Raw genomic sequence first — 55508 nt, 5'->3', positions numbered from 1 at the left:
GCTGTCCTGCCGCTGTGACGGGCTGCGCAGTTCCATCGAGCCGACTGGATGCGCGCATCTCCGCTTCTCTTTGGCGGCGACGCGCGGCGCGGCTGGGAAGCCGACCCTGACGAATGTCGGTTTCTCTTGTCTGTTCCTCGGCCATCTCCAGAACCGGGGCAGGATCGGCCGAAGTGGATGCTTCCACAAAATCCGGGTCGGCGACAAGATCCGAATACGCACGCTGTTCGACAAGACCATTCATGGAAAAGGCGCTGGGATGGGATCTGCCCTTCTCGATGTACTCTCCGTTTTCGTCATACAGACGCTGGAGTTCGTCCTTGTCGATTGGACGGCCCTGCATGGACGCGTCATTGCGATCGTCATAGCGAAGAAGAATCGGATTGCCTTCTTCGTCGTAGTCTTTATCCACATTCGAAAGGGTGACCCAGTCGAGAATGCGGTGATGCAGACTGGAGAAAAATCGGCGATCCGGCCAAAGAAGCCCGCGATGCCTTTTCGCTGCGGTTTGTTTTTGGCCATTCCGGCTCTTGAACGAGCGGCACGGGAAGCCGTTCTGTGATGGAGCCAGCCACCAACACGATCGGAAATGGTTTCCTCATCCTGCTCATCGTACTCTTCATTGGAATAGCCGTCTGGGCCAATTTCCGTCAGGGAGCCGCCTGTCAGATCGGGCTGGCCCTGTCCCTGCAGGCGGGTCGATTCAACAAGATCGTCTGGGGAAGCATCGGCTTGCACGGTTTCCGGCTGCGGGGCCTGTCCATACGGCTGACGGGGCGGACGCTTTTTCGGTTCTTCTTTTAGGGACGTCCTCTTCATCGAGATCGCTTTTGGGCCAGCGCAGCAGACCTCCAAGCGAAGTGCGGCGGACGCCCTGGAATCCTTTTTCCGTATCGGTATCTTCTTTGGGCTTTCGATCGGTCAGCAGCAGACGCCACCAGTTCCAGCCGATCAGTAAAATGCCCAGAATCAGAAACGCGAAATCAAAGAACATCGCTCCGGTTCGCGAGAAAAACATGGAAAACACGGTAGCCAGCAGCGCACCGAGAAGGCCGCAGCTGCTCGTAAAGCTCATCGATCCAAACTGGCCGAGACTGGCCACCAGAATGGAAAACGGCTGGGTAACGTTCGTGTCGGTCACCTGCTGGAGACCGTTGGTCATCATCCAGAACGCCGCCAGAAAGCCAAAGCCGACCATCATGCGAACGGATACTTTTTTCTTGCCCAGCGTCAGGACCCAGTACAGGCCATAGCCCATGAAAAAATGAGCAGGCCATAGGAGAAGCTGCCGACCAGCAGCTGAAGCACTTCCTGCAAAAAGCTGCCGACCAGGCCTAAGGAAAACAGAACCATCGTACAGATCACCCACGAGAAGATGATCAGTACGCAGATCCAGAACGTATTCAGAGAAAACACAGACGTTTTCCCGGTTTGTCGCTTGGAAGACGATGCGGAGGTTTTTTGAAGACGGGCTGCGTCTGGACGCACTCTTTTTGAAGCCATAGTCCCTCCCTTTCTTAGTCCTCTTGGTATAAGGACGATTTTCCCTGCCCTTTTCGTCTCTTTTTGAAACTGAAAAAGAGATTCCCTGTTTCTGTATATCCTCAGCCTGCATTGCGACTGAGGAAAAAAGGCGTGGAGTAAATGCAGTGTATTTATCTTATAACGAATCAAAGCGGAAAAAAGACGGATTGCGTACGGCACAAACTGCCTGCGCGCAATCCATTCTTTCCATTCGTTTTGATTCAGTAAATCCCTTGGGAAAACTCCTTCGGATTATCTGCCAAATCTTTGGATTTCAGCTTTTTCTAAAGGGCTCCTTTGGGGTTGAGTTCGAGAATAACCGGTAAAATCATCGGGCGCTTTGCGGTCTGCTTGAAGACGTAGCGGGCCACTTTTTCGCGGATGATTGAGCGGCATTCCATATTGTCGTATTTATGGGCATCGACCATTTCCTTAATGGTGTCTTCCATAATCCGGGTCACTTCCCGGGTCAGGTACTCGGCATCGCGTACATAGACGAGGCCGCGGGTCTGAATGTCCGGTCCGTTAATAATCTTCTTCGTGCGGAAATCGAGACCGATCGCCAGAACCATGACGCCGTCGGTCGAAAGAATTTCACGGTCTTTCAGAACGACGCCGGCCATGTCCCAGTTGGCGTTGCCGTCTACAAGCGTTTCGTGCAGTTCGATCGTATCGAGACCCGGCTGCAGTTCGCCGTTAATAAAGGTGGCGATTTCGCCGTTGTCGAGAATCACAATTCGCTCGGCGGGAATGTTCATTTCTTCCGCCAGCATCGCGTTCGCGCACAACATGCGGTATGCGCCCTTGATCGGAATGTAGTACTTCGGATCACACATAAAGATGACCATCTTCAGATCTTCCTTGGACGGATGCATGCCCAGAACGTTGCGGTCGATTTTCACGATCGTACCCTGACGCTTGTAAATGTCGTTTTCCATACTCTTGAAGTCTTTTTCAACACCTGGAACGAGCGGGGTAGCAACGACGATCACATCGTCATCGTGGAATTCGACATCGTCGACTTCGTTGTTGGCGATATTGCTCATCAGCTGGAACAGGGCTCTTCCCTGTCCGGAAATGATGACCACGACATCTTCGCACTGATCGATCTGGGAAACCGGAACAACGAGTTCAGACGGAACGGCATCGGTAATGCTTTCCAGACCGGCGATCAGTTTCTTGAGCTCATCGGAATAGAAGCACATCTTGCGCTTGCGTGCGATGCAGCAGCGGATAAGTTCCTGAATGCGGTAAACGGACTGCGTGTAAATTTCCACGAAAATCCGCTGTTTTTCATGCTGGTCGAGTACCTTTTCAAAATACGGGGTAACCCGATGATTTGGCGAGGTATGAAGGGCATGTTCCGCGCCTTTGGAATCCTGCAGGAGGATGAGGACGCCGTCGTTTTTAAAACGGGTCGCAAAGGAGTAGTCGCCCTGGTACGCCTGGGAAATGTCGTCGTAGTCGGCGATGAATTCGCCGGAGTAGACGATATAGCCATGGGCGGTACGGATGCCAAAACCGTACGTCTGCGGATAGGAGTGGGTAATCGGGAAGAAGACGACCTGTCTTCCGCCGATTGTCCGGGTATCCTGCCGCTTGACGGTCTTGATCTTGACGCCGGTAATTTTGTTTTTGCGCAGCAGTTCCTCCACTACGCGGCCGGTAAAGTCGCTGACGAAAATATCGGCTTTGATTTCTTTTAAAAGATAAGGCAGCGCGCCCATGACGTCGTCATGGCCATGGGTGATCAGAATGCCTTTGATCTGTTTTTCGTGTTCCTTGAGATAGGAGAAGTCGGGGACGATGCATTCTACGCCCAGACTGGCATTATCGTTCGGAAATTTCAGGCCGCATTCCACGATGTACATATCACCGTTGATTTCAATGACCATCAAGTTCTTTCCGTCTTCATCCAGCCCGCCCAGCGCAAACAGTCGAACGACTTCGTCTTTTTAATTCTGCTTCTGCCATATTGTGGCACCTCCGCAATTGCGCGATTCCTGCCGGTTGAGGCAGAAAATTTTTCGCATACTAAAAATTTCGTACAAATTGAACGTTTTCTATTATTTACAGTATAACATTCGCCGTCCTGGCCTACGCTTTACGACCGTTGAGCGAGAAGGTGTGGGCTTCGGTGATGACGACATCGACGATATCGCCTTCCTGAGCCTGATCCGCGGAGAAGTTTACAGGTATCCCGTGACGGCTGTAGCCGGAGAAGACGTTCGGATTCTTTTTCGACGGGCCGTCGACCAGAACGGAGACGGTCTTTCCGATGTATTTCTGGTGGTTTTCAAGCGCAAATTCATTCCAGAGCGCGTTCAGGCGCTGCAGCCGTTCCTTTTGACGGAAAGCGGTGTTCCGTCTTCGAGCTTAGCGGCCGGCGTTCCAGGTCTTGGCGAATAAATAAAGGTATAGGCGTTGTCAAAGCGGCAGGCGCGTACGAGATCGAGCGTATGTTCAAACGCTTCTTCGCTCTCGCCAGGAAAGCCGACAATAATATCGGTCGAGATGGCCGCATCCGGAATTTTCTTCTTAATGTCCTGATACAGTTCCAGGTATTCCTTCGATGTGTAGCGACGGCCCATGCGGCGCAGAATTTCATCGTCGCCACTCTGCAAAGGCAAATGAATGAACGGCAGCAGGTTATCGTAGCGGGCGATGACATCGATCATTTCTCGCGAGAAATCCCATGGGTGGCTGGTCATGAAGCGGATGCGTTCGATGCCGGTTTTGGCGGCTTCTTCGAGAAGTCCCGCAAAATCCATTTCCCCATCCAGGTCTTTCCCGTAGGCATTGACGTTCTGACCGAGCAGGGTGATTTCCTTATAACCGAGCTTTTTCAGCGTTTCGATTTCCGCGAGGATATCCTTAGCCGAGCGGGAGCGCTGACGGCCGCGCGTATACGGTACGATGCAGTACGTACAGAACTTGTCGCAGCCGTACATGATGTTGATGAGGCCTTTGTAGCGGCCGCTTCGATGTTCGGGAAGGTCTTCGTAAATTTCGCCTTCGCGCGAGTAGACTTCTACGACTTTTTCGCCGTTTGTGGCGCGTTCGAGATATTCGGGAAGGTTTGCGAAGTTATGGGTTCCGAAAATCAGATGAACCCACGGGTATTTTTCGAGCAGCGTGCGGGTGAACTGCTCTTCCTGCACCATGCAGCCGCAGACACCGATGATCGTATCCGGCTTGGATTTGAAGTGCTTTTTGTGCGAGCCGACTTCGCCAAGAACGTTATTGGCCGCGTTTTCCCGAATGCCGCACGTATTCATTAAAATCAGATCCGCGCTCGCCGAATCGGCAGCTGGGGTGTATCCGCACGCTTCAAGAATGCCGGCGAGGTTTTCGCTGTCGCGCTCATTGGCCTGACAGCCGTAGGTGGAAATAAAATACGTTTTATTCTGGCCGATCTGCTTCTGGGCATCGCTCAGTTCCATGCCACGATAGGTCGGGGAGCTTTTTCGATGCGTCTGGCCGCTTTTTAGCATCTGGAAGATGCCAGGCGGGTTTAATTTTTATGCTCACAGTAGTCTCCTGTCTTTGTTTTCTGTTTGTGTTCTGTTTATCTTTGATGTTCTGCTTTATGGTTTACGCGTTCTGGACCAGACGGCCCTGCGCAGCGTTTTGAACGGGTATGTTTCGAGGCTGGATTGATCCTCGAACAGGCAATCGAAATCCCGCTTTTCTTTTGAAAAGCGAGCCGATATTTCGAGATTGTATTCCTTTAAGGGAGAAATGACAAAGTGCCCCGTATGGACTGGGATCTTTGCGATAAATGGCACTGTTGTTCTGGATCTGTGTTCGATCGGTGCTGGATACAGACTGGATTTCTGGGGGTGACCTTATGTCAGAAAAGTCCTGCGTCTGGATTGTCTTAACGGTTGAAGGACAGTCTTCCTCTATTTAAGGGACGTTCGGAGAATGGATCCGTGATCCGAACGGAGAGAGAAAGAAAACTGCTCTGCTTCTTTGCCGGATTTATCCGAGTTTTTCCGAGTCTTTGTCGGGTCTTCCCCTGCTTTTTTCTGATGTTTCCCTGTGCCTTTTGGGAATGCGTCCGTTTTTATTGTAGACGAAAAGCCGTTATAAAAAGCCGCCTTTGCGGGGCGGCTTTGATATTCGTTATTTCGCTATTTCCTGTGCACGGACTTCACGAATTACGTTCACTTTGATCTGTCCGGGATAAGTCAGTTCAGATTCAATTTTGTCACGGATCGCCCTGGCCATTTTAACACAGGCCGTATCGCTCACCTGTTCGGGAACAACCATGATGCGGATCTCGCGGCCGGCTTGAATGGCATAAGCGTTGGACACACCTTCAAATTCATTGGCGATTTTTTCCAGGTTTTCGAGACGTTCCACGTAGGCCTGCGCGGATTCCTTACGGGCTCCTGGGCGAGCGGCGGAAATGGTATCGGCGGCAATGACCAGATGGGAGGTCAGGAATTTTGGTTCGGTATCGCCATGATGAGATGCGATCGCATTAAGAACGATTTCTTTTTCACCATGCTTCTTGCAGAATTTGTAACCCAGCTCCACGTGGCTGCCTTCCTGCTGGTCGACATTGAGTGCTTTACCGATGTCGTGCAGAAGACCGGCACGTTTCGCCATATGCTGGTTGAGCCCCAGCTCAGCTGCCATCGTTCCGGCAATCAGGGCGACTTCAATGGAATGCTGGAGCGCATTCTGGCCATAGGAGAAACGGTATTTCAGCGTACCGATCAGACGAACGATTTCGCGATCGATGCGGCCGATGCCAAGCTTGAATACAGTTTCTTCGCCGGCCTTGAGAATCTCAGCCTCGACTTCATGCTGGAATTTCTTAACGGCGTCCTCAATTCGTCCGGGCTGGATGCGTCCGTCTCGAATGAGATATTCGAGGGCGAGTCTGGCCACTTCTCGACGAATCGGGTTGAAGCAGGTAATGGTGATCAGATCCGGCGTATCATCAATGTTCAGCTCAACACCCGTGGCCTGTTCAAAGGCACGGATATTGCGGCCCTCACGTCCGATAATTCTTCCCTTCATTTCTTCACTGGGAATCTGGACGACAGCGACCGTACGGTCCATCGTTTCCTGCTGGGCCATGCGTTCGATGCTTAAGGCGATGATTTCCTGCGCTTTCTGGTTCGCCTGCGATTTGGCTTCATCTTCTTTTTCCTTGATGTAAGCCATCGTTTCGTGTTCCATCTGCTTTTCGACAAGGGCGAAGAGCTCGTCTTTCGCTTCCTGACTGGTCATCCGGGCTACGCCCTCGAGGACTTCGATCTGTCGGTCAATTTCCTGCTGAAGCTGCTTTTCCTTATCTTCTAAGGAAAGAAGGCGATCATTGGCCTTCTTCATCTGCGCGCTCAGTTCCTTCTCCTTCTGGTTCAGAGACTGATCGCGGAAATTTAAGCTGTCTTCACGACGCAGAAGGGCGTTTTCAAGATCGACGGCTTCCTGCCGGCGGTCCTTAATTTCCTTTTCTGCTTCTACTTTCAGATCGTGTACTTGGGTTTTCCCGTCAAGTACTGCCTGTTTCAGTCTGGCTTCCGCTTCGCGGTTCGCCTGTTCAAGAATCTGATTTGCCTGCTGCTGATTTTTGTTAAGACCTGCTTTGGAAAGAGCGGCCATCAGGCCGATTCCCAGGACAAGTCCGATTATCCCGGATAGAGAAATCCATAAGGCATTCATTTATTTCTCTGTCCCTTCATAAAATAAAGCATTTCAATTATAGCAAATCCGGTCTTTTTGTCTATGTACCCATATTTCAGACAAATTTTAGGAAGATATTCGTTCAAAAATGGAACGATTGTGTACCAATACAGCGAACAGGTTCTGGGCAAATCCGCCAGAATCCGGCTGTAAATCGTCTGATTTCCCTTTTTTCTCTTTTTCGACCGATCGGTATGATTGCGTTTTTTCAAAAAATCAGACCGGACTACATTTTTCATGGCCAATCGTTCCTGTTTCTGTCCGGCAGACAATTTGCCTTGGATCGGGTGTAAAATGCGCAAGTTTTGCAATGTATGGAAAACCGTCTGAATCTTTGCGGTTCAGACGGTGCATAAGGCAGATTATCGATTGAAACTGCGCTTTTCGCATTTACGAAAGCATGCAAAAGAGCATATTTCTGGATTGGTTTTGTTATTGAGCGGGGAGCGGATTGATCTCGGTGTCGACGCTCAGACGAACCGCGAGCCACGCCTGGCTGAGGGCGGAAGCCGCGTCATTAATATCTTTCTGCGTACGGGCAGTATTGTCCTGATCGGCAAGAATGTTCGCAGCGACGGTCCGTTTTTCAATCAGCGTGGACCATGCCGCATTGGACTGGAATTTGTCGGCACTTACGCTGCTCGCATCCGTATAGGCCGTCTGCAGTACGGAGTAGTCGAGTACGACAGGTTCCGGTTCCGGCTCTTGAGGCTGAACGGGGTTATCGTCTGCGTCGACCCAAACTTTGGCATCGGCTTTGGTGAGGGTTTCCATGTCTTCCTTAGTTTTTACGCCCTCAAAAAGCTTGACGGATTTGAACCGATAGGCGGAGACGCGATCGGTATTTTCCGGATCGGTACCGATGGAAAGCGGATAGTTTGTCGCCTTGATTCCGCCCGTTCCACTCATGGATCCACGATAGCTCGAGCCATCGTTGAAGACGAAGAAGAGCTCCTTCGTTTCGGCATCGTAACCGGCAAGAACTGTATGGACACGATTGGAGTAATCGGTATTTCCTGCTTCATACTCCTTCATGTTGTACGTCATCCAGTCATTCGTATTGGCTCCATAGGCGATCAGCTGGGTCGTGATTCCAAGATTCTGATAATGGTAGTCGCGTACTACAAAGCCATGGTCGCCGTTGGAAAGAATCATCTGGTATTCCATCTGATTGGCGCTTGTGTTTTCCGGCGTTTTGTATTCGATCTCAAACGTAAAGGACTTCTCGCCGTGCAGCAGATCCTTTACGGTGTTTTCCGCATTGACGTCATCAATCGCCGCGTGGCCTTTGAAATACTTGCCTTCGTTTGTGACGGTTTCGACCTGCATGCCGGTACCCATTGGATACCAGGTATTGCGGGCATGGTCATAAATCGTCGTTGTGGACTGTGCAGGGTCGGTCGTTTCATTCTGGGCAGCCGGTTCAGCGGCCAGAATTGGGAAGGAAGATACAGATCCTGTCAGTATCGACACAGACAGGAGTGCAGACATCATTGTATGTTTTTTCATAACTGGGCCTTTCTTTGTCCGATTTCCCTTACGCCCTGTCCTCTCGTAAAAATCTGGTGCTTTTGCGTATGGCTTTAATCGCCCATAGAACATGGGTTGTCTGTCGTATGCGCGACCATATTCTAAATAGAGTGCATTGAAGCGCTTCGTAATTTATATTTTTGCCCGAATCAAATGAAGAAGCGCCTGTAGGTCAAAAGCCGAGGCAAAACCACGCGTTTGAGAAAATGGATGGAACGTAAAACGACCGCTTTTCCTGTTCAAAATAAAAATGGGGATCCAATGCAGGATGGGGGTTTTCCTGTTTGCCCGTAAGGAAAACCATTCGTTCAAATCCCTGCGCCTGTTCTTAAAGCCAAAAGCAGCCGCCCGTCTGCCTTCGTCCAGGCAAACGGGAGAAATACTGGCCTTTTATTTTATCGTTCTATACGTTTATCACGGTTGTCTTTTTCTTCTTTTCGTATTATTAAAATCGCATAGGCTTAATACTAATTGGCTATGGTACGAAATTGTTGCTTTGGTACACAAGAATCCCAATTCCGGACCATACAGAAAAGACGGTTTCTCGCACGAATGCGATACATTCTGTGGTTTTTGCGATCGGATCTGTCAGGACCTTCCCGTTTCTATTTGCCCGTTTCTATTTCCTTTCCCTGGATTTCAGTTTCGTGCTTCCCTGCGCTTGCTCCTGCACAACGGAAAAGGCCCGCAGGAGGACATCAACGTCCTGCAGGCCTGTTAGAGAAAATGCGAAACGCGCAAAAGAAAAAAGCAGAGGTCTCTCTGCTTGTTCATCCATCTGGATACTGATTATAAAAGGGACAGGAATTATTCTACTTCGACAGCCTGTCTGCCTTTGTATTTACCGCAGCTCGGGCATACTTTGTGAGCGAGTTTGAATTCGCCGCACTCCGGGCATTTTACAAGAGCGGGTTTAGTCAGTTTGTAATGGGTTCTTCTTTTTGCCTTACGGTGTTTGGAACCTCTTCTCTGCTGAACAGCCATGGTGGCACCTCCTAGTTATCCTCGAAATTAAGATCTTTGAGTTTTGCCCAGCGGGGATCTTCCTGCTGCTGGCTGTCCCCTCATCCTGATCGGATGTAAGCGACCAGCCTTTACCGCTAGGATAGTCTTCACGGGCTAAACGGGTAATGCTCATGGGTGCTTCATATACAATCGCTTCGATCATCTCATCATTCAGATCAATCGTGTTGTTGTTCACAACGAGAATGTCTTCCTGATCGTCCGTATCCTCGAGCGGATCGAATGAGTACTCTTTTTCAGAATCGGCCTCGAAAACGTATTCGAGATCTTCTCCGGTAATCGAGTCTTCAACAATCATGAAGCCGGAGTAATGAAGGTTGCTGACAACCCTGCTGCGGCCGTCAAACTGTAAAGTGCCCTCGACGTGACACTCGGGTACGGCCAGAACAGGCGTATTCACAAACTGAGCTCCATCGAGATCGGCCAGGTCGGTATTGACTTCAAGATAGTCATCCGGCGCCGCCAGAAAATCGCTTTTACGAAACTTCACGCTATTCACCTCATGTAGCATTTGATATTATAGGCAGACCCTTTTGAATTGTCAAACAAACGAAAATCTGAACAAAACGATCGAAGTGCTTTGCCATTTTGTCCTTAACTATCGTACTTTCGGCTTTTTCCGGCCGCGTTGACTCTTTGAAAAATCTGCCTGTTCAAATGTCTTGTCTGTCATGAGCCAGGGGCAAACGTCGGATATCGCGTATCGTTTTGGCTCCCTGCCGCATGCATCTTCATCATAGTCCGTGACCGTTACAAAATCGAAGGACAGACCCGAAGAGCCGGATCGGCTCTGAGAATCTGTCCATCAATTTGTGATCGGGTCTGTTTTTTCGGTCTGTCTTCTTTGCTCAGGCTGTTTCCAGAGGCAAGAGACAGAAGGATACAGATACAGATTTTTTTATATCTTTATCTTTGCTCCAGAGCGCTTTCTCTTTGCTCTAGAGAGCTTCACTGGATTCGATTTGTGCTTACCGCTTATTTCTTGTCATCGAGTTCGGTAATGGTGATGGATTCGATGACCGGCTGATCTTCCTTGGAAATGGAGCCGTTGTTGTCGGTCGGCTTCGCGGATTCAGCAATCTGGTCTACGACATCCATGCCGCTGGTTACCGTTCCAAATGCGGCGTATTCCCCGTCGAGGCTGGACGCATCTTCCTGCACGATAAAGAACTGACTGCTGGCGGAATCCGGCTGGTTGCTTCTGGCCATGGATACGGTTCCGCGCACGTGCTTGAGGGAGTTGTCAAAACCGTTGGATTTGAATTCGCCGTAAATGCTGCGGGAGCTTCCGCCGGTTCCATCGCCGCGCGGATCGCCGCCCTGAATCATGAAGCCGTCAATAATACGGTGGAAGGTCAGGCCGTCGTAAAAGCCTTTTTCGGCCAGATTGACAAAGTTGTCTACGGTTTCCGGAGCGATGCCTTCGTCCATGGTGAAGATGATTGGTTCATCGTAGCCGGAAATCTTGATTTCGGCCTGGTACTGCTTGCCGCCCGGTTCCGACTTGGAAGCCCGGGTAGCCACTTTGCTGGAAACGACCGATTCGGTCTGGCTGCTGGCAATGGAAGAGGTGACGCTCGATACGTCGGCGTTGCTGGTGTCGTTCGTGCTGCCGGCGCATCCGGCCGCAAGCAGAGCGGCAGCGCCCAGGCAGGCGGCTTTTGAAACAAATCTGCTGAATTTCATACTGTTTGTCCTCGCTGTTCTATCTTTTCATCGGATCCAGGATCCGTTTTTCCTTCTGATCGGATCCATCCAGATGTTTTGTCTGTTTTGATCCGTGAATTGTTCTTTTGATTTTCCTTACGCAAAAAACGATACCGTCGTTTCTTATCCGCTTTCGGAAAAACCCTGTCCATGGTACCTGAACGGAAACGATTTTGAAATGGGATTCACGGCTGGAAATGTATGGAATCCTCTTTTACGGTAGACTGAACACATGATCAAAGCTGGAATCATTGCTGAATTCAATCCCTTTCATGACGGACACCGCGAAATCATTCGACGGGTACGCGAAACGCTTCATCCCGATCAGATCGTCGTGGTCCTTTCCACATGGTATTCAAGCCGCGGACTGCCTTCCCTTCTTTCTCCTCAAGAGAAAACCCGTATGGCCATCGAAGCGGGCGCCGATCTGGTGATCGCGCTGCCTGCCGCCTACGCCATGCAAAGCGCCGACTATTTTGCACTCTACGCGATCGAAGCCCTCAAATGTGCCGGGGTCAATACGCTCTGCTTTGGATCGGAGCTCGCGGATCTGGCCGTTCTGGAAGAAAAATCCAGACAGCTGAAAATGCTCGAAGCTGTTCCCGGCCGCTCACATGTACAGAACGCCGTTTTAAACGGCATCGATCTGCGGCCAAACGATATTCTGGCGGTGCAGTACATTCGCCACGCCCGGTCGTTTGGCATGGCGGTCGTGCCGTTCCCCGCAACTTTTCACTCAAATCCGCCACAGCGATTCGAAAAGACTTTTTCGCCAACATTCCGCAAAAAGGCGACGCGCTCTATCATCCCCGACAATCGTGGCAATCGTACTATCCGTATTTGCGGATGCAGCTGCTCATGAGCGATCCGAAGCGGTTAAGCGAATTTTTCCTTTGCGAGGAAGGCATCGAATACCGTCTGATCGAAAGCGCCAGAAAAAGCGATACGTTTGAAGGCTTTCTGAAGCATGCCGTTTCCAAAACGTATACACGGGCAAGAATACAGAGAACCTGCATGATGATTTTGATGCAGATCTCTAAAAGGGAGATGAAAGAGCATCCGTTCTTTTTAAAGTTCTGACGCTTGGCTTCAATGACCGGGGACAGGCACTGTTAAAGTCGCTGCCCGGCGGATTGAAAGCCGCCAGCCGTATGGCCGATCTTTCCCCTGGCTTCAGAATCTTCTCAATAAGGAAATGCGTCTGTATTCGCTGATCGATCAGAAACCAGCCGCCTGGACGCTCGTTTTACCGCACACCCTTTCTGCCTGCTCTGAATTTTCTTCCTCCAGTACAGCGGAAGCGGACGGTTCGGATGCGTCGATTCGACACGCTCTCCTGGCCGAACTTCACACGTATTTCTGTCCGGTTTTGTAACCCGATCCTTTTTCCTTTAGAAAGGAGTTTTCTATGTTTCACCGTCCTTCTTCTCACCGCCACAAAAAGGCTGTCCTCGTCTCCCTTTTCGGGGCTGCAGCTGGGCTGTCTCTGGTCTGGTACGAACACCAGCTGCCGCCCTGCCGCAAACCGAAAGTTTCACAGGAACCGTATCCTTTTGGACTGCTTCTGGGCTGTTCGGTTCACGATGACGGCAGCCTGGGGCGTGAAATGAAACTGCGCTGTCATCTGGCGATCGATCAGTATTTGCAGGGCAAATACCGCACGCTGATCATTTCTGGCGGTGCGGTCCGCAATCCGTACGTGGAAGCGGAAGTGATGGGTAACTACATTCATGAACTTTGTCCGCAGCTGCCGATCCTGCTGGAAACCCGGGCGCAGAACACCTGGGAAAACATGAAATACGCTAGAGAAATGATCGGTGATCAGCCAATCCTGATTCTGACGGGCGGCCTGCACGCCCGACGTTCGAACGCGCTGGCCAGACAGTTCTTTTCGAACTGGGCAATGGAGAGCGCACCGGATTTCACCTGGAAAAAGCCGGACGCGAGGCGATTTCCCGAATCATCTATTTATGGATTGAGCTCAAGAAGACATTCAAACGGCAGTAACAAGGAAAGGACAGAATCCTCTCTTCCTGCTGCCTTCCGATCGTTCACCCTCTACGCAAAAACGGGCCGCACGGCCCGTTTTCTTATATGTATTGGCTGTGGTTGCCTGTAATGGTGATCTGTATAGAAATCTGTACAGAGATTTGTGCATCGCGTCTTTTAAAAAGGAAGAAGAGCGGTCGGATTCGGTTCTGACACTGGAATCTATTTCGCGTTTCGCAGAGCTTTCCATTCTTCCCTTGTCATGCGGTTGATCACTTCATCACGGAATTCGCCAAGCAGCAGTACAAGGACATGCTCTTCCGTTTTGAAAAAGCAAAAGCCAAGTTTGGCCTGTGCTCTGGCGGATTTGGAATTGCCGGTATAATGCCCGCACCAGATCTGATCGAGCCACAGATCTTCAAAGCCATAATCGATCAGCATGTTTGCCGCTTCTTCCACATAGCCATGGCCCCAGTATGGCTTGCCGATCCAGAAGCCCAGTTCCTTGTCGTATGGGGATGCCCCTCACGCTGTTTCAGCTTGGGCACCATCAGAGATATGGCGCCGATTGGCGTCGACGTTTCTTTTAGGCAGATCGCAAAATCCAGCGGATTACTCAGCACACTTTCGATAATCTGCCGGCTCTCCTCTTCGCTTTGGTGAACGGGCCAGCCGGCGGCCGGTCCGACATCCGGATCATTTGCGAGTTCGTATAATACCTGAGCGTCCTCGGCTTTCCAGGGACGCAAAATCAGTCGTTCACTCTGAAATTCCATTGTCTTTCTCCTTTCTCAAGTGCGTTCTTCGCCGCCGTTTCGACCCGTTGGCTTCGAGCTGTTTCTGGAACGAAAAAGATGTCGAAGCATTTCTGGTCAGCGGAGCAAAGCGAAGTTTGATTTCTACCTTAGCAGGGCGTTTGAAAAGCGAAAAGCGGCCGCTTGAAATTCCATGAAAAAGCAGAGTTCGAACGCACGGCGGATGCGTCCAAACTCTGCCGTTTTATTTTGTTTTGATGTATGGGTCTGCTCTATCGGCTAAAGCATTTTCCTTCAGAGTCGGGATTGACTACTCGAAGTTTTCGAGACCGTACCAGGCGATGCCTTCACCTCTCCAGCCAAGTTCAATCAGGTATGTATGTTCCTTGAAGTTGGTTGTGAAGTTGTGGTTTGCACTCTTGGCGTTCGGGTTGTATTCACGCCATACTTCTACGGCCTTGTTGTCATCGGAATACCAGCCGATGCCTTCGTCTTTCCATCCCTGGTCAACCAGGTAGTTTTTCTCGCGTTCACTCAGTGTGTAGAGGTGATCGCCGGCATTCGGGTTGTATACGCGGTAAACCGGAGTATTGGATTTCTTCGGAGCGATCCAGCCGACTCCTTCACTCTTCCAGCCGACTTTCGCAAGGTAGTCGCGTTCTCTGGAGCTGCTGGTGTAGAAGTGTTCGCCGGAATTCGGGTTGTAAAGACGGTACATTTCCATCCGGTTGGCATCGGATTTGGACTGGTAAGTCAGACCGGAACCGCGCGGATAAACGACATCGGTTGTGGAATACATGCCAGTTGCATCATCATACTTGTAAACGTTGACTGGGAGCTGTCCGCTGGCACCAAAGGTCCCAAGTGCAACTTCCATACCGGCCAGGATGTTTGGTCCATAGGCTTCGTTAGCACCGGTTGCGCCGCCGATGATGGCTTCGGTCGGGTCAACTCCGGTACCCTTGTTGCCGTAAACGGCCATGACTGCCTGAGCATCTGGATACCACTGGGTATCATATGGTTTGTCCGCAGACATGATGATAGCCTTTTGCCTTTTTCCCTCGCGTATTTCACGATTTCATTTGGTATTTTGCTCGACCAGTGCCTGCCGCCCATGCGGGCTGCGCTGGAAACTTCGGTAACGGCCATTACATAATCGGCCGCATCAATTTTGCTTTTTGTTCGTCGGTCAGTTCAGCCTGGCCTGTGTATACGAAATAATCCAGTTTCGCACCGTTTTCTACGGTATCGGCATCTTTGCCGCGGTTCCAGGCGAGGGAGATCAGGCCAGGTTCGTTGGAATAAGGAGTAGCTACGAGAACGGTTGTGTCCTTAGTAACTTCCATTGGCAGAACGTTGTCTTCGTTGCGGGTAACGGTAACGCCGCGGGCAGCGATTTCACGTTCAGCCTGTTTGTTTTCGGCGCAGCCGACAACTTCTTTGGCTTCATCGATGGAATAGTCATTTTCGTTCCAGTCCAGAATGCCTTTGCGGGCTTTCAGGGTCAGGATACGGGTGCAGGCGTCATTCAGACGTTCCTGAGTAAGCTTGCCGTTGGCAACTTCCTGTTCGCAGTAGTTGATGACCGCGTCGAGATCTTTCAGGTCGTCCTTGCAGTACAGAACGGTTGGCATGCAGATCAGGTCGGCGCCGGCTTCCATGGCTACAGCAACACGCTGCGGCTGGGACCAGACTTTGGCAACACCTTCCATGTTCATGGCGTCGGTGCTGACTACGCCTTCAAAGCCCATTTCGCCTTTGAGCAGGTCAGTGATAATTTTCTTGGACAGAGTCGCCGGGAGCTGTTCTTCCTGGTTTGTCAGATCCGAGTGAAGCGTTGTATTGTCGAGAGCCGGATACAGGATATGTGCGGTCATGATCATTTCGATGCCTTCGTTGATCGCTACTGTATACGGTTTCAGCTCGTTGTTTTTGATTTCCTCGACCGTCTTGTCTACGATCGGCAGGCCATAGTGGGAGTCTGTCGCCACATCGCCATGACCTGGGAAGTGTTTGGCACAGCCGATTACGTTGTATTCAGAAAGGCCAGCAATTTCGGCAGAAGCCATAAGACCAACCTGTTCCGGATCATCGCCAAAAGAACGAAGACCGATAACCGGGTTGTTCGGGTTGTTGTTGACATCGACTACCGGTGCGAGGTCGGTGTTGATACCGAGTACGGAAAGTTCAGAACCGATGATTTCGCCGATTTTCTTTGCATCATCGGTATTGAAGGTAGCGCCGACAGCCATGTTGCCTGGCAGAGCTGTACCGGTGCCCAGACGGGAAACAGAGCCGCCTTCCTGATCAACGGAAATCAGAAGCGGAAGTCCGCCGTCGCTGATGGCTGCTTTCTGCATATCCATCGCGAGGTTGTAGGACTGCTCGGTTTCCTTAACGTTGTTGGCAAACAGAATAATGGCACCAAAGTCGTAGTCCGCGATAATCTGTTTAACCTCATCGTTCATTTCGGTGAAATCCGTTGCGGTGTCGTCACTGGTTCCCCACTTACGGAAATCCGGCATGATCATCTGTTCGATTTTCTGACGGGTCGTCATTTTGGAGATGATGTCGTTTACGCGCGCTTCGATCGCTACGTCGCTGTCTTCAGCGGCCATGATCGGCGTTCCGGATGCGAACATCATCGAGCAGGCTGCTGCACAGCTGACAGCCGCCGCTGCCGTGCGCTTCAGCGCTCTACGGAATGAGTTTCGAATCATATCTTCCATCCTTTTCATAATTTGAGTAAAAGAAGTACGCAGTTAAAAGGCCAACTCTTGTAACCGTTTACTTCTTTCCTTCATATCTATGATAACGCTAATGATATATGCAAACTATTGCATTAATTGGTAACTGTGAAATGTCTATTTCCTAATTTGTATAATAATTCCAAACAATTTGTTTTATTTTACTCCCGTTATCTATTTAAATAATTCAAGACAGTGTCAAACGATCGTGCAGACAGAATTTGACTATGCCTTTCTGCATTTTATCCGCTCCCCTTTTCTTCGATGCCTATCGCTGAAAATGAAAAAAGCAGGATCTGCAGAGGGAAAATCCGTCTGTAAAACCTGCTTTATGCAGTTTGATAAATCGTTTTATCCGTGTGGTTTTCTGATGAATCCGACAGGATGCAGACAATCCATTTTGTATAGATCATCCGCAAATTCAAATTCATTTCTGAAAACGGAAGCCGTTGGAACGCTGGCGATTGATCACGCCGCACAGTTCCTGCTTTCTTGGACGGGCTAAATTGCCCTTTCCAAAAAGCTCATGCCGTTTTCATCCGCAAGATTTTCAAGCTCCTCAGCGATCTCGTCGATCGTTTTCTGATTATCGACCAGATTGCGCTGCGCATAGACGATCATTTTTCCGATCGCCGCCGACTGCTGGGAATCGGCAAGCTGTTCGAGGGCGCGCAGATCGATCGGCTCTCTGGCAATCGAAAGCGAATCGAGCGCGGATGTTTTGACCTTGACCTTATCCTGACAGAGCGCGTCGTTCTTTTTCAGAATCCGTTTGTTTGGAGTGACAATCGGCGGATAGTCGCTGGTCTGCGGTTTGGCAAAGGCAGCCGCTTTTTCCCTGGCCAGTTTTGTAATGTCGTACGGCTTGTATTCTTTCATCTGGATAATCGTATCTGCCTTATCAAAAAACAGACCGCTGCTTCCCGCAACGAGCACGGTGGATACGCCCTGATCGGCAAGTTCACGAATGCGGGCAATGTACGGAATAATCGGCTCTTCTTTTGGGAAACGACTTCGCTCATCAGCTCATCGCGAATCATGAAGTTGGTTGCGGATGTATCTTCATCGATCAGAAGCGCCTGGCTTCCGGATTCGAGCGCTTCCGCTACATTAGCCCCCTGACTCGTCGATCCGGATGCGTCTTCACTGACGAAATCTTCCGTGGATTTACCGCCGGGCAGACTCTGAATAAAGGAAGAAATGTTTTCATGATGAACGCAGCGGCCGTCTTCGGCGCGCACTTTCATCGCGTCATTGCGGGTAATGACATACTCACGGCCATCGCCTTCAATATGATCGTAAACACCCATTTCCAGCGCCTGCAGCAGCGTCGATTTTCCATGGTAGCCGCCGCCGACAATGAGCGTTACGCCCTCGTCAATGCCCATGCCTTTGATTTTTCCGGCATAAGGCAGATCGAGTTCAATTTCTTTTTCCGGCGCGCTCACAAACCGAATCGCGTCCTCCATCGGCAAAGCGCTTGCCCCGCTCTTACGCGGCAAAATCGCGCCGTTGGCCACAAAGGACACGAGATGTCTGTCCTGAAGCTGTTTACGAATCGCCTGCTGATCCACAGACAGCTCATACACCCGCTGCAGATGCTCTTTTTCCGCTGCCGTCAGATTGGCGTAAATCAAGGACGATTCCACTAAAGGCGGCAAAGTATCAAATAAAAGCATCACCAGCCCCTTGGCCAGAATCGAACGGCCTTTGGCAGGAAAGCCTGCGTTGAGCCGGAAAATCAGCGAACCGTTTTTCGGATCGATCTGTACTGCAGAACGTTCAAGCACTTCCGGACAGACCGAACTGCACGTCAGTGCGCCTGATTTTCCAGAACCGGAGCGGCGCACATCCGCCTGTTTCAGCTTCCGGCCAAACAGCCGCAGCAGTGCATCCTGCAAAGCAATCCGACAGGTACGGTTTTCGTAAAGATGCGAAGGAAAGCCTGGATTTTCGATGTGAATCGAAATGTCCGATGGGGAAGCAAACGGGTCGGACTGCACATGGTCGATGGAAAGCACATAGCTTCCAAAGTCCCACTTTCCTTTCAAATCCCGATACGCCGGATAGCCTCTTCCGTTTATAGCGAGGATTTTTGCTTTCAAAGCTTTGGCCGTATTCATACGCTCACTCCTTCTGTTTCCTGTTCCGTTTGTGCATTTCCGTCCTGTCCGATCTCTGCCCTCTTTCGTATCGGAAAGTCAGAGGGAACGATTTTCCAAAGGGAAATATGGAGGAATTATTCACAATTTAGCGTATTCATCGTACATCCCTGCTTTGGCGTCCTCCTTTTGATCTGCCCAGAATCGTCTTATCCTGCTCCAGCCCCTTCCTGATAATGGCGAACTGCGCTTCCGTTCGAAATGAGTTCTTTACAAAATGGGCTTTGGCGGCATTTGTCTTAACGCCTGCCATTATCCTATCTTATTTTATTTCATCATGAATTTTTATTTATTCGTACATTTTATTCGGTTATATAATTTCATTTGCACAGTCGTCGACTTATTTGTTCTTTTCTATAGAAAATCCTGCTGTGATAAGGCTCTGTACTCCAGAGGCAGGACAATGGGCACGAATGAAAAAACTGTCGTCATGAAGGCAGACGACAGAGGCAAAGCATTTCTTCTGGGGTTGCCTTTCTGGAAAAGGGAGAAAGGAAACGAACATCCGACAAAACCACCCGATTTGTCTATTCACAATAGAAGATCTGCTCAAGATCATGAACGGCATTAGTAAAAATCAGATCCTGCGGATCGTACGGCTGTTTTGTGGAGCCTTCAATATAGGCGCCCAGATCGTTTACACGGACCTGAACGATGACGTAATCTTCATCCGCAACCATTTCGGTATCGCAGTCTCCATACGGAAAAACACTGCCCAGTTCATCGCTGATTTCGGCCATAATTGCGGCGCGTGCCAGTACACAGGCCATCTGTCCGCTCATTCCGAGCGTTTCCTGCGTATTAAGGAAGAAATACATCGTCATGGCCGAAACCGGTTGATTTTCGGCAGGCGCTTCCACTTCCACGATAAGGCCGACATAGTAGTAATCTGCATAACAGGCAGACTGAACATAAGAGACAGATTCACTGTCTTCCTGCTCTTCGGACGTTTCAAAGTAAGCTGAGGGATCGTCCTCAATTGCGTCGAGCGTGGAATCGTTCTGTTCCGCAATCGGAGCAGAGTCTGAAACGGGTTTGGAAGGTTCCGTTTGGGAAGACGATCCAGTGTTTCCGGGCCGATTTGAAGATTCGGAGGAATCCGCCTTTTGTGCGGCTGGATCGGATTTTTCCGAAACTGGATTGCGGGTCTTCAATTTGCTGGTATCGGACTGCGGATGACTGGACGGATCTGTCGCCGGCCTGACATTCGTATCGTTTTGCGGTTCGTACGTTTCCAGGAGTACCGATGTCTGACTGGACGGATCGGCGAGCGCAACGGTTGGTTTGGATGAACTGCCGCATCCGCTAAGAAGCAGCAGTGTGGATGCGAATGCAGCGACAAAACCTTTTTCATTTGAAATTGCTCCTTTCCCCCTTTTGTTTTTCCTTTTTTAAAGGGATTTCCTGCAGGACTCCTCTTTTCTGTATGATATGTCGTTCTGGATATATTCAGAATACTGCATGAGATTTTGAAGCAATTATCGGGGTGAAGTATCACAAAACTAATTTCGCTTACGCCCTCAAAACCATCCAGCAACAAGAACCGCTTCGAGTTTTGAAGCGCTCTGCCCCCGTCAAGCAGACACAGGAATGAATAAAACTCGCTCAAGCATTTCGCACGAATTATGCCAAAAGCTTTTGTTGTTTAGAGCGGGCGGATTGCCCTCCTTCTGTCGTATCGCTCACAGTGAGGAGGTCTCACAGGTTCCAGGTTCTGGCAAGGGCTTGAGCGAAGCGTCCCTTGGCAGGTTCTGGGTTCTGTGAAATCTTTGAGCGCGAGTGGTATGACGGGAGGAGCCCCTCTCTTCTTGAGAGGAGTGAACCGCGCTCCAGCCGCGCAGGCTGGTCCCGGCGAAGCCGACAATAACGCCAGCTATACATGAACAGCCTTTTTGGTTCCATAACGCGAAAGCTTCAGGAGGAACTATCTTACTGCTGGCTGGGACCCAGTTATAAATCTGTGTATACGTGCAGCCAAAACGATGAGCGGTTTCCTGATAATTCTTATCGTTTTCAAGACACTGCTTTACCGCTTCGATTTTCTGCTCTTTGGTGAATGATTTTGCAGAGTTCTTCTTTCGATTCGGCGTTTTCGTTCCTCCCTTACATGGAGAAATCGTATCGCCTTTCAGCCAGCGGCGGATTACTGAGACGGCAGAAATATGATATTTCAGACAGAGCTGACTCAAAGATGCTTGCCCTGAACGATATTCCGCAATCACTTTCTGTTTCAGCTCAGAAGAATATCTTTTATTTACGCTAGGTGTGATCAATCCGGCGGCACCATCTCGCCTATAGATTCCAACCCATTTGGTGATCGTTTTCGAGTCAAGAATGCCGTACTGTTTGCAGAGTTCAGCAGACCCCACACCGGAGATATATTGTTGAACACATTCCAGCTTGATTTCAGGAGAAAATTTGGATTTTCGTCCCATAAGAAAAAGAGTTATCAGGATGGTATCGCTAGACAGATTGGACCATTTCCAATATCAAAGGGACAAGAAAACCAATCTTTATATCAGGCTTATCAGGCTAAAATAGCGGCTGATCTTTCCATATAAGAAGCCACTGATAGCCTGATTTTTTCGATGAAAGCCCTTTATAATCCAGGGATGGTTATAATGAAAGAATAGATAGCTCACGAGGCAAAAGAAGGAGACTTATGGCAAATACAAAGAAGAAAGCATCCAATAAAGCGGATGTAGGATTTGAGGCTGAACTGTGGAGTGCGGCCGACGTTCTGCGCGGTAGTATGGATGCTTCTGAATATAAACACGTTATTCTCGGCTTGATCTTTTGAAGTATATCTCTGATTCTTTCGAAGCAAAACGTGCTGAACTCTTAGAAGACCCATATGCTGATCCTGACGATAAAGACGAGTATATTTCTGAAAACATCTTTTTCGTTCCAGAAGGTGCTCGTTGGGATGTGATCAAGAACTCCGCACATACAAACTCTGTTGGAACAGCCATCGACTCTGCAATGGAACAAATCGAGAAAGAGAACCCAAAACTGAAGGGCGTTTTACCAAAAACTATGCTCGCCCTGAAATGGACCAGCGAAGATTAGGTGAAGTTGTCGATTTGTTCACCAATATCAAAATGCACGAACATGGAAACGAAAAAGACATACTCGGAAGAACCTATGAGTACTGTCTTCAGAAATTTGCTTCCCAGGAAGGCAAGAATGCAGGCGAATTCTACACACCGTCATCCGTTGTCCGTACCCTTGTTGAAGTATTAAAACCCTATCACGGTAGGGTTTATGACCCATGCTGCGGCAGCGGCGGAATGTTCGTACAGTCTGCAAAATTTATTGAGAGCCACGGCGGCCAATTAAACGATATTTCAGTCTTTGGACAAGAATCGAATCCGACTACCTGGAAGCTCGCCCAGATGAACCTGGCGATTAGAGGAATTGATGCAAACCTCGGTCCCCACAATGCAGACACCTTCCTGGAAGATCTTCATCCTCATGAAAAGATGGATTTTGTGATGGCGAATCCTCCTTTCAACGATAAAAGCTGGTGGCACAAGTCGCTCGAAGATGACCCGAGATGGGCATATGGAACACCTCCTGAATCAAACGCAAACTTTGCCTGGATGGAACATATGATTTCTCATATGAACCGAAACGGAAAGATCGGTATGGTTTTAGCAAACGGTGCGCTTTCAACCCAAACCAAGGGAGAAGGTGAAATCAGGAAAAACATCATTGAGGCAGATTTGGTTGATTGTATTGTAGCTTTGCCTGAAAAGCTCTTCTATTCAACGGGTATACCTGTTTCACTTTGGTATCTTTCAATGAACAAAAAGCAAAAAGGAAAGACGCTTTTTATCGACGCTAAAGATATGGGTACCATGGTTTCTAGGAAACTGCGCGAATTCTCCGATGAGGATGTTAAGAAGATCGGTGAGCTGTATCAATCGTATGAAGAAGGCGAACTTGAGAATAATCCAGGACACTGGGCGGTAGTAGATACAGAAGAAATCGCAAAACAGGACTATATTCTGACTCCAGGTAGATACGTAGGTATCGAAGAAGACGAAGAGGATGGAGAGCCGTTCGACGAAAAGATGAAGCGACTGACTTCTGAACTTGGTGATTTGTTTAAACAATCACATGAACTTGAAGCAGAGATTCGAAAGCAGCTGGAGAAGATTGGGTATGAAATCTAATTGGAAAACGGTCAAGTTGCAAGAATTAGGAAGGGTAGTTGGTGGGGCTACGCCTTCTACGAAAAATGAAGCTTTCTATGGCGGCTCTATTCCTTGGCTGACTCCGAAGGATTTAGCTGATTATTCTGAACGGTATATATCCAAAGGAGAACGAAGTATTACTGAAGAAGGATTGAATTCTTGTTCTACTGAATTGTTACCTGCAGGTACCGTGTTGTTCAGTTCACGTGCTCCAATTGGTTATGTAGCTATCGCATCAAATCCGATTTGTACAAACCAGGGATTCAAGAGTGTAGTTCCAGATACCGGTGTGGTCGATCCGCTTTTTCTCTATTACCTCCTAGTTTTTAACAAAGAGAAAATTAAATCAGCAGGCAGCGGAACCACTTTCAAAGAGGTTTCCGGGAATGTGATGAAGAATATTGAGGTGGAAATTCCCACATCTGTTGATTACCAACGGAAAATTGCACAGATACTGGGTTCAATCGACAATCAGATTGAGAGTAATGCTCGAATAAACAAGAATTTACTGGATCTTATTGACACGGTTTTCAAGCAAAAATCCTTAAAAATCCATCAATGACGACATGGAAACAGAAAAGTTTATTAGATATTGCAACTTTTCAAAATGGATTGCCGATGCAGAAATTCCGTCCTCATGAAAACGAAGAACACCCTTTAAAGGTCATAAAAATAAAAGAGCTTAGTAATAAGGGCTTTTCTGAGACGAGCGAACTATGCTCAGCAACAATTGATAAAAGGCAAATTGTTAACGATGGTGACCTTTTGTTTTCATGGTCTGGAACACTGCTTGCAGACTTTTGGACAGGAGGAAGCGGAGGACTTAATCAGCACTTATATAAGGTTACTCCAAAGAACTATCCAATTTGGTTTATCTATTGTTGGTTAAAGTATCACCTTCGAGAGTTTCAATCTATCGCCAAGGCCAAAGCCACTACAATGGGACATATAAAAGATCCGATCTTGAAAATGCTGCTGTTTATATTCCGCCTGTCGAAGAACTCGAAAGCCTTAATAAGCTACTTAATCCAATCCAACGGAATTTGATAGTCAACAGAATCACTTCAAGAACGCTGAGCAAAACAAGAGATGAACTATTACCTCAACTCCTCTCAGGAGAAATTGAGATCCAATAAATTCTTGTTTTCTAGATCACTTATCCTCTACATAATCGCCTTATTCAGGAGGCAAAATTATGGAAAACGTATTAGTAGCAAGCATTGTAAACGCGATTATGGGGTTAGTAGATCCTGGAAAGGTACATGCAGTTAAGACAGTTATAACGTCTGTCGTTTCCAAATTCGAGGTAACTATCAAAGAACAGGAAGAGACAGATTTTCTGGACAATAGCGATTTACTTCAAAAATTTCTGGATGCGAAGAGCATTGAAGGATGTTCAGAGAAAACTACAGCATATTACCGGAAGACTATAGAAGGGATGATCAAGGCAATTGAGAAACCACTTATTACGATTGATACGGATGATCTTAGAAAATATCTGTCGGAATACCAGAGTAATAATGGTTCGAGCAAGGTGACTATTGATAACATCCGAAGGATTATATCTAGCTTTTTCTCATGGCTGGAGGAAGAAGATCACATATTGAAAAGCCCAGCACGCCGTATTCATAAAATCAAGACTGATAAGATTGTTAAAGAAGTATATACAGATGAAGAGTTGGAAAAATGCGTGATTCTACCAAGAACATCCGAGATCTAGCCTTGATTGACATGCTGGCATCAACAGGGATGCGTGTTGGTGAATTGGTAAAGCTCGATAAGGACGACATCGATTTTCAAAACCGTGAATGTATTGTCTTTGGTAAAGGAAATAAAGAACGGAAAGTCTATTTTGACGCTAGAACAAAAATCCATCTCGAGGATTATCTGGAGTCGAGAACAGACGAAAGCGATGCATTATTTGTAAGCCTGCGCCAACCGCATTCTCGAATCACAATAAATGGAGTTGAAAGTCGGCTCAAATCGATTGGAAGCTCATTAGGAATCAAAAGGTACATCCCCATAAATTCCGACGAACTCTAGCTACTGCAGCTATAGACAAGGGTATGCCGGTTGAGCAGCTACAAAGACTGCTGGGGCACGAAAGAATAGATACGACTATGCAATATGCAATGGTCAAACAAAGTAATGTGAAAGATTCACACAGGAGGTTTATTGGGTAATGAAGAAATACGCTCTGTCAGAAATATTCGAAATCATCGGGGGCGGTACTCCTAAAACAACAAATTCAGAGTATTGGAATGGGGATATTCCATGGTTATCTGTCAAGGATTTTAATAGCGATGAAAAATGGGTGGACAGTGCGGAAAAAGCATCACTGAAAAAGGACTAAAGGAAAGTTCTACTTCCATTCTTCATCCTGGAGATTTAATTGTCTCTGCGCGTGGTACCGTCGGGGCTTTAGCTATGGTTTCGCGAGATATGGCATTTAATCAGTCTTGTTATGGGTTGAGAGCAAAAAAGGATTTGATATCGATTATACGTATTATCTCCTCAAAGGAACAATTAATAAGCTAAAAGCCAATACTCATGGATCTGTATTCGACACAATCACGCGAGATACCTTTGACCAAATATTTATAAGTGTGCCTGAGTATGAAGTTCAAAAGAAAATAGGCGTTTTTTATCAAATCTAGATGAGAAAATACGAGTTAATACTCGAATAAACAAGAATTTACTGGATCTTATTGACACGGTTTTCAAGCAAAAATCCTTAAAAATCCATCAATGACGACATGGAAACAGAAAAGTTTATTAGATATTGCAACTTTTCAAAATGGATTGCCGATGCAGAAATTCCGTCCTCATGAAAACGAAGAACACCCTTTAAAGGTCATAAAAATAAAAGAGCTTAGTAATAAGGGCTTTTCTGAGACGAGCGAACTATGCTCAGCAACAATTGATAAAAGGCAAATTGTTAACGATGGTGACCTTTTGTTTTCATGGTCTGGAACACTGCTTGCAGACTTTTGGACAGGAGGAAGCGGAGGACTTAATCAGCACTTATATAAGGTTACTCCAAAGAACTATCCAATTTGGTTTATCTATTGTTGGTTAAAGTATCACCTTCGAGAGTTTCAATCTATCGCCAAGGCCAAAGCCACTACAATGGGACATATAAAAGATCCGATCTTGAAAATGCTGCTGTTTATATTCCGCCTGTCGAAGAACTCGAAAGCCTTAATAAGCTACTTAATCCAATCCAACGGAATTTGATAGTCAACAGAATCACTTCAAGAACGCTGAGCAAAACAAGAGATGAACTATTACCTCAACTCCTCTCAGGAGAAATTGAGATCCAATAAATTCTTGCTTTCCCCAGCATAAACCCTAGAAAAGGAGGGATTCCATGAATCAATACACTGAAGATTCCTATGAGAAGACTCTGATACAGTTGTTCGAGTTAGAATTAGGCTATGAATATCGATATGGTCCAGATATGGATCGTGATTATAGGGATCCCCTTCTTCTTGACGTATTAAGAGATTCACTACGAATGTGTAATCCAGGCCTTCCAGCTGCTGCCATTGACGAAGCAGTAGTCAAAATTCGGAATTTGGAGGTCGGTTCTCTTGAAACCAGGAATGAACAATTTACAGATTATCTGCAGAATGGGCTGCGAGTCTCCTACTATCGAAATGGTGAAATGAAAAACGATCTGGTTCATTTGATCGATTATAACGATGTTCAGAACAACTCATTTCTCATTGTGAATCAGTTCACTGTGGAAGAATTTAAAAGAAGCGTCCAGATATTGTCCTGTTTGTAAACGGAATGCCGTTGGTTGTAATCGAGCTCAAATCTCCGTCACGGGATGAAACAGGTGCTTCTGAGGGGTATGTTCAGCTGCGTAATTATATGCTGGATATCCCCTGCTTATTTAACTACAACCAGATTTGTGTAATGTCTGACATGCTGATATCACGAGCAGGTACAATCTCGAGCGATGAAGATCGCTATATGGACTGGAAAACGACAGATGGAAACTATGAGAACACAAAGTTTGCGAACTTTGAGACCTTTTTACTGGCATTTTTCAGAAGGATCGGTTCCTGAATATTCTAAAAACTTCATTTTATTCATGACGCCTGGTGGTCGGTTAATCAAGATTCTAGCTGGATATCATCAGTATTTTGCTGTTGAGAAAGCCGTTCATTCTACAATGCTGGCTTCAAAAACAGACGGACGAGGAGGAGTGTTTTGGCATACTCAAGGCAGCGGTAAGTCGCTGTCTATGGTTTTCTATACTCATTTATTAGACCAGCAAATGGATGATCCAACTTTTGTTGTCCTTACTGATCGCCGCGATCTTGACGATCAACTATTCAAGACTTTCTCGGATTGTCATAAGTTCCTGCGTCAAACGCCTGTTCAAGCTACCTCCAGAGACAATCTGTATGAGCTTTTAAATAACAGACAAAGTGGCGGAATCATCTTCACCATTATGGCAAAATTCGAGGATGAATGGGGTGCCTTATCTAAACGGAAGAATATTATCGTTATGGCAGATGAGGCACACCGAAGTCAGTATGGACTAACAGAAAAATTTGTAACAACCAAGGATCAGTATGGGAATATTCTCGCTAAAACTGTAATCGGAGCAGCTAAGAAGGTCCGTGATAGTCTTCCAAATGCGACCTACATTGGTTTCACCGGAACTCCAATTGATTCTGAAGATAAAGACACGAGAGCTGTGTTTGGCGATTATATCGATATCTACGACATGACTCAGGCTGTTGAAGATGGTGCAACCAGACCGGTTTACTATGAAAGCCGGGTTATGAAGCTGAAGCTCGATGAAGAGACTCTTCGAAGAATCGATAACACTTACGATATGTTGGCTGCTGAGGCAGATGAGATCACAATTGATAAAAGTAAAAAGAACTAAGCAATATGGAGGCGATTCTTGGTAGCGATGAAACGATTGACTCTCTAGCGAGAGATATAATTACTCACTACAAAGAAAATCGTGAAAATTTATTGACTGGGAAAGCACTGATCGTTGCTTACTCCAGAGAAATTGCCGTGAAGCTTTACCATAAGATGCTAGAGCTGGAACCTACCTGGGATAAAAAGTCAAGATTGTAATGACTGGAAGTAATAAAGATCCAGAAGAGTGGCACGAATATACAGGCACGGATAAGTATCGAGCAGATTTAGCAAAAGAATTCAAAGATAACGAGTCTGATTTCAAGATTGCGATTGTTCGTGACATGTGGCTGACGGGTTTTGATGTTCCATCTTTGGCTACTATGTATGTTTTTAAACCAATGAGCGGTCATAACCTGATGCAGGCGATTGCCAGAGTGAATCGTGTGTTCGGGGATAAAGAGGGCGGACTTGTAGTCGATTATATCGGTATTGCTTCCGCATTAAAGCAAGCAATGAAGGACTATACCAAGAGCGACCAGAAGAACTTTGGTGACCCAGATATTAAGAAAAAGGCACTTCCAATATTTGAAGAGGCTCTATTCGGCTGTAGAGACTTATTCAAAGGGTACGACTATAAGTCCTTTTTGCAAGGTACGGATTTGGAAAAAGGAAGAGCAATCACAGGTGGGGTGAATTACATCATGGATTTAACCCATCAAGAAATGAATATTCCAGAAAAAGAAAGAGCACAGTTCAAGTTTATCAAGGAAGCCCAGCGCTTGAAGCAGTCTCTTTCCCTGTGCAGCAGTTTGGTTGATGATGAACAACAAAGAGAAGCGGGTTATTTTATCGCTGTAAAAACGCTTTTAAATCGGATTTCGACTTCTGGTGCTTCGGGCAGGCTGTCTTTGAAAGAAGTGAATGCTCAAATTAATGAACTTCTGAAACAGACGATTAAGAGTGATGGCGTGATAAGCCTTTTCTCAGATCACGAGAAAGAATTTTCACTTTTGATACTGACTTCTTAGAGGAAATCAGAAATATGAAGGAAAAAATCTATCCCTGGAACTTCTGAAAAGACTACTGAATGATGAAATCCGTGGCTTTAAAAGAACTAATGTTGTTAAGTCAGAAGAGTTTTCTGATCGCTTGAAGAAGGCGTTAAATTCCTATGTGAATGGTTTGATAACGAATGAAGAAGTGATTGAGGAATTGATGCGGATGGCTAAAGATATCCGGAATGCCAGTCAGGCTGGAAATGATCTGGGCTTATCTGTTGAAGAAGTTGCTTTCTATGATGCTCTCTGCAAGCCGGAAGCGGTTAAAGACTTTTATGAAAACGATCAGCTGGTACAAATTGCAAAAGAGCTCACGGATATTCTTCGGCATAGTGTCTCGATTGACTGGCAACGCAAAGAAAGTGCCAGAGCCGGAATCCGCAAAAATATTAGACGCCTTTTGAGGAAGTATCATTATCCTCCTGAAGAAATCCCTGGTGCGATTGAGCTGGTTCTTTCTCAGGCAGAACTAATGGCGAACAATCTGTCGCAAGATTTGTAAGCCAGTGCAGTAGAAATACTATTGGTGTTCTTCCTCTTTAACAGGAAAGAATGGCTGATGGATTTTGTGAAATAACGACCAAAGGACTGACTCCACCCTCACATGGAGCCAGCCCTTTTCTGCGTTTCTCACTTCTTCACCGGTTCTCGCTTGATCTTCCGACCGCCTACAAAGCAATACATCAGCGTCCGGTTCTTGTACACCATCACCTTGTCGACCATCGCTCTGACCAGATCGCCATCGAACGCGTACACGTGGTCAAGTTTCTGAAGAAGTTCTAGGTAATGTTGTGTTCGTTCGCCTTCGTATTGCAGATCCCTGATTTTGGCTGCCAGCTTTGCGTGGTCTTTATCAAGCTGCTCGTATTCAATCAGCAGCTGGTTGTAGGCTTCGTTGAAGTTGGTAGGTGTTTGTTCGATCAGCTTCTCGGCTTTCTCAGCGATTTTCTCCATCCTTGTCTGGATGCGATCGGCTTTGGTTTGGAGCTTGTCAATGTTGTAGGTGGTATTGAACTTCTCGCTCCATTCATCGAGGATGCTTTGCTTGTCCTGGAGCAATTCGTTTACCGCCATCACAAACTCTTCTTCCAACACAGTCTCCATCACCTGATGTGATGGGCAACGCTGCTCGCTTTCATACTTGTTCTTCCAGCATAACCACACTGGCACTTTCTTTCCGTTCGACCGGGTGGTAACACTTCTGGTATACCAGGACTTGCAGATAGCGCATTGAACTCGGTGGCTGAATGGGTATGGTGTATGGCAGCCGAGTCGCTCTTTACCAAACCTGTATTTACGGTCCTTGATCATCTTCTGGACTTTGTCGAAGTCCTCCACCCTGATGATTCCCTGATGGGAGTTGGTGATGTAATAGGAAGGAATGGCGCCCTTGTTCTTGACCTGCTTCTTGGTGATAAAGTCTGGCGTGTAGACTTTCTGGAGAAGCAGGTCACCTTTGTATTTCTCGTTCATCAACATTTGCTTGATCACTCGGATATCCCATTTATCTCGACCAAACTTGGTCTTGATGTGCTGGCTTTCCAGGTAGTTCTTGATGTCCGTGTAGGTACTGCCTTCCAGAAACATCTTGAAGATCAACCGGACAATCTTGGCTTCTTCTTCAACGATCATGACACCACCGTCTTCAGCTCTTGTATAGCCCATGAGGTTTCCGTAGGGGATGCGGTAGGAGCCTTCTTCGTATTTCTTCCGGACACCCCACTTCACGTTTTCGGAGATGCTGCGGCTTTCTTCCTGCGCCAGGGAGGACATGATCGTCAGCAGCAGTTCTCCTTTGCCATCGAAGGTCCAGATGTTCTCTTTTTCGAAGTAGACCTCCACGCCGTGTTCTTTGAGTTCCCGAATGGTTGTCAGTGAGTCAACCGTGTTTCTGGCAAACCGACTGACGGACTTGGTGATGATCAAGTCGATCTTGTGGTCCAGTGCGTCCTGGATCATCTGCTTGAAGCCTTCACGGTGGGCTGTGCTGGTTCCGCTGATGCCTTCATCGGTATAGACGTTCACGAAGTTCCAATCCGCTCGTTCGCGGATCATGTTCTCATAGTAGGAAACCTGGGTTTCATAGCTGGTCTGCTGCTCATCCCGGTCGGTAGAAACCCTGGCATAGGCGGCTACGTTCTTTCTGGCGATGATTGGCTGAACTCTGGCCATCGTTCTGGTTACTGGGATTTTTCGTACTTGCATGTCTTTCTCCTTCCATCTGTAAAGTGGAACTCCAAGGTTCCGTCTGGTTCGACTTCGATGACTTCGACTTGTTGTCGAAAAATGGTGGGATCGAACTTTTCATTTCCAGCATTTTGGTAGCGATCTGTTCTAGAGTCTCTTCATCAAGATTCAAGGAATGGCATTCACCTAGCTGGCAGCGTTTTGTGTAACACTGCCAATAGATGTAACTTCGTTCTTTGTAGTGCTGGATAATTCGCTGGAAGTTTCGTCCGCATTCTTTGCATCTCAGTTTTCCGGTAAAAGCATTGACCGTTTTTCGGTTCATATTTGAACGCCGGTTTTGTTCGGTCCGTTCTTGCGCTCTTGTCCAGGTCTCTTCATCCACCAGCGGTTCGTGATGGTCTTCGACCAGGTACTGCGGCAGCTCTCCCTGGTTCTTATGCCTATCATGCAGAATCGGATCACCGACGTATTCTTTGCAAAGCAGCAGCACTCCAGTATAGGTTGGGTTAGCAAGCATGGCTTTGATCGTTGCAGGCATGAAGCCATTGCCTTTCCGGGTCTTCACTCCGGTCTGATTCATCCATTCCTGAATGTCTCGAACCCGCATTCCGTCGGCATAATCTTGAAACATCTTTGTGACGATCCAGCCTTCGGTCTCATTCACGATCAGATCATCACCTTTCCAGTCGTAACCAAAGACTGGATTTCGTCCGTTTGGAATGCCTTGTTCAAAGCGCTTCTTAATACCCCAGCGGATGTTGTCGGATATGCTTCGGCTTTCCTCCTGGGCAAAGAAGCCATGATGGATAGCATGAATTCTCCATCATGGCTGAACGTGGAGATGTTTTCTTTCTCAAAAACACCTCCACGTTGTGTTCTTTCAGCTGGCGGATGGTTGCCAAAAGGTCGACGGTGTTCCTGGCGAATCGTTGGATAGACTTGGCCAGAATCAGATCAATCTTGCCTTGCAAGGCCAATGCAATCATCCGGTTGAATTGAGGCCGCTTCTTTGTGTTGGTACCGCTGATGCCGTAGTCTGCAAACACACCTGCGTTTTGCCAGAGCGGATTGTCATTGATCTTGTTGGTGAAGTGGGCGATCTGATTTGTAATGGAAGACTGCATCAACTCGGATTCCACCGAAACTCTGCAATAGGCTGCGACCCGTTTCAGTTGTTTGATCATGTGGATCTCCTTTCGTTGGTCCATATATCACTCTGAAAGGCCGTATTATCCAGTAAATTCGACGTTAGGATTACTTCAAATTTACGGCTTTGTCGCGACCGAATTTGCCCATGTGGAAGCAATGGGAATTGCAATATTGCTTCTGATAGCTCTTGTAATTCTCGATGGGATTGCCACAAGTTTTGCAGTAGGTGATGACTGGATTTCGTTTATGGACCAGATGCTGATGCTTGTTCCACCAGTCTTCACGGCATTTCTGACAACAGAAGATCTTTCTTTTGGGAGCATCCTCAGGAAGAAGAGCTCCGCACTGTTTGCATCTTTTCCGCTGCTTGGCTTTCTTTCCCGCAAGCCCTGCCTGTCTGCATACGTTTTGGACAGCAGACTTTGTCAGACTAAGCTGGCTGGCGATGTAGTCGTAGCTTTTGTTTGCTTTTCGCATTTCAATGATGGTTTTCTTGTTTTCCTTGCTGACCATGTTGTTCTCCTAATCTTTGCAATAGAAGGGAGTTCTGTACCCTTCGGCATTGAGCACCAGACCGTTTGCCCATGATGGCAGCTCACACATCTTCTGGCAGACCGTTTCAGCGTTCATGCTGGGATCTGCCTCCACGATGATTTCATCGTGGACATGAGCGACGATTTTGTATTTTTGACAGTTGCTCATGGCATTCATGAGAAGATCTCTTGAGATAGCCTGGGTGATGTTTTCGACAAACTTCGGACCATAGCTTTCCAGCCTCTCCCATTTCTTGTTTAAACCTAGCCCCATGTACGTCACCGATTCTGTTCCATATTCATTGCTCTCGATCCTGGGTTTTGGGTAAGCCAGTGACCTGCCAGAAGGAAGCTGAATGAAGAGGATGCCAGACGAATGAGAGAAGACCAGGTTCTTTAGAAACACCGGTTGTTTGGTCCTGATCGCTTTCTTGATGGCAGCATCAACTGCCCACCAATACTTCACGATCTTCGGATTGGCTTCACGCCAGGAATCAACCAGTGGTTTGAGTTCTTCTTCCTTCATTCCGAAATCCAATGCACCCATGGCTTTCATGGCTCCTACTGAGCCACCATAGCCACAGGCCAATTCTGCTTGTTTACCTTTCTGTCTGAGATCACCGTTCACACCGTGTTTGACGACGGGAACCTTGAACATTCGGCTGGCCGTTTCGCAATAGATGTCGCCGTTCTCTTTGAAGACTGCCTGGCGCCATTCTTCTTCTGCCAGCCAGGAAAGAACTCTGGCCTCGATAGCGGAGAAGTCAGCGACGATGAAGTCTTTTCCATCAGGAGCAACAAGAGCTGTTCTGATGAGTTGAGAAAGCGTGTCGGGAATATCGTCATACAGCATTTCCAAAGCTTGTATATTCTTATCGGCAACAAGACTTCTTGCTTCTTTGAGATCCGGCATTTTGTTCCTGGGGAGGTTCTGGAGCTGCACAATTCTTCCGGAATATCTGCCTGTGCGAATGGCTCCGTAGAATTGAAACATCCCGCGAATTCGTCCGTCCGAACAAGCCGAGTTGAGCATGGCTTCATACTTCTTAACCGAGGCCATAGCCAGCTGGTTACGAAGAGCAAGAACGGTTCGTATATTGTTAGAGGCTTTCTCCATTAGTACCTTCATGGCTTTCTGGTTGAGAGTGTCTGTTGGCAGATTCTGCTGCAAAAGCCACTCTTTCATCTGTGAGGGTGAGTTTGGATTCTCCAATCCGGTCATTTCCTGAAGACGTTTGAGCAGCGATTCTTTGGCTGTCTCACTAATTTCCAGAGCATTTTTGGCAAGATTGATATCGACCAGAACACCAGCATCGTTGATTCGTTGATCCAATTGGTACTCCGTCCATATAGACGCTCTGACCGGAAACTTTATCAACCGTCGTTCGATCTCAATTTCTGCTTCCACATCGCGTCTGTTGTATTCCTTGAACAGACTCCACTTTGCTGGATCTTCATTTTCAACAGGACCATTGCAGAACATTTTGATCAGCGCTCTGCCTTCCTTGAGCTTTGGTCGTTCCAGCTGAAGAACCTCAGAGAGCTGGTCAAGAGAAAGCGGTAGTCCAAGTGTTGCTGCGTGTACCATAGAGCATTGCCAGTCTTCCGGGTCAAGAAACTCGTATTCGTCAAGCATTCCAAGATCGCGAAAATACCGGGAGAGGCAGATTCTTTCAAACGCCGCATTATGCGCCACTTTGGTCACATCCGGATCGAGAATGGCTTCGATTAGAAAATCAGGCAGTGCTTCAAAGTGCCTCATGTCGATCACATCCACAGGATCACCATCAAAGGAAAATGCAAAGAGCAGGATCTGGAAATCCTCGCTCTCTGCATAGCGGTAAACGCCCGCTTTGGATAAGTCGGTCGTAGAAGAGGTCTCGATGTCGATGAACAGCCTACGAGAGGAAGTCATCGTCGGCATCCTCACTGACGAAGTCGTCATTTGCGGTTGTTCTGCCACCCAGACGAGGACCGTCTTTGATCTTCTGAATGTTGCCCAGACCGCAGGCGACACCTTTATTGCCATTGGAGTTGAACGCGTAGAAGTTCAGAGAAACTCTGGCATAGCAGCCGGAGTAAACCTCACTCTGGTCAAGGATTGGCTGAACGCGACGGTCAACGATCTGTGGAGCTTCCGTACTGGAAGCATTCAGGAAGTAGTGGCCTTTATAGACGTCGTCGTCTCGTTCGATATCGCCATCACGCAGTGGGAGCTTGATAGCCTGTTTGTTTGGCTTCTTGCCACCGAATTTGGCCAGACCGTTTTCGATGGCTGCGTCCACCGCTTTTTCAATAGCGGCCAGTGTATCCAGGTCATCCTTGGGGATCAGGATCTGGGTAGAGTATTTTTCATCTCCGCCATTGATGGAGACAGGTTTCCATCCGTTGAAGTAGGACAGGCGGGTTTCTTTACCGGTTACGACTTTAGTGTTTGCTTTCATTTTCAGTTTCCTCCGTAAATTCGATTTCTTTTCGTTTGTCTGAGACAGGGACCAGGGTTGGTTTTCCGACTGGTTTGGTGACCAGGTTTCCTAGAATCTCCTGGAAGACGGGCTTGGTCATGACTTTTTCCATATCTGTGATGGTTCTCAGACTTTTCTTGTAGATGTCTGTGAATCCGGCAGCCTGACAGGCGGCGATGACTTTGGCTTCACTTACGTACTTGCGATTGGAACGGCCAGCGACAAGCTTGAATCCATTCCACTTTTTCCCTTGCAGGGCTTTGTGCTGGGCGTACTCTTTGATCTCTTCTGCCCATTTGATCAGATCATCCAGCTTGGGAAGAATTTTTTCGATTTCTTCATCAGAAAGGCTTGTTGGATCTTTGAATTCATCCTTGGCCAATTCCAGCGCTGCCTCTGCGCGTTTTCTGCATTTGGCTGCAGCTTTGCAAAACTGACACCAGGAACCATTGCAAAGTTCGCCTTTGCCGTTAAAGGCAAGTTCTGCTTTAGGCTTGAGAACCTCATGAGCCCAGATTTTCAGCTCATCCGGTGTGATGGTCCAGGAGCTGATGTTTTCTTTGCGCGGCTGGAAAACTGTCATTTCGATGGTATCGATATCGAAGATGGCATCGAATAGTTCAAGAGCACCAAGTGCATACAGCATCATCTGGGTGTTGTTTTCTGCATTGACCAACACACCCAATCCGTACTTGAAGTCGATCACATGCAGTTTGTTATCACTGGCAATAATGCAGTCAGCCGTTCCAAAGCCTTCTGGGACGTAAGCGGACAGGTCGAGTTTCTGTTCGATCATGATGACCGGTTTGATCTCATCCTTGATGGTTTCCAGAATCCAGGAGACGTATTCGTCCGAGTGCTGTTCCATTGCTTCATCCTGGAAATCAGATTCGGGACGAGTCGACTTCATGCCGAGCGCTGTCTTCAGCTTGTACTCACACAGGGCATGAGCGGCTGTTCCTTCTTTGGCTGCAAGACCGGAAGTATCCGGATAGGGTTCTTCAAGCCTTGCGGATGGCGTACAATGAAGCCAACGATGGGACGAGGATGGAGAAAGTATGCTATGACTCATTTCAGCTCCTCCACATCTTTGACAAGAGCCTGATAGTGTCCAGCATCAATCTTGGAAAGTTTGCTTGCACCATACTTTTCAAGCAGCAGCTGAATCTTTGCTGTAAAACCGGCTCTGGATTTTTCAGCGAGAATTGCTCTGACTTCTTCAAGCGAGAGCTTTGGCTGCTCGGGTGCAGTAGGAGTGACCGAAGCAGGCTTTGATGCGTGAAGAGCGTCGGCAATTCTGTTCAGAACATTGAGAAGTTCTTTTGGAATTCATCCATGATGATTACCTCCTTCACTGGGTAGCCGTGAGGAAGGTAGATTTGTGACAAGAAAAACCAGATTCTTTCAAAAACAGAATCTGGCTAAGAGGAAATTAATGATGGCGAGAGGGATTTTGTATGTAATGTCTACGGCTGTTCCGGGTTTGATCAAAATTGGCAGGACCGGAAGCTCAAGGTTTGAGGAGAGAATGTATAACCTCGAAAAGAACGGCTATTCAAATGTGACAGCTTTAACCCGTCAGTTTGCAATCGAAGTGGACGGATATATAGAAAAAGAAGCTTTGCTCCATAACATTTTCAGCAAGAGCCGAATCGGACAGACAGAGCTATTCGCAGCAGATTTGGAAATGGTGATCCAATTGTTGTCTGCGTTCGATGGCAAGAAAATCTATCCTAAAGAAGGAACGAAAGAAGATGCTTTTGAAAATGCGGTAGAAAAACAAGAAGAAGAGGAGAGCGGTCTGCTCCCTAACGGGATCTATACGATAAGCTCGAATAGAAAGGGCTTTGGAAAGATCGAGGCGAAACTCGAAATCAAGAACGGAAAACTGATGCTTAAAAAGGGCAGTATCTGTGCACCTTCTGAATATGAATCAGCATATAAATATAGGAAGAATGCTTTAATCATAGATAATGTCCTTCAGAAAGATCTTCCATGTTCTTCCGTTTCGATTGCTGGCGTTGTCGTACTGGGAAACAACGTAAATGGCTGGCGAGTATGGAAGGATTCAAATGGAAAGCCAATAGACAGCTATCGAAGCCGATAGCTGTCACATGAGACAGATTTCTATTCCATGGGAGATAGAGGAAAAATGGTAAAAGGACTAGGATTATTCAAGTCGGTTTTAGCGTTGTGCTCACCTTAGTCGCTATGGAGTTGATTATGGCGATTAAAGAAGGCGATACTTCTAAAGCCTTTAGTTGCGTTTTGATATTTCTTTTGGTTGCCGTGCTCTATGGTTTTATCTTGAAGCGAACTAAATGACTTGTTGAAATGATAATGTGAATGTCAGCAAAATGGAATAAACACAAAAACAGCTAGCAAGCCTCACCACTGACGGTGAAGCCTTCTGGCTGTTTGACTATTTCAGAATTTCGTTTACGCGCGTCTGCACGCTTGCTGGATCATAGCCAGCATTTTTCAGTCGATTAACACGGTCCTGACCATTCCCCATTTACCTGCAATAACCTCTCGGGCAACTATATCAACGCTCTTCTTTCCAGCCCCCAGTTTCTGGTTGACCAGAGCCTGAATAGCAGTCGGATCATATCCAGCCGCTTCCAGACGGTTGATCCGATCGTTTCCGTTCCCCCACTTGCCATTGATGACTTCCTGGGCAATCACATCATTGGACTTCTTTGCCGGAGCAGCAGGTTTCGCTTTCTGCTCCAGCAGCTCGTTGACCTTTGCCTGAATGGCATTGTAGTCGTATCCGGCGCCGGTCAGCCGGTTCTTCCGATCATCTCCATTGCCCCATTTTCCGTTGATGACTTCCTTTGCGATGACATCAACGGATTTTTTGATTGGCTCATTGCTCACAGTGCTGCTGTTCACCAGACGTACCAGCTCTGGGAATTTCGATTTCAGGTATGGACCTGGGCAGTTGGTAGCCGCAAACATATCATGGCAGGTGAGCGTTCCAGATGCAGTTCCAGTCCAGGAAAGCTCGATACCATACCGCTGGCAGATGTCATTGCACAGTCTGACCAGAGAATTGAATGCAGCATCGGAGACTGGCCAGTTTCCACCAGTCGAGGAATTGGCCACCTCGATTGTGATGGCATGGTTGTCATTGTCCCAGGAGCTGGACGTCCAGGCTCTGAACTCTTCCGGAACACCGCCCCAGATGGTTCCGTCGGTTCCAATGTAGTAGTTGGCAGAAGCCTGCCGGTCGCTGTCTCGATGATACTTGGCACAAGCAGCTGCACCCATATTTCCCGCCATGTGGTGAGGAGTAATTTTGGTGATTTTGGAAGTTCTCGGATTGCATTTATTGTAGATCGGTGTCGATCCATTGATCAGTGTTGAATAGGTCATAGTTCCTCCTTAATGCTGCTGCCTCTGGCGAAAACAAGATCATCGATTCGTCTGGCGCAGTCCATCATTTGTTTGGTATTGTTGCCATCCACGTTGTGCTTGAGCAGGTTGGATGTGGACTCGAGCAGAAGCCGGTTTACATCCTGCTGCAGCAGAAAGCTGTGATGGTCTTTGTTGAGCTTGTCCTGGTGCTCAGCCAGCTCATCTTTGAGAGTTCGAATCTCATCTTCCAGGACTCTCACACGCTCTTTGAGCTTCAGGAATGGCTTAAAAGCCAAAGAAAGGAGCGCCGCGATAGAAGACAGCGCTCCTGCAATGGCTCCAAGCCAGACAATGCTTGTTTCCAGTTCAGGCATTCTCCACCTCCGGAAGACCGGCTACAGAAGTCAGAAGGCTGACCAGACCAGCCAGTGCGGAGGCAGAAAGGACGACAAGAAAGTCGACCTCGGTAATCAGAGCGGAAGCTCCAATAACGCCAACAGCCGTCTGCGCTACAGTTTTAATCGCGCGGACGGCTGCTGCTTTGATCCAGGTTTTCGTTTTGCTGCTCATAGAAACATCTCCTTTCATACTTGTTTTTCCCAAGCGGTTGGAAGATCCGTTGGACTGAACGCTGTATCGCTCAGTGCCTTGTAGATTTCTCCATCTGTGAAGGTCATGAACTCTCCAGACTTATACAGATCATGAGCACCGCTAGAGCTGCCCAGGGATAGGCATGATCCTTATCTTTGCCATGATACGGTTTCCAGATGGTCGCTACGGATTGATTCCAGTCGGGATGAATGTTGCCGTCGTAGTCGACAAGGCATTCAAAAGGCTGGTCAGATTCCCGATCCCGGAAGATCTCACCAGCCTTGTAAGTGGAATTCTGCTTGTACACAGGAAAGCCAAGATCAAACTCTGCTGGATCACCACCAGCGTTTACGACCTCTTTGGTCAGAAAGACAATCAGATTTCGTAAAAAGCGGATCAGTTTATCGTCTTCATTCATCAACATTCACTCCTCTCAAGACATTCAGAATCCGGTCAGTCCGGTTCTCAACTTTTCCGGTTTGCCTGGGCTTAAACCATTCCAACACAGGAGGATTCTCAATTTGAGTTGATGTCCAATCTGCTGTTGGATTTTCTTCAAACCGACTGCTTCGACGCACCGGAAGGCTGGGATCGTACAAAGAGTCGTCCCCAATGTGCTGAACCGTTACTGGAATTGTGGAAAGCACCGGAATTTGCTTGTGTTTGAGAAAGCTGAGGATTCCATGACTTTCCAAAGCGTCTTCTCCAAAGACGGCCTCGATATAGTTGAAGCATTCTTCGACAATACCAATTGGCAGCAGAATGGCGCATCCCCACATCGACCAGTCGTGCCGGATATAGGGGCTATCCAGTCCGCTAATGAAGCCGTTGTAACAATCTCCGTCAAAGGCCATAGTGAAAAGTGAAAAGGCACAATCCGGATGTGACTGCGTTATTTGTTCAATGATCTGTTTGAATCCATTACATACCTGGACATCATCGTTCAACACGACTCGGTGGGTAACTCCTTCTTCATGAGGAAGCAGCCAGGTTTGCTTGACTGGAAGATAGGGGTTTCCGGTTTCGGCACTTTCATCATAGAAAATATCCTGATCTGTAAGTTCCAACGCATCCCGTAAGTTTTCCACCATCTCCTGACGCTGGCGGGAAGCGACAATTTTGATATCGACCATCCTTATCACCTCCTAGGCCGATGTTCTCCACTCAATACAGTTGAGAATGCAAGTGGACGAACACGATGTGGATGGATAGTACAACTTCAAGCATTTTTGGCCACAGACCTCATACGGCTCGACAAAGATGACTTGGTAGTAGTTGTTGTTGGTGAAGATCACCGGCATGATTCCCATCTGGATAGCAGATAATGCTGCGTCGCCTTGGGTTGTATCCAACGTGCTTTGATATCCGGTGTAATTCAAGACCAGACCCGATGCCGAACCTGATGCCTGGTAAGTCCGCAGCAGAAACACATTCGAGCAGACGAGGTGTGTCGAAGTGGCACGGTGGGCGTAGAAGGTAAAGCGTAGATGGCACCAAAGATAAGGACTGCCGGATGTGAGGGTTGGAACCGATGTTGTCCATCCCGAAGCAGAGCTTGAGGGCGTATCGGAAGTCGAGGTAACTTGGAAATAGGCGCTCACAGAGCTTAACCGTTCGTTGTAATTTCCAATCAGCACGGGTTGGCTGTCTACGCTTGAACCGTCCTCGTAGTTCACTTTGAAGTACGTCCACATCGTCGGATAAGAAGAGCTCAGGGTTGGAAGGGTTGTACTCCATCCGGAAGTGGCAGTAGGAGCTGTTGAATTGCTCGAAGACCTGCAATAGTACTGGACAATGCTTGTGATCTTGCTTGCCACATCACTTCCATCGGTTCCATCGATTCCGTCTAGGATTTGAGCGAGCTCTCTGGTCCCATTAACATCTGTGATCGTAATGGTTGTTGTTTTATCCGCTTTTGTTGCACTCAGGGTTGGTGAAACGCCGGAGGGGCCTTGTGCTCCTGTATTTCCGTAAACACCCATGATCATTTTGGCTGTTTCTGTTGTCTGGTTATTGGTCAGCGTGAATCGTAAATAGCCCCAAAGATAGCGGTAGCTAGACGTAAGCGTCGGGACACTTATCGAGTAGCCGCTGGTTGGTGCGGAGGTGCTGCTTGTCGATCTGGCTAGATAAACAGAGACTGACTGTACGCCGACTCCTTGTTCACCTTTGATATTGACCGGACTTGGATTATCCAGTCCACCATCATTGGTCCATGAGATGACGCCAGCAGAAGAAACGGAAGGTGTGAAGGTTGTTCCTGTCCGCTTTCCGGTAATACCACCAGTATCCGCAAGAGCCTCGTTCACCAGATCCATCAAAGAATGAACCGCATCGGGATCAAGAAGATCCGTTACACTGGCTCCCACACCAACACGGTATCGAACGAGGGAGGATGTGATTCTCTGGTTTCCTTTCTCGCCCATGATGCCAATGAAAATCGTTCCGGACTCTTCCAGGACAGCTGTAGGAATAAGGGTCTGGCCAGAATTGTCCAGATCAGAAAAATAGCAGTCCAGTCCATTTCTGGAAAAGACCGCTGTTTTGGTAAATCCGCTCCACTCAGCATCAAAAGTGACTTTGATCGAGTCGATATTCTGCGCTCCGGAAAAGATCGGATTGAGATCAGAACCAGTCAGAACGCGCTGACTGATTTGTAATGGCAGGATACTCATTGTCCACCTCCTTTCAGAATAGGGACCAATGCCATGGCTTGCTTTGGCGTCATGGTGTCCAGCGCTTTAAAAAGCTCTTCAGAATCAATGGGCTCAATGGCCACCTCATTTTCGATCGCCAGCAATTCCGTGAACGGCTCTTCTTCCGGAACTCCATTTTCGCCTTTGGGCAATTTCTCAATGACCAGAGCGATAGAACGTCTCAGACTTTCAAGACTCAAAAGATCTGACTGATCTGAAACGCCAGTTTCACCGGAAGTGTCTGTTCCATCAGCCCTTCCAGCGAGCAGGCTAAGTCGAAGATTTGTGCGTTGGTTAATTTCATCGGTTGCTCCTTTCAGTTCCTCTTGTGTCACGACAGATTGCGTCCGCTGTTGAACTGAATGGTCCATTGGCTGGACTTCATCCGCCTGGCTGCATGCCGGGAATATATATTCACTCAATAGATCACACCTCCTGAGATTTTGCAGTTGTACCACTCCTGAACGGTTCCATCTGAATTGATGGAAATTGGCAGTTTGATGCTGGTGGGAGATGACCAGCTGCCAAAACCGGAATACCCGCTGCTGTTGACAATATCCGGCTGCTGCAGATTGCAGTTTTTCAGGTGGTGGTAATGAAAGTCGGCATTGTCGAAAAAGTCTACTTCACAGCTGAAGTAGAGATGATCACGAACATAATCACCAAAGCTCTTATTTGCATAGAGCATCTGGACAATATAATTTCCAGAGCTGCTGACTTTAGCCGCCCAGGCCATATAAGCGCCATCAGGATCAAGATCGAATACGAGTCCTCGAGCTGAAGAATAGCCCGTGAAAGAATTGACACCGATTCGTCCCAGGTTATAGCTGTCACGCCAGAAAGTCATTCCGCTTTGACCAAGCTGCATGAGCCGATTGGCAGCTGTCTTTGAAGAGGCGGAGAAGATATTGATCGTCCCGCCGCTGAATTCGATGTAATTGGAAATATTGCTCCAGGCGATGCGAACTGCTTCAGCATTCTGTTGAATATAGGAAGCGATCTGGCTGGTTCCAACCTTGGTGGAAACGGTCGAAACGATGGAATCGTAGTTCATCAGAATTGATGCCTGCATGGTGGTCAATTCCGACATCTTTTCTGATAGTCCGTCGCTTTCTGTCCTTCTTCCAGTTTGAAACGGGAGAACGTTACGAAATTAGATGTGCCAGGTGCTCCAGTCTTCTTGAGCGTGATCCCGAACGTTGAGGGCGATGCGCTGCTCCCCACGCGGAAAGTGATCGAGATCCGGTAATCATAGGAAGGCGGTTTAATGGTGGCGGCAATCACACCGGTTGTCTGATCTGCTTCAAGAGTCATGGTGCTGCTGCTGTTGGTTGTTTTCACAGCTTCCAGCAGTTTTCTTCCAGTACGGATTTCAATGGTTACCGGTGAGGGTTGTGCTCCTCGTATGTAGGCGCTGAAGGTGTAGTAGTGATTCTGATTGAATGAAATGCTGATTCCCTGAGATGTCAGGATCTCCACATCTCCAGAGATGGAATCGTCGAATTGCATCGTCTTTGCTCCACTTACATAGTTGGTTGAGACCGCACAATTGGCATGCCGTTTCCAGGTGTATGTGCTGCCCCAATCCGCTGTATACGGAAGCAGGTTGTTTGGCAATGCGTACTCTTGATAAACCTGCAGCTGAATTGAATCCGTCTTCAGGTCAATCTCGCTTTTGGAATAGTACTGAGCAAGCTGCTCTCGAAACTGACCATCTGTATAGTCCTTAGCCTGCTGATAAACGGAAAGACTGATGGAGTCCATGGCGTTGGTGATCCGTGATTCTGTCTCCACCTGTGTCCAGTAAGCTTTGAGCTTCTCGGATGTATCTGCTTTGGCTGCAGCCAGACTGTCCGAGATATTCTGCTCGACACTCGTTCGATAGGAGATGTCGAGCTTTTCTGCTGCAATGGAATTTGCAGCGACCATGTTACCGGCAATGGTTCCATCCATGGTCATGGCTGTCTGATAAGGCCCGGCATAGCCGTTGGACGAGAAGCCAAGACCACCCATGTTCCATCGCCAGACGTTCTGAGCGGTTTCCAGATCTTCCGTATCGATGATGCAGATTTCCTGAATCTGTCCTTGCTCATCCTGGACTTGAACGACATGTCCGTATTTGCCGAATGTGGTCAGAAGCTGTGTCGCCTGTTCTTTCGCCTCTTCCAGCAGAGAGTTTGGTGTTCTAAGCGCCTGTACTTTCTGGGTGATGGAAACCTGGGAGGCTCTGGAGCTGCTGGTAAAGGAGACCGGTTTTCCACCAAGGTGATACAGATTCTGATCTGGCTGCAGCAGATGAATCGTCATGCTGGTCAGCGGGAAGACTTCATTCATCTCATGATAGTCGGACTGCACCCGGATGCGATCAAGCAGTCGGAAGTCATCGACATTCACATCCAGCATCGAGAGATCGACCGCGCTGACCTCCAATTGCAGATCTTCGTACTGGTTGTGCTCCAGCCATTCCTGACCTTTGGTTTTCAGTAGCGAAGGCGTGTGGATATCTTCGAATGTGACGACTTTGCAGATTCGTCCGTACTTGGCAATAGCTGTTGGTGCTTCCAGGTAGTCTTTCTGGTTATTGACGGCGGCAATGGAAACTCTCTCTTCCAGGGCTTCAATCTGACGGTCTTCTAAAGTTGCACCTAGAGGAATGACAACTGTTGCCAGTTCCGTCGATTCGCTGTTACAGACGTAATCCATCAGGTTTTCCCTGAAATGGATCTGCTGTCCACAAACACGGGGGTAGCTGCTCAAGATGTCCAGATAGCGGTGATCGTTCTCATGCCGAATCTGGAGAATCCCACCCAGGCGATTGATGACTTTATCCATCAAGCAAAACAGCGTGTCTTCATAGTTCGTATGGCGATAGAGCGAGTCATTCGGATCGGTGATATTCACCATGCCCAGCTCGAAGGTTTCATCTGACTGTTCGTTGTGATGGTTTAGCAGGGTTTGGATAAAACCGCGAACAGACATTTCGTGATATTCAGCTGGACGCTGAATCGTGTCAGCCAGATAAGACAGCTCACCCTGGACTTCTACAGACTTTGTTTTGTAGAAGTCCGTCTCGATGCGATTGACGCGTCCATAGAATATTGGCTCGTCATCTTTGGAAACGATAATCCGCATGCCATGTTCTATCGCTTCATAAGCCGGGTGCGAAGAAGGAATGGAGAAAGAAAAAGACCCAGCTTCATTCATGGCAAGGTCTAATACAGGATCAATCAGCAGCAGCGATATGGAAGGGTCCATGAGGCAAATAGAATTTGAATAAACGGTAAACATCAAAGACTCCTTTCCAGCGGGGCTCCCAGTTTGGTGACTGGTTGTTTATAGGGTTCGCAATCCGCGGTTATCATCACTTCGGTAATGGCGGGACAATTCTTCTGAACATGGACAGAGATACGGCCTGTCCAGCAATATTCCGGGTCATTGTCCAAGATAAAAGCCATCCGCTTTCCGTGCAGAGCGTTCATCAGCTCGGATTGCAGATGGCCATTCTGGTCAAATTCCGTCCAGAAGTTCATGGTGATTGTACGGTTGAGGTAAGTTGTCTTTCCATAAAGCGCATCCGTCAGATCGAGAACACCATCACGACCTGGAATGGACAGCTGATAGGTTTGTACCTCCGGTTCGTTGATCTGGAGAGCAGCGAAGTGCAATTTCCAGTCTTTGAAGGTGTGGTAAAGATTGTCGAATGTGACTCCAAGTTTCATGGCTGCCTCCTTTCATAAAAAAAGCCCAGCGGGTTAGGCTGAGGTTATCTGAATTTTTCTCTCGTCAATCTGGCAAATTCCTGATCAATCGGCTTCACCAACTGTTTAGCAAGAGTTCTACCGTCCATGGAAAGATTGGCTTCCAGGCTCAATTCTAGAACAGCGTTTTTCATCTCCTGACCGATTCTAGAATAGTCAATCTCCATAACTTGTGGCTGTTCAAAAGATCGGGTCATCATGCTGCTTTGTACAGCAGAATGGATCATCCCCATAAGGGAGTTCGCACCAACGATGACTTCTTTTCCTGCTTCACCACCAGCCAGAAGTGTGTTTCCTCTCATTCCAAATACACTGGGTCCATCAAGGATCATGCCGCTTGGCATGGCTTTAGCGTACCACTCAATACCAATGGAAGGAAGACCACCATCAAACCAGTCAAGTGGATTGATCGAACCAGAAATACTGAAATGCGGGAGCGGAATATGGGGCCAGTGGAACTCGAAATTGAAGAATCCCTTGATGGCATCAATCGCACCAGAAACGATGTCCCTGGCTCCTTCAATCTTATCTTTGATCCAGTTGTAGATGTTTCCAAAGACCTCACTTACCTTATTCCATGCGTCGGAAATGGGGTTGATGATGTGGTCCTTGATGCCATTCCAAACGGACTGTGTTTTCTCGCTAATCCAATTCCAGGCATTGGAAGCGGCTGTTTTGATGCCTTCAACCGCTCCGGAAAAGAAACCGGAGATTCCATCCCAGATGCCTTCAAAGAAGGATTTGATGCCATTCCAGGTTTCTTCCCAGGTAGTCCCAAACCAACCGCAGACGACATCAAGAATATCCTTCATCGTATTGAGGATGTTATCGAACCAGTCCTTGATTCCATTCCAGACACCCTCGAAGATTTCTTTCACACCTTGCCAAACCAGATCCCAGTTTCCTGTAAAGAGTCCGGAGAAAACGTCGAATAGTCCGGTCAAAACATTGAGGACAGTTTCCAAAGTCGTAGCAATGAACTGAAACGCTCCCTTAAACACAGGAGCTAAGAACGAACAGAAACCGTCCCAGAGGGTTTTCAAAACCTCCGTGATGTCCTCGAATTGAAAGCCTAAAGCATTCAGTCGATCAACGATCCCCTGAAAGAAGTTCTGGAATGCTTCAACGATAGAGTTCCAGATCTCCATAATATTGTTTCTGAATTCTTCATTGGTATTCCAAAGGTGAACAAACGCTGCGACTAATGCGGCTACTGCTGCAGCCACTGCAACTACCGGAGCGCTGATTCCACCAATGGCTGCGATGAGTTTTCCGCCCATGGTTTCGGCAGAACCGAAATACTTTATGAGAGCTGACAGGCCAGCGCTCATCTTTCCGATTGCGATTAAAACAGGACCAATCGCAGCGGCAACACCGCCTGCAACAAGAATCATCTGCTTCTGGCCGTCCGAAAGGTTGGAGAACCATTCTGCCAGTCTTTTGGCAGCGTTGACCAGCTTTTCAAACATTGGGGCCAATGCAGTAAGCAGAGTTTCACCGATCTCTTTACCTGCGATTTTCAGGTTGTTCATAGCAGTGGTCAGCTTATCCGGCGCATCCTGGGTTCCTTCAAAAGTATCTGTGACAGTGCCTTTGAAATCGTCCAGACCGCTGGAAAGATCATCCACACTGAACCGGCCTTCACGGATAGCCTGGGTCATTTCGAGAGCGCCTTTCTTTCCAAAAAGCTCCGTTGCGATTTGAAGTGCCTCGGTCTCGCTGCTTGCTCCTTTGATCGCCTGCATGGTCTCGCCCAAAGACTGGGAGAGTGTTTTTCCCTCAGCTGTGGCGTTTTGCTGCGCTTTTTCAATCCAGCTAAAGCAGAATCGGCATTGACGCCATTCTTTTCGAACTGCGCGAGTAAATTCACCGATTCATCTATGGAAAGCCCCATCTCCTTGAAGACGGGGCCATTTTTCTGCACAGAATTCATCAGATCATCGACGGAGATGCCGGTTGCCTGGGCCTGTGTGGTCAAAAGGCCAAGATAACCCTGAGCGTCTTCCGCACCCAATCCGAAGACCTGCAAGTTCTTATTAACGGAACCAATAGCTCCGTTGAGGTCTGTTTCGTTGATCTGCGCAAACTGGATGAATTGCGAGGAGAGCTGCTCCAAAGAGTCTCCGGTCAGGCCAAAGCGGGTGTTGACCTCTCCAATCGCAGTTCCGGCATCTGCAGCGGTGGTGGGAAGGGAGCCAAATACAGTATCCATGCTTTTCTGCAAAGACTCAGCGGCTTCACCCGTCGCACCGGTCTTGGTGATGATGATGTCATAGCCTTCATCAATCTCATTAAATGCTGCAACAGAACCAGCTGCTAAAGCGGATACACCAGCCGTGACTGGAAGCATGGCGGTTCCGACTTTCTCTGTCTTTTCGCCAAACTCTGACAGTTTCATTCCCATGGCCTGAACACGGCCATTAAAGTTATTCTGCTGGTTTTCCAGATTCTCAAGCGTTCGCTGAGTGACTGCGATTTTTCGCTCCAGCTCGGTGTATTCCGTTCCTGTCAGATCTTTACCGGATGCGACATATTGTTTTTGTGCTTCCTTTAAAAGAGCCAGCTCTTCCTTTGTTGAGCCGATCGATTTGGACAACAGCTGCTGCTTCTGGTTGAGCAGATCCACATTTTTGGGATCGAGCTTCAAAGCCGCATTCACGTTTTTCAAAGAGCTCTGCAGCTCTTTGGATTGCTTGATGGGCGCTTTAAGGGCATCCACCAGTTTGGTGGTCGAACCATTGATCTCAAGGGTGATCCCTTTGATGTTGCCAGCCATTATCTCACTCCTTTCTCCTTCAGCTTCCAGAGGGAATCTCGATCCGGCTCTGTCTTTTCATACAGGAGGCAATTTCTCAAATACTTTCTGCCATCCTCGGTTTGCTGCATCTGATAGATGTATGCGTCCCTGCGATAAAGCAGAAACTCTTCATAGAGCAGTTGATCGATTTCATGGAAATTCAGTCCGGTGTATTCCATGACCATATGTTCATAGAATGTTTCAATGTCATAGGGCTGCCCTTCGCCCTGGACAGGATAGAAGGGCAGCTCTAGTTTTTGCGTTGGAGCTTTCCTGAATGAAGTCGGTATAGCCCTGCAGGAAGGCTGTCAGATCCTGGTAGTCAAAGAGTGCCTCCAGTTCATTCTGTTCGATCACGATGCCTTCTTTATTGCAATTGAGAATGTAGGTGACTCCGGCATAGATTTCACTGATATCGGTTGTATTGAGAACCGTCTGCAGCACATCCGCATCCGCTTTAGTGGGCTGACGGATGGTCAGCTGCGTACCATCTGGCATTTCAACAGGCCAGGTGACTTTCTTGACGTTTTTAAATTTGAAGGACTTCATTCAGTAGCACCTCCCGGTTTATCCATCACGATGATCAGCTTGGTGCCGTCTTCATCCAGACCTTCCGCAGTGAAGGTCGGATTCAGGATCGTTTCAGCCCCTGGCTGGAAAGAAAACTGCAGCTCAGCGGTATTCTGGCCGACGATGATGACATAGATGTTTCCATCTTTAGCATCCAGGTGTTCGAAGATCACGAGATAAGAGGCGTTCTTCGCATTGGCTGTACCGCCAATCTTGATGACCTTCTTATTAGCCGTAGTCTCTTCGGTTCTGGCGGTGTCCACCAGCACTTTAAGCATGTTGGCTCCAATGGTGATCAGGCCGCAGCCTAAAGTGACGACTTCTTCCTGGACGATCGTCTTGGTGAAACGTCCCAGATCATCACTGGCGGTGTAGTTGGTAGGTGTATAAGTCAGCGTGGCTCCGTTCTTGACAGCACCAAACTCATTAGCTGCCACACAGTATTTCGTGATCATAGTGTCGAGATTTTCAAGATCGGTTTCCAGGGTGGATGGCCGCTCAATGAGATAAATCTTTCCGGAACCCAGTGCGATTCTTTCTTCCATTACTCAGACTCCTTTCTGTAGTTTTTGATGAAGGCTGCCTCGATTTCTTTGGCAGCATATTCCTGTCCTTTGGCAAAATGGGGCTTTCCTGGAACGATGGTTTCTCCGTTTCTGGTTAAGTGGCCATTTTCCAATAAATGAGAAAGGGATGACTCCATTCCGCTGGCATAGAGCGTGTACTGGAGTTCATCCCTTTCGTCTTTGGTTTTCTTTCTTTTCAAACCCTTCTTGTAGATCCCACCGTTTTCTCTGGCAGGAGCATTATCTTTAACGACATTCAGTGCTTCTTTGGAGATCTGATCGAGGGTTTCGTCATTGGCTTTGTTAGCCTGACGAACACAGTCTTCCAGCACCAGAGTGATGGAGTCACGAAGTGTATCTATGGTTGCACTCATACAGTTACCTCGATGGAATAGCTGGACAGGTACATCTGCTCCAAAGAAATCCAAAGATCAGATGTGTTTCTTTGCCAGAGAAGAGGCAGTGAGGTGAGATATTCTTCAAATGCCTTTTTCTGGCTCCAGCTTTCGTAGTAGAAATCGATGGTGAATGTATCTCGCAGGCGAAACATGGAAAGATCGGATGTGATATTTTCCGATTCGTCTTCTTTCCACACCGCGAAGGGTAACTGCTGTTCGCTTTGGAAATGGTGCCAGGTGATGGGATACGGACAGTCTTTAAGAAGGGCTTGCAGATCTGTTGCTTGCATGATCTTTTCTCCTTCCGAATATTTCAATAAACCTGTATAAATTCTAAATATCTCTTATGGTGGAACTATCCGCAATAGTCTGGAAACTCCACCACTATTGGGGAGAGCAGAGATTTTTTCAGCACTGTAAGAGCAGAGACTATTCCTCATAGAGTGGAACTATCCGCGATAGTCTGGAAACTCCACCACTATTTGGGGAGAGCAGACATTTTTTCAGCACTGTAAGAGCAGAGACTATCCCTCATAGAGTGGAACTATCCGCAATGGTCTGATAACTCCACCACTATTTGGGGAGAGCAGAGATTCTGTGAGTGCTTCAAATACACACAAACATGCTCTCTCAGAAAAACATGTTCTGTATATTTCCCAAGCTCTAAGGAATTGCCGCGGGAGTTCCACTTTTGTGACTTTTCCTCCTGGCATGAAGTATGACGAAACGATCAGAGTCAGAATCAAGCTCTACATGGGTGATGTCATAGAGTTCTTCCATATAGAACAACTGATACATGTCCGGTCGGATAGCTCTTGTTTTGCGGTAAGAGCGGAGTGTGATCAGCAGTTCTCGAGCTTCGTGAACATGACCATTTCCATCAGTCTCACTGATTCCCTTATCCATCACATGCGCCCAGGTAGAAAAGGAGGTTTCGATTTCAGGAGCATCCCCATAAAAATTGGCCGATGAATTCAGCTTCTGGATTGTGACGGTTCGATTGAGATCAGCGATTCGCATCAGAACACCGCCTTTCGGTCTGGTTCAAGTAATGCGCGAAGGTTGGTTTTCAACTGGTTGAGATCTGCATCTTCGCGGTGTTCAAACAGATAGGACATCGTAAACAGAATGGCGATCTTGTTGAGCGGTGTCGGTTCGAGATCGTCGACTGATTTCAGACGGAGTACATCCGAACAAATAGAAGAAGCTGACTGAAGCAATTCCCCAGTCAGCTCGTCGAAATCGTCCTGGTCCACTTTTAGCCATTCTTTGACCTGTTCAAGAGTAATCATTCTCTGTCACCTTCTATCAGGAACCGGATCCGATAGTCAGAATCTGAACGGCTTCCGGCAGTACCAGTTTTCCATCAACACGCTCTTTGGCTACAAAACCTACCATGCCATTTCCCGCAAACAGCTCACGCAGTTCAGAGAAAGAGCGGCTCCCACGGTCTCCGATGTTGTAGTAGGAGAAGTCACCAAAGGCGATCTTGTCTTCCGGAGCAAAGGCGGAAGTGTAGACCGGATAGCCCAGGATCCGGTCCGGTTCGCCATCTACAAAAGTTGGCTGCCAGATGTATTCTTTGCCATCGGCATACTTCAGCTTACGGATCTTGGCGATCAGCTTGTCATTGAGAATGAACGCGGCGTTCTTTCGATACGGACGTTTCAGCGCATAGACCAGGTCGATCACGTCGTCTGCTTTGAGAGTAGTTGTGGTGAGCGCGGCAGTACCGCCACCGGTTTCCGCAAAAATGCCGGTAGGTCTTCCGGTGGTGGAACCGTTCAGGAAGGCATCCTCTTCCGCATTGGCCAGTGCTTTGCCAAAGGCGTCAATGATGTATCCCTCAAGGTTGAAGGCATTGTCGTTGAGCAGTTCTTCGGTGACTTTGACTGCTACATGCAGCTTGTGTGCATCCAGAAGGATCTGAGAGAATTTTGCATCTCCAAAGGTCAGTGCGTCTCCTTCATCAATCCAGGAAGCGGCAGGCTTAGAACCAGCCACATTGATTCGGTGCTCACCTGCCGTGGTAATGGTGGTGGCCAGTTTTCGCATGATGTTCTCTTCAGTCAGAACATCAATCAGGCGGTTGTCATACTCTACCGGAACCAGGTATCCGCCATCGGCTGCAGTCCCTTCCTGCAGAATATTGGAGACGTTCTTGAAGTTGGAACGGAAAGCGGACAGCAGAGCGTCTTTATAGTCTTTGCTCTCACGAATGTTCATCGGTTTGGCAGAGTAGGTTTCCGGCTTAGTGGTCAGCGGAGCACTCAGGGGACGGTTGAGCTCATTTTCCAGAGCCTCCATCGCCTGCACTCGTTCAATCTCTGCGCTGTAGTCTTTGACCTTGGCTTCCAGAGAAGCGTAGGTTTTGGCATCTTCTTTGGAAAGCAGTCCATCAGAATCCTGCTTGGTTTCCACAAAGGATTTGGCAGCGTTCCAGGCTGCGTTTCGCTTTTCAATCAGCGACATCAGTTTATTCATTGTCATCCCTCCATGTTTTCATCAGGTCCAGTCGTTCGAGAAGCGAAGCAGAAGAGACCTGATCCTTCCGTTCCTTTTTGAGCTTGTTGACAAAGCTGTTCATGACTTTTCGCGACGAAAAAGCATGGAGTTCGAAATCTCCATGCCAGTATCTGTCTGTTCGTCTTTTCGATTCATGAGACTGTCGGCAAACCCCAGCTCTATAGCTTTGCCGGCATCCATCCACGTTTCATCGTCCATCAGCTTTGAAATCTTCGTTCTTGCCAGTCCGGTTTTTCTCTCATAGGCGTTGATGATGGATTCTTTGACCTCGGCTAACATTGCCGCAGCCTTTTCATCTCATACACATCTCCCATGGCCATGGTGGCTGGGTTGTGAATCATCAGCATCGACACCGGAGAAACCTGGACTTCATCGCCAGCCATCGCAATCACAGAAGCAGCGGATGCGGCAATGCCATCAATCTTGATGGTGACCTTGCCAGGATATTCCGACAACATGTTGTAAATCTGTGCTGCGGCAAAGCAATCTCCACCGGGAGAATTGATCCAGATTGCAATGTCACCATCGTCTTCCATCAGCTCATCTTTGAACTGCTTAGGAGAAACCTCGTCATCAAACCAGGTTTCTTCCGCGATGGTCCCGTTGAGAAAAAGGGTTCTTGCTTCCTGGATTTCCGGTTCCAGTTCAGGATCGGCTTCATTTCGGACCCATTTCCAGAATTTCATTCACTTCTCTCCTTTCCAGAATAAAAGCCCCCAGCTTTTTCCAGTGGGAGCATGTTTCCGTTCACTAAATACAGATCGCCACCAGCCTCAGCAGGCAGCGGATCGAGTTCTTCCAGACGCCTGATGTCGTTGGCGGACATCCAGCCGTTTTGTCTGGCAATGGCATACCCATTCATACGGCTCTGATAGTCGCCACGAAGTAAGCCATCCACATTGAACTTGATGGAGAAGTTCTGCTTTTCATCCTCACTGAAGAGCACCTTGGTCATTGCCTGTTCCCAACGGGAAACCCAGGGATCAAGCGTGTATTTCACAAACTCCAAGGACTGCTGCTCGATGTTGGAAAAGGAAGATTTCTCCAAATCTCCAACCATGTGAGGAGGCACCCGGAAGATTCTGGCGATCTCGTTGATCTGAAACTTACGTGTTTCCAGAAACTGGGCTTGCTCGGGTGGTACGGAGATTGGGGTGTACTTCATACCTTCTTCCAACACAGCTACCTTACCAGAGTTTGATGAGCCACCGAAGGTAGCCTGCCAGCTTTCACGAACACGGGATGGATCTTTCAACGTTCCAGGGTGTTCGAGGACTCCGGAAGGTGCGGCGCCATGAGCGAAGAATTTCGCTCCATATTCTTCACAGGCTATCGCCATTCCGATGGCGTTCTTGGCCATCGCAATCGGTGAATAACCGACAAGGCCATCAAAGCCTAGACCAGGGATATGAAGAACATCATGCGGATGCAGCCTGACCATTCCGGATTTGTTGACTGCCGGATCGGCTTTCGAGACCTGATATTCATAGTAGAGTTGTCCGCTGTCGTCCCTGTCGACCTTCATGCGATCTGGCATCAGCGGATATAGTGCCACGACTTCACCTTTGCCATTTCGGATGATCTGCGCATAGGCGTTTCCCCAAAGCAGCAGATGGGTCATCAAAGTTTCCCGGAAGATGAACGAGGTCATCTCCGGATTAGGCTCATCGTGCAGCAGAAAGTACAGAGGATGGTCTCTGGCTTTCTGGGAGCTGTTGTCAGATTGCTCATAGACTTGAAGTGGCAAAGAAGCGATGGCTTCAGAGAGAATTCGCACACACGAATAGACTGCCGTCATCTGCATGGAGGAGCGTTCGTTGACTCGCTTTCCGGAAGTGGAAGTTCCCAGGAAGAAGCGGTAACCAGCTCCTGCGGTCTGGTCTCTGACTTTTCGATGAAACAGATTCTTGAGTTTCATGGTTTCTCCTTTCCAAAAGAAAACACCTCGTGATGAGGTGTTGGTAGTCTGAACAGACTTGTCGGTTTTCAGAAGCAAAGTTCCAGCTCCGGAAAGCGTTTCTGGATAGCGTCTGCATCGACGGATTCATAATTTTCTGTCACAGAAGCGGCCAAGTATTCCGCCAGAGGATGGAAGTGCTCCTCGTTGTAAACGGGATATTCCTCAGATTCAATATAAGGAATCAAAGCTTTCTTGAATTCCGAAAGATCAGAATTTGCTACCGCTCTTTCCTGAAAAAGAACAATAGTCTTCTGAAGGCGAACCAGAAAAGCTGTCTTCAGTTGGTCCGTGAGACGGTTTGCCTCAAGGAAGGAAAACAACATGCTGGGTTTGTCACAGAGAACCAGATCTGTCTGGCGATCGAGCCACATGGCGAGCCCGTATCTTTTGATTTCTTCATTTTTCATGGGCAGATGATACCGGTCCCATATAGAATAACTATTCCCTGTGCCCAGAAAGTTTGTAAGAAAAGTCTCCAACATTTCAGTGATTGCAGATGTTCGGGAAACAATAGTCCAGAGTTTATTTAGTGGAAACGGTGAGGATGGTTCAGAGCTCTGATTCCCAAAGACAGCGTAGCCAGAATTCCTTGTTTCCTTTCCTCGATGACTTCATCCTGATCTGACCACTGCTCGAATTCTTCACTCAAACCTTGAAGC

General features: G+C 47.8%; 65 protein-coding genes and 4 pseudogenes (2 of these 69 cut by a window edge). 20 read left to right on the top strand and 49 right to left on the bottom strand.

The genetic code is table 11. The features are described from left to right. The 11 genes from KWG61_RS07060 to KWG61_RS16155 all read right to left on the bottom strand — a co-directional run. Positions 1–412, bottom strand: partial view of a hypothetical protein gene (locus tag KWG61_RS07060; RefSeq protein WP_242745353.1) — the 5' end (the start) only. It extends 506 nt beyond the left edge of the window; the window shows 412 of its 918 coding nt (coding positions 1–412); the start codon lies at positions 410–412; its stop codon lies beyond the left edge, outside the window. 291 nt (positions 413–703) lie between these two features. Next, positions 704–1258: a hypothetical protein gene (locus KWG61_RS07055; RefSeq protein WP_242745352.1), complete on the bottom strand. Its 555-nt coding sequence runs from the start codon at positions 1256–1258 to the stop codon at positions 704–706. Further along, positions 1231–1503, bottom strand: a complete 273-nt coding sequence (locus KWG61_RS07050) for a hypothetical protein (protein WP_242745351.1) — start codon at positions 1501–1503, stop codon at positions 1231–1233. The genes KWG61_RS07055 and KWG61_RS07050 overlap by 28 nt, the downstream gene beginning before the upstream one ends. Positions 1504–1808: 305 nt before the next feature. Beyond that, on the bottom strand, positions 1809–3443 hold the full coding sequence (locus tag KWG61_RS07045) for a ribonuclease J (protein ID WP_256460847.1): 1635 nt from the start codon (positions 3441–3443) through the stop codon (positions 1809–1811). 178 nt (positions 3444–3621) lie between these two features. Then, positions 3622–3783: a TRAM domain-containing protein gene (locus KWG61_RS07040; RefSeq protein ID WP_242745591.1), complete on the bottom strand. Its 162-nt coding sequence runs from the start codon at positions 3781–3783 to the stop codon at positions 3622–3624. A gap of 65 nt (positions 3784–3848) precedes the next feature. After that, a complete protein-coding gene (gene miaB / locus KWG61_RS07035; protein ID WP_242745349.1) occupies positions 3849–5018 on the bottom strand; it encodes a tRNA (N6-isopentenyl adenosine(37)-C2)-methylthiotransferase MiaB in 1170 nt (389 codons plus the stop codon). A gap of 634 nt (positions 5019–5652) precedes the next feature. Further along, positions 5653–7206 (bottom strand): ribonuclease Y, encoded by a 1554-nt coding sequence (gene rny / locus KWG61_RS07030; RefSeq protein WP_230266713.1) that lies wholly within the window; start codon positions 7204–7206, stop codon positions 5653–5655. A 453-nt stretch (positions 7207–7659) separates the two neighbouring features. Continuing rightward, complete coding sequence (locus KWG61_RS07025; RefSeq protein WP_230266712.1) at positions 7660–8736, bottom strand: hypothetical protein; 1077 nt, start codon at positions 8734–8736, stop codon at positions 7660–7662. Positions 8737–9564: 828 nt separating this feature from the next. Beyond that, positions 9565–9741, bottom strand: coding sequence for a 50S ribosomal protein L32 (gene rpmF, locus KWG61_RS07020; protein ID WP_230266711.1), 177 nt, complete (start codon positions 9739–9741; stop codon positions 9565–9567). Further along, positions 9704–10270, bottom strand: coding sequence for a DUF177 domain-containing protein (locus tag KWG61_RS07015; protein ID WP_242745348.1), 567 nt, complete (start codon positions 10268–10270; stop codon positions 9704–9706). Before KWG61_RS07015 ends, rpmF begins: the two co-directional genes overlap by 38 nt. 485 nt (positions 10271–10755) lie before the next feature. Then, positions 10756–11466, bottom strand: a complete 711-nt coding sequence (locus KWG61_RS16155; protein WP_255658122.1) for a peptidylprolyl isomerase — start codon at positions 11464–11466, stop codon at positions 10756–10758. Positions 11467–11719: 253 nt separating this feature from the next. On the opposite strand from KWG61_RS16155, the gene KWG61_RS07005 reads away from it, so the two are divergent. From KWG61_RS07005 to KWG61_RS06995, 4 genes are all read left to right on the top strand, one after another. Beyond that, positions 11720–12349, top strand: a complete 630-nt coding sequence (locus tag KWG61_RS07005) for a nucleotidyltransferase family protein (RefSeq protein ID WP_256460812.1) — start codon at positions 11720–11722, stop codon at positions 12347–12349. Then, positions 12241–12567 (top strand): nucleotidyltransferase family protein, encoded by a 327-nt coding sequence (locus KWG61_RS16150; RefSeq protein WP_256460846.1) that lies wholly within the window; start codon positions 12241–12243, stop codon positions 12565–12567. Before KWG61_RS07005 ends, KWG61_RS16150 begins: the two co-directional genes overlap by 109 nt. 115 nt (positions 12568–12682) lie before the next feature. Continuing rightward, positions 12683–12862 carry a hypothetical protein gene (locus KWG61_RS07000; protein WP_242745347.1) on the top strand — a complete coding sequence of 60 codons (180 nt, stop codon included), beginning with the start codon at positions 12683–12685 and terminating at the stop codon, positions 12860–12862. 33 nt (positions 12863–12895) lie between these two features. After that, a complete protein-coding gene (locus KWG61_RS06995; protein ID WP_242745346.1) occupies positions 12896–13606 on the top strand; it encodes a YdcF family protein in 711 nt (236 codons plus the stop codon). A 92-nt stretch (positions 13607–13698) separates the two neighbouring features. Here the strand turns inward: KWG61_RS06995 and KWG61_RS16145 are convergent, their stop codons facing one another. The 8 genes and pseudogenes from KWG61_RS16145 to KWG61_RS06965 all read right to left on the bottom strand — a co-directional run bounded on the left by KWG61_RS16145 (position 13699) and on the right by KWG61_RS06965 (position 21575). After that, positions 13699–13935, bottom strand: a complete 237-nt coding sequence (locus tag KWG61_RS16145; protein WP_256460811.1) for a GNAT family N-acetyltransferase — start codon at positions 13933–13935, stop codon at positions 13699–13701. Further along, on the bottom strand, positions 13911–14252 hold the full coding sequence (locus tag KWG61_RS16140; protein ID WP_256460810.1) for a GNAT family N-acetyltransferase: 342 nt from the start codon (positions 14250–14252) through the stop codon (positions 13911–13913). The genes KWG61_RS16145 and KWG61_RS16140 overlap by 25 nt, the downstream gene beginning before the upstream one ends. 289 nt (positions 14253–14541) lie before the next feature. Next, positions 14542–15267 carry a hypothetical protein gene (locus KWG61_RS06985; protein ID WP_242745345.1) on the bottom strand — a complete coding sequence of 242 codons (726 nt, stop codon included), beginning with the start codon at positions 15265–15267 and terminating at the stop codon, positions 14542–14544. Positions 15268–15379: 112 nt separating this feature from the next. Next, positions 15380–16951 (bottom strand): glycoside hydrolase family 3 protein, encoded by a 1572-nt coding sequence (locus KWG61_RS06980; RefSeq protein WP_242745344.1) that lies wholly within the window; start codon positions 16949–16951, stop codon positions 15380–15382. Positions 16952–17479: 528 nt separating this feature from the next. Continuing rightward, positions 17480–17857, bottom strand: a complete 378-nt coding sequence (locus tag KWG61_RS17245; RefSeq protein ID WP_367614343.1) for a hypothetical protein — start codon at positions 17855–17857, stop codon at positions 17480–17482. After that, positions 17849–19101, bottom strand: a pseudogene (locus tag KWG61_RS06975) (P-loop domain-containing protein); the annotation flags it as partial. The pseudogene KWG61_RS06975 and the gene KWG61_RS17245, both read right to left, overlap by 9 nt. A 566-nt stretch (positions 19102–19667) precedes the next feature. Further along, complete coding sequence (locus tag KWG61_RS06970) at positions 19668–20294, bottom strand: hypothetical protein (protein WP_242745343.1); 627 nt, start codon at positions 20292–20294, stop codon at positions 19668–19670. A 528-nt stretch (positions 20295–20822) separates the two neighbouring features. Further along, complete coding sequence (locus tag KWG61_RS06965; RefSeq protein WP_242745342.1) at positions 20823–21575, bottom strand: transposase; 753 nt, start codon at positions 21573–21575, stop codon at positions 20823–20825. 227 nt (positions 21576–21802) lie between these two features. On the opposite strand from KWG61_RS06965, the pseudogene KWG61_RS06960 reads away from it, so the two are divergent. From KWG61_RS06960 to KWG61_RS17205, 14 genes and pseudogenes are all read left to right on the top strand, one after another. Beyond that, positions 21803–23318: pseudogene (locus KWG61_RS06960) on the top strand (N-6 DNA methylase). Further along, positions 23308–23901, top strand: coding sequence for a restriction endonuclease subunit S (locus tag KWG61_RS06955; protein WP_242745341.1), 594 nt, complete (start codon positions 23308–23310; stop codon positions 23899–23901). Before KWG61_RS06960 ends, KWG61_RS06955 begins: the two are co-directional and overlap by 11 nt. Beyond that, positions 23898–24386, top strand: a complete 489-nt coding sequence (locus KWG61_RS06950) for a restriction endonuclease subunit S (protein WP_242745340.1) — start codon at positions 23898–23900, stop codon at positions 24384–24386. The genes KWG61_RS06955 and KWG61_RS06950 overlap by 4 nt, the downstream gene beginning before the upstream one ends. Positions 24387–24534: 148 nt before the next feature. Next, positions 24535–25522, top strand: a pseudogene (gene xerA / locus KWG61_RS06945) (site-specific tyrosine recombinase/integron integrase). After that, positions 25522–25692, top strand: coding sequence for a restriction endonuclease subunit S (locus KWG61_RS16135; protein WP_256460809.1), 171 nt, complete (start codon positions 25522–25524; stop codon positions 25690–25692). The pseudogene xerA and the gene KWG61_RS16135 overlap by 1 nt, the downstream one beginning before the upstream one ends. Continuing rightward, entirely contained in the window at positions 25650–25877 is a 228-nt protein-coding gene (locus KWG61_RS17240) for a restriction endonuclease subunit S (protein WP_367614280.1), read from the top strand. Before KWG61_RS16135 ends, KWG61_RS17240 begins: the two co-directional genes overlap by 43 nt. Next, on the top strand, positions 25799–25996 hold the full coding sequence (locus KWG61_RS17235) for a restriction endonuclease subunit S (RefSeq protein WP_367614279.1): 198 nt from the start codon (positions 25799–25801) through the stop codon (positions 25994–25996). The genes KWG61_RS17240 and KWG61_RS17235 overlap by 79 nt, the downstream gene beginning before the upstream one ends. A gap of 91 nt (positions 25997–26087) precedes the next feature. After that, a complete protein-coding gene (locus KWG61_RS06935; protein WP_242745340.1) occupies positions 26088–26576 on the top strand; it encodes a restriction endonuclease subunit S in 489 nt (162 codons plus the stop codon). A gap of 133 nt (positions 26577–26709) precedes the next feature. Further along, positions 26710–27129, top strand: coding sequence for a type I restriction endonuclease (locus KWG61_RS17230; RefSeq protein WP_367614278.1), 420 nt, complete (start codon positions 26710–26712; stop codon positions 27127–27129). Positions 27130–27134: 5 nt separating this feature from the next. Beyond that, entirely contained in the window at positions 27135–27416 is a 282-nt protein-coding gene (locus tag KWG61_RS17225) for a type I restriction endonuclease (protein WP_367614277.1), read from the top strand. Then, on the top strand, positions 27340–28248 hold the full coding sequence (locus KWG61_RS17220) for a DEAD/DEAH box helicase family protein (RefSeq protein ID WP_242745339.1): 909 nt from the start codon (positions 27340–27342) through the stop codon (positions 28246–28248). The genes KWG61_RS17225 and KWG61_RS17220 overlap by 77 nt, the downstream gene beginning before the upstream one ends. 5 nt (positions 28249–28253) lie before the next feature. Further along, positions 28254–28448 carry a hypothetical protein gene (locus KWG61_RS17215; RefSeq protein WP_242745338.1) on the top strand — a complete coding sequence of 65 codons (195 nt, stop codon included), beginning with the start codon at positions 28254–28256 and terminating at the stop codon, positions 28446–28448. Further along, the gene (locus tag KWG61_RS17210) at positions 28448–29260 is read left to right on the top strand and encodes a type I restriction enzyme endonuclease domain-containing protein (RefSeq protein WP_367614276.1); all 813 of its coding nucleotides are present in this window, start codon (positions 28448–28450) and stop codon (positions 29258–29260) included. Before KWG61_RS17215 ends, KWG61_RS17210 begins: the two co-directional genes overlap by 1 nt. A 34-nt stretch (positions 29261–29294) precedes the next feature. After that, a complete protein-coding gene (locus KWG61_RS17205; RefSeq protein WP_367614342.1) occupies positions 29295–29792 on the top strand; it encodes a type I restriction enzyme endonuclease domain-containing protein in 498 nt (165 codons plus the stop codon). A 128-nt stretch (positions 29793–29920) separates the two neighbouring features. Here KWG61_RS17205 and KWG61_RS06910 read toward each other — a convergent pair whose 3' ends face one another. The 3 genes from KWG61_RS06910 to KWG61_RS06900 all read right to left on the bottom strand — a co-directional run bounded on the left by KWG61_RS06910 (position 29921) and on the right by KWG61_RS06900 (position 32664). After that, positions 29921–31495, bottom strand: coding sequence for a recombinase family protein (locus KWG61_RS06910; RefSeq protein ID WP_230266697.1), 1575 nt, complete (start codon positions 31493–31495; stop codon positions 29921–29923). Beyond that, a complete protein-coding gene (locus KWG61_RS06905; protein ID WP_242745337.1) occupies positions 31389–32144 on the bottom strand; it encodes a recombinase family protein in 756 nt (251 codons plus the stop codon). The genes KWG61_RS06910 and KWG61_RS06905 overlap by 107 nt, the downstream gene beginning before the upstream one ends. A 76-nt stretch (positions 32145–32220) precedes the next feature. Next, positions 32221–32664: a recombinase family protein gene (locus tag KWG61_RS06900; RefSeq protein ID WP_242745336.1), complete on the bottom strand. Its 444-nt coding sequence runs from the start codon at positions 32662–32664 to the stop codon at positions 32221–32223. A gap of 112 nt (positions 32665–32776) precedes the next feature. On the opposite strand from KWG61_RS06900, the gene KWG61_RS06895 reads away from it, so the two are divergent. Next, positions 32777–33217, top strand: coding sequence for a hypothetical protein (locus KWG61_RS06895; protein ID WP_230266695.1), 441 nt, complete (start codon positions 32777–32779; stop codon positions 33215–33217). Here KWG61_RS06895 and KWG61_RS06890 read toward each other — a convergent pair. Genes KWG61_RS06890 through KWG61_RS06880 form a run of 3 tightly spaced genes read right to left on the bottom strand, consistent with a single transcriptional unit; the run spans position 33152 to position 36699 of the window. Continuing rightward, positions 33152–35077, bottom strand: coding sequence for a DNA polymerase (locus KWG61_RS06890; protein ID WP_230266694.1), 1926 nt, complete (start codon positions 35075–35077; stop codon positions 33152–33154). The two genes, KWG61_RS06895 and KWG61_RS06890, sit on opposite strands and share 66 nt — an antisense overlap. After that, positions 35061–35606 (bottom strand): DUF2815 family protein, encoded by a 546-nt coding sequence (locus tag KWG61_RS06885; protein WP_230266693.1) that lies wholly within the window; start codon positions 35604–35606, stop codon positions 35061–35063. Before KWG61_RS06885 ends, KWG61_RS06890 begins: the two co-directional genes overlap by 17 nt. Next, a complete protein-coding gene (locus tag KWG61_RS06880; RefSeq protein WP_230266692.1) occupies positions 35590–36699 on the bottom strand; it encodes a DUF2800 domain-containing protein in 1110 nt (369 codons plus the stop codon). Before KWG61_RS06880 ends, KWG61_RS06885 begins: the two co-directional genes overlap by 17 nt. A gap of 309 nt (positions 36700–37008) precedes the next feature. On the opposite strand from KWG61_RS06880, the gene KWG61_RS06875 reads away from it, so the two are divergent. Further along, positions 37009–37734: a DUF4357 domain-containing protein gene (locus KWG61_RS06875; protein ID WP_242745335.1), complete on the top strand. Its 726-nt coding sequence runs from the start codon at positions 37009–37011 to the stop codon at positions 37732–37734. Positions 37735–38049: 315 nt separating this feature from the next. On the opposite strand, the gene KWG61_RS17200 is transcribed toward KWG61_RS06875, so the two are convergent. The 24 genes and pseudogenes from KWG61_RS17200 to KWG61_RS06760 all read right to left on the bottom strand — a co-directional run. Next, positions 38050–38142 (bottom strand): hypothetical protein, encoded by a 93-nt coding sequence (locus tag KWG61_RS17200; RefSeq protein WP_367614275.1) that lies wholly within the window; start codon positions 38140–38142, stop codon positions 38050–38052. Then, positions 38109–39005 (bottom strand): N-acetylmuramoyl-L-alanine amidase, encoded by an 897-nt coding sequence (locus KWG61_RS06870; protein WP_242745334.1) that lies wholly within the window; start codon positions 39003–39005, stop codon positions 38109–38111. Before KWG61_RS06870 ends, KWG61_RS17200 begins: the two co-directional genes overlap by 34 nt. Then, a complete protein-coding gene (locus KWG61_RS06865) occupies positions 39002–39361 on the bottom strand; it encodes a hypothetical protein (RefSeq protein ID WP_230266690.1) in 360 nt (119 codons plus the stop codon). Before KWG61_RS06865 ends, KWG61_RS06870 begins: the two co-directional genes overlap by 4 nt. After that, the gene (locus tag KWG61_RS06860) at positions 39354–39557 is read right to left on the bottom strand and encodes a holin (RefSeq protein ID WP_230266689.1); all 204 of its coding nucleotides are present in this window, start codon (positions 39555–39557) and stop codon (positions 39354–39356) included. The genes KWG61_RS06865 and KWG61_RS06860 overlap by 8 nt, the downstream gene beginning before the upstream one ends. A 103-nt stretch (positions 39558–39660) precedes the next feature. Then, entirely contained in the window at positions 39661–39996 is a 336-nt protein-coding gene (locus KWG61_RS06855; RefSeq protein ID WP_242745333.1) for a hypothetical protein, read from the bottom strand. Then, complete coding sequence (locus tag KWG61_RS06850) at positions 39989–40711, bottom strand: hypothetical protein (RefSeq protein ID WP_230266687.1); 723 nt, start codon at positions 40709–40711, stop codon at positions 39989–39991. Before KWG61_RS06850 ends, KWG61_RS06855 begins: the two co-directional genes overlap by 8 nt. Positions 40712–40723: 12 nt before the next feature. Continuing rightward, positions 40724–42253, bottom strand: a complete 1530-nt coding sequence (locus KWG61_RS06845; protein ID WP_230266686.1) for a hypothetical protein — start codon at positions 42251–42253, stop codon at positions 40724–40726. Next, positions 42250–42696 carry a hypothetical protein gene (locus KWG61_RS06840; protein WP_242745332.1) on the bottom strand — a complete coding sequence of 149 codons (447 nt, stop codon included), beginning with the start codon at positions 42694–42696 and terminating at the stop codon, positions 42250–42252. Before KWG61_RS06840 ends, KWG61_RS06845 begins: the two co-directional genes overlap by 4 nt. Beyond that, a complete protein-coding gene (locus tag KWG61_RS06835; RefSeq protein ID WP_242745331.1) occupies positions 42693–43328 on the bottom strand; it encodes a hypothetical protein in 636 nt (211 codons plus the stop codon). The genes KWG61_RS06840 and KWG61_RS06835 overlap by 4 nt, the downstream gene beginning before the upstream one ends. A gap of 23 nt (positions 43329–43351) precedes the next feature. Beyond that, the gene (locus KWG61_RS06830; protein ID WP_242745330.1) at positions 43352–45406 is read right to left on the bottom strand and encodes a phage tail protein; all 2055 of its coding nucleotides are present in this window, start codon (positions 45404–45406) and stop codon (positions 43352–43354) included. A 155-nt stretch (positions 45407–45561) separates the two neighbouring features. Continuing rightward, positions 45562–45993, bottom strand: coding sequence for a hypothetical protein (locus KWG61_RS06825; protein ID WP_230266683.1), 432 nt, complete (start codon positions 45991–45993; stop codon positions 45562–45564). 44 nt (positions 45994–46037) lie between these two features. Further along, complete coding sequence (locus KWG61_RS06820; protein WP_242745329.1) at positions 46038–47789, bottom strand: hypothetical protein; 1752 nt, start codon at positions 47787–47789, stop codon at positions 46038–46040. Continuing rightward, entirely contained in the window at positions 47690–48808 is a 1119-nt protein-coding gene (locus tag KWG61_RS06815) for a phage tail tape measure protein (RefSeq protein WP_242745328.1), read from the bottom strand. Before KWG61_RS06815 ends, KWG61_RS06820 begins: the two co-directional genes overlap by 100 nt. Before the next feature lie 228 nt (positions 48809–49036). Further along, a complete protein-coding gene (locus KWG61_RS06810; protein WP_242745327.1) occupies positions 49037–49378 on the bottom strand; it encodes a hypothetical protein in 342 nt (113 codons plus the stop codon). After that, the gene (locus KWG61_RS06805) at positions 49375–49944 is read right to left on the bottom strand and encodes a hypothetical protein (RefSeq protein WP_230266681.1); all 570 of its coding nucleotides are present in this window, start codon (positions 49942–49944) and stop codon (positions 49375–49377) included. Before KWG61_RS06805 ends, KWG61_RS06810 begins: the two co-directional genes overlap by 4 nt. Continuing rightward, positions 49944–50339, bottom strand: a complete 396-nt coding sequence (locus KWG61_RS06800) for a hypothetical protein (RefSeq protein ID WP_230266680.1) — start codon at positions 50337–50339, stop codon at positions 49944–49946. Before KWG61_RS06800 ends, KWG61_RS06805 begins: the two co-directional genes overlap by 1 nt. Then, a complete protein-coding gene (locus KWG61_RS06795) occupies positions 50336–50653 on the bottom strand; it encodes a hypothetical protein (RefSeq protein WP_230266679.1) in 318 nt (105 codons plus the stop codon). Before KWG61_RS06795 ends, KWG61_RS06800 begins: the two co-directional genes overlap by 4 nt. Before the next feature lie 373 nt (positions 50654–51026). Then, a complete protein-coding gene (locus KWG61_RS06790) occupies positions 51027–51383 on the bottom strand; it encodes a head-tail adaptor protein (RefSeq protein ID WP_230266678.1) in 357 nt (118 codons plus the stop codon). After that, positions 51383–51655, bottom strand: coding sequence for a head-tail connector protein (locus tag KWG61_RS06785; RefSeq protein WP_230266677.1), 273 nt, complete (start codon positions 51653–51655; stop codon positions 51383–51385). Before KWG61_RS06785 ends, KWG61_RS06790 begins: the two co-directional genes overlap by 1 nt. A gap of 16 nt (positions 51656–51671) precedes the next feature. After that, positions 51672–52847, bottom strand: coding sequence for a phage major capsid protein (locus KWG61_RS06780; protein WP_230266676.1), 1176 nt, complete (start codon positions 52845–52847; stop codon positions 51672–51674). Then, positions 52840–53575 (bottom strand): annotated as a pseudogene (locus tag KWG61_RS06775) (head maturation protease, ClpP-related). Before KWG61_RS06775 ends, KWG61_RS06780 begins: the two are co-directional and overlap by 8 nt. Continuing rightward, positions 53572–54807 (bottom strand): phage portal protein, encoded by a 1236-nt coding sequence (locus KWG61_RS06770; protein ID WP_230266674.1) that lies wholly within the window; start codon positions 54805–54807, stop codon positions 53572–53574. The pseudogene KWG61_RS06775 and the gene KWG61_RS06770 overlap by 4 nt, the downstream one beginning before the upstream one ends. 68 nt (positions 54808–54875) lie before the next feature. Then, entirely contained in the window at positions 54876–55256 is a 381-nt protein-coding gene (locus KWG61_RS06765) for a hypothetical protein (protein WP_230266673.1), read from the bottom strand. 119 nt (positions 55257–55375) lie between these two features. Further along, on the bottom strand, positions 55376–55508 hold the end of the coding sequence (locus KWG61_RS06760) for a hypothetical protein (protein WP_230266672.1). The gene runs 200 nt beyond the window's last position; 133 of the gene's 333 nt are visible here — the last part of the coding sequence; its start codon lies off the right edge, out of view; the stop codon is at positions 55376–55378.

Origin of the sequence: Allobaculum sp. Allo2, assembly GCF_022701175.1 — a bacterium.
Classification (GTDB): domain Bacteria; phylum Bacillota_I; class Bacilli_A; order Erysipelotrichales; family Erysipelotrichaceae; genus Allobaculum; species Allobaculum fili.
The sequence above is the reverse complement of the archived record's forward strand: the minus strand, read 5'-3'. Positions and strand labels throughout refer to the sequence as shown.

Excerpts from the sequence above, each read along its gene's own strand:
- KWG61_RS07055 (WP_242745352.1), bottom strand. The coding sequence starts at position 1,258 with ATGGGCTATGGCCTGTACTGGGTCCTGACGCTGGGCAAGAAAAAAGTA.
- KWG61_RS07050 (WP_242745351.1), bottom strand. The coding sequence starts at position 1,503 with ATGGCTTCAAAAAGAGTGCGTCCAGACGCAGCCCGTCTTCAAAAAACC.
- miaB (WP_242745349.1), bottom strand. The coding sequence starts at position 5,018 with ATGCTAAAAAGCGGCCAGACGCATCGAAAAAGCTCCCCGACCTATCGT.
- rny (WP_230266713.1), bottom strand. The coding sequence starts at position 7,206 with ATGAATGCCTTATGGATTTCTCTATCCGGGATAATCGGACTTGTCCTG.
- KWG61_RS07025 (WP_230266712.1), bottom strand. The coding sequence starts at position 8,736 with ATGAAAAAACATACAATGATGTCTGCACTCCTGTCTGTGTCGATACTG.
- rpmF (WP_230266711.1), bottom strand. The coding sequence starts at position 9,741 with ATGGCTGTTCAGCAGAGAAGAGGTTCCAAACACCGTAAGGCAAAAAGA.
- KWG61_RS16155 (WP_255658122.1), bottom strand. The coding sequence starts at position 11,466 with ATGAAATTCAGCAGATTTGTTTCAAAAGCCGCCTGCCTGGGCGCTGCC.
- KWG61_RS07005 (WP_256460812.1), top strand. The coding sequence starts at position 11,720 with ATGATCAAAGCTGGAATCATTGCTGAATTCAATCCCTTTCATGACGGA.
- KWG61_RS07000 (WP_242745347.1), top strand. The coding sequence starts at position 12,683 with ATGCGTCTGTATTCGCTGATCGATCAGAAACCAGCCGCCTGGACGCTC.
- KWG61_RS06995 (WP_242745346.1), top strand. The coding sequence starts at position 12,896 with ATGTTTCACCGTCCTTCTTCTCACCGCCACAAAAAGGCTGTCCTCGTC.
- KWG61_RS16140 (WP_256460810.1), bottom strand. The coding sequence starts at position 14,252 with ATGGAATTTCAGAGTGAACGACTGATTTTGCGTCCCTGGAAAGCCGAG.
- KWG61_RS06985 (WP_242745345.1), bottom strand. The coding sequence starts at position 15,267 with ATGTCTGCGGACAAACCATATGATACCCAGTGGTATCCAGATGCTCAG.
- KWG61_RS06980 (WP_242745344.1), bottom strand. The coding sequence starts at position 16,951 with ATGATTCGAAACTCATTCCGTAGAGCGCTGAAGCGCACGGCAGCGGCG.
- KWG61_RS17245 (WP_367614343.1), bottom strand. The coding sequence starts at position 17,857 with ATGAAAGAATACAAGCCGTACGACATTACAAAACTGGCCAGGGAAAAA.
- KWG61_RS06965 (WP_242745342.1), bottom strand. The coding sequence starts at position 21,575 with ATGGGACGAAAATCCAAATTTTCTCCTGAAATCAAGCTGGAATGTGTT.
- KWG61_RS06955 (WP_242745341.1), top strand. The coding sequence starts at position 23,308 with ATGAAATCTAATTGGAAAACGGTCAAGTTGCAAGAATTAGGAAGGGTA.
- KWG61_RS06950 (WP_242745340.1), top strand. The coding sequence starts at position 23,898 with ATGACGACATGGAAACAGAAAAGTTTATTAGATATTGCAACTTTTCAA.
- KWG61_RS16135 (WP_256460809.1), top strand. The coding sequence starts at position 25,522 with ATGAAGAAATACGCTCTGTCAGAAATATTCGAAATCATCGGGGGCGGT.
- KWG61_RS17240 (WP_367614280.1), top strand. The coding sequence starts at position 25,650 with ATGGGTGGACAGTGCGGAAAAAGCATCACTGAAAAAGGACTAAAGGAA.
- KWG61_RS06935 (WP_242745340.1), top strand. The coding sequence starts at position 26,088 with ATGACGACATGGAAACAGAAAAGTTTATTAGATATTGCAACTTTTCAA.
- KWG61_RS17230 (WP_367614278.1), top strand. The coding sequence starts at position 26,710 with ATGAATCAATACACTGAAGATTCCTATGAGAAGACTCTGATACAGTTG.
- KWG61_RS17225 (WP_367614277.1), top strand. The coding sequence starts at position 27,135 with ATGCCGTTGGTTGTAATCGAGCTCAAATCTCCGTCACGGGATGAAACA.
- KWG61_RS17220 (WP_242745339.1), top strand. The coding sequence starts at position 27,340 with ATGGAAACTATGAGAACACAAAGTTTGCGAACTTTGAGACCTTTTTAC.
- KWG61_RS17215 (WP_242745338.1), top strand. The coding sequence starts at position 28,254 with ATGGAGGCGATTCTTGGTAGCGATGAAACGATTGACTCTCTAGCGAGA.
- KWG61_RS17210 (WP_367614276.1), top strand. The coding sequence starts at position 28,448 with ATGACTGGAAGTAATAAAGATCCAGAAGAGTGGCACGAATATACAGGC.
- KWG61_RS06910 (WP_230266697.1), bottom strand. The coding sequence starts at position 31,495 with ATGCAAGTACGAAAAATCCCAGTAACCAGAACGATGGCCAGAGTTCAG.
- KWG61_RS06900 (WP_242745336.1), bottom strand. The coding sequence starts at position 32,664 with ATGATCAAACAACTGAAACGGGTCGCAGCCTATTGCAGAGTTTCGGTG.
- KWG61_RS06890 (WP_230266694.1), bottom strand. The coding sequence starts at position 35,077 with ATGACTTCCTCTCGTAGGCTGTTCATCGACATCGAGACCTCTTCTACG.
- KWG61_RS06885 (WP_230266693.1), bottom strand. The coding sequence starts at position 35,606 with ATGAAAGCAAACACTAAAGTCGTAACCGGTAAAGAAACCCGCCTGTCC.
- KWG61_RS06880 (WP_230266692.1), bottom strand. The coding sequence starts at position 36,699 with ATGAGTCATAGCATACTTTCTCCATCCTCGTCCCATCGTTGGCTTCAT.
- KWG61_RS17200 (WP_367614275.1), bottom strand. The coding sequence starts at position 38,142 with ATGGGGAATGGTCAGGACCGTGTTAATCGACTGAAAAATGCTGGCTAT.
- KWG61_RS06870 (WP_242745334.1), bottom strand. The coding sequence starts at position 39,005 with ATGACCTATTCAACACTGATCAATGGATCGACACCGATCTACAATAAA.
- KWG61_RS06865 (WP_230266690.1), bottom strand. The coding sequence starts at position 39,361 with ATGCCTGAACTGGAAACAAGCATTGTCTGGCTTGGAGCCATTGCAGGA.
- KWG61_RS06860 (WP_230266689.1), bottom strand. The coding sequence starts at position 39,557 with ATGAGCAGCAAAACGAAAACCTGGATCAAAGCAGCAGCCGTCCGCGCG.
- KWG61_RS06855 (WP_242745333.1), bottom strand. The coding sequence starts at position 39,996 with ATGAATGAAGACGATAAACTGATCCGCTTTTTACGAAATCTGATTGTC.
- KWG61_RS06850 (WP_230266687.1), bottom strand. The coding sequence starts at position 40,711 with ATGGTCGATATCAAAATTGTCGCTTCCCGCCAGCGTCAGGAGATGGTG.
- KWG61_RS06845 (WP_230266686.1), bottom strand. The coding sequence starts at position 42,253 with ATGAGTATCCTGCCATTACAAATCAGTCAGCGCGTTCTGACTGGTTCT.
- KWG61_RS06835 (WP_242745331.1), bottom strand. The coding sequence starts at position 43,328 with ATGAACTACGATTCCATCGTTTCGACCGTTTCCACCAAGGTTGGAACC.
- KWG61_RS06830 (WP_242745330.1), bottom strand. The coding sequence starts at position 45,406 with ATGCGGATTATCGTTTCCAAAGATGACGAGCCAATATTCTATGGACGC.
- KWG61_RS06825 (WP_230266683.1), bottom strand. The coding sequence starts at position 45,993 with ATGAAACTTGGAGTCACATTCGACAATCTTTACCACACCTTCAAAGAC.
- KWG61_RS06815 (WP_242745328.1), bottom strand. The coding sequence starts at position 48,808 with ATGGCTGGCAACATCAAAGGGATCACCCTTGAGATCAATGGTTCGACC.
- KWG61_RS06810 (WP_242745327.1), bottom strand. The coding sequence starts at position 49,378 with ATGAAGTCCTTCAAATTTAAAAACGTCAAGAAAGTCACCTGGCCTGTT.
- KWG61_RS06805 (WP_230266681.1), bottom strand. The coding sequence starts at position 49,944 with ATGGAAGAAAGAATCGCACTGGGTTCCGGAAAGATTTATCTCATTGAG.
- KWG61_RS06800 (WP_230266680.1), bottom strand. The coding sequence starts at position 50,339 with ATGAGTGCAACCATAGATACACTTCGTGACTCCATCACTCTGGTGCTG.
- KWG61_RS06795 (WP_230266679.1), bottom strand. The coding sequence starts at position 50,653 with ATGCAAGCAACAGATCTGCAAGCCCTTCTTAAAGACTGTCCGTATCCC.
- KWG61_RS06790 (WP_230266678.1), bottom strand. The coding sequence starts at position 51,383 with ATGCGAATCGCTGATCTCAATCGAACCGTCACAATCCAGAAGCTGAAT.
- KWG61_RS06785 (WP_230266677.1), bottom strand. The coding sequence starts at position 51,655 with ATGATTACTCTTGAACAGGTCAAAGAATGGCTAAAAGTGGACCAGGAC.
- KWG61_RS06780 (WP_230266676.1), bottom strand. The coding sequence starts at position 52,847 with ATGAATAAACTGATGTCGCTGATTGAAAAGCGAAACGCAGCCTGGAAC.
- KWG61_RS06770 (WP_230266674.1), bottom strand. The coding sequence starts at position 54,807 with ATGAAACTCAAGAATCTGTTTCATCGAAAAGTCAGAGACCAGACCGCA.
- KWG61_RS06765 (WP_230266673.1), bottom strand. The coding sequence starts at position 55,256 with ATGAAAAATGAAGAAATCAAAAGATACGGGCTCGCCATGTGGCTCGAT.